The following is a 53,621-nucleotide window of genomic DNA, read 5'->3' as shown; positions in this document are numbered from 1 at the left end:
TGGGCGCCGCCAAGAGCCAGCGGTGAGGCCGGACGGGGTGGGAACCAGCCACCCCGCCGCAGCCGGCTCAGTACCCGTACGGCACGTAGTAGCCGTGGTGATGATGGTGATGATGGTGATGGTGGTGGTACCGCCGGTAGTACCGGTGGTGATGATGGTGATGGTGATAGAACGGCGGGTAGAAGCCGTGATGATGGTGATGATGATGATAGTAGTATTGCGCCTGCTGGACCGTGGCCTCGCCCTCGGAGGCTGCCGGTAGCAGTTCGGCTTTCGCCGCGGCCTCGTCCGCCTCCTTGAGGAGCGCAACCGCGTTGGGGATGGGCTTGAGCAGGTCGGCGTAGCTCTCGGCCTGCATGGCCGCAGTCAGCCTGGTCTCGGCGGGCATCGCGGCCTGCGCCGGGTCGGCGGCCGCGAGCAGGGTGACGGCCCCGATCAAGCCAGCGACTGTCTTGTCCATCGACGGAATCCTTCCTTGCACGGCGCGGCCCGCCCCCGAAGAAGCGCGGACGGAAGCGCCGCCGGAAACACCACCCGCCATAAAGCCGTTCCGGCTTGCCCAGCGCTCGGCAATCACTTCTCCGGCATGAGCATCCAAGTGTATGCTGCCACTCGCTATTGCCGACGTAGATCTTTGGTGAAATGAAATTTAGTGGATTTTCTTCGCGTCCTCAGTTGCTGCATCTGGCGCGACTACGGCATTGAGTCGTTGGCGTAACCCAGCGGCGCGTGCATGCCGCTTTTCGAGAAGACGGCGATGACGGGACGCTGGCCGTGGGCCTAGCTCGGTCGTGGACTCATAAAGTCCGCAGCCAGACCCGCAGGGCTGCGAGCTTGACGCTGGCGAGGAAGTTGTCGGGGTCGTTGTCGTAGCGGGTGGCGACGGCGCGGAAGTGCTTGATCTTGCTGAAGAAGCGCTCGACTGAGTGGCGGTACTCGTACGGGAACGGGCTGAACGCCAGGACCTGCTGACGGTTGGGCATCGGCTTCACGTTTGCCCACGCGCCCTGCTCCGCCATCCGGGTGCGTAGCGCGTCCCTGTCGTAGGCCCGGTCACCCAACAGGATCTGAGCTGCACCCAACCCGCCCAGCATGTCGGCCGCCGCGCGTCCGTCATGCACTTGGCCTTCCGTGCTCTTGAGCACCACCGGACGGCCCTCGGCATCCACCAGCGCGTGGATCTTGCTCGTCAGGCCGCCGCGCGAGCGACCCATGCCACCGGATCGGCCGTCTTTTTTGGGGCGCAGGCAGCGTGCTGGTGCACCCGCACGCTGGTGGCGTCGATCATCTGCAGGTCGCCCTCGTAAGCCTCTGACACGGAATCCAGAAGCGGACCCCAGATGCCGCGCTTGCGCCAGCGCCGGAAGCGGTTGCCGCAGGTCGTATGCGGGCCGTAGCGCGCCGGAATGTCGGCCCAGGGCGCGCCCGTGCGCAGCCGCCAGACGATCCCGTCCAGCACCCGCCGGTCATCCACGCGCTCCTTGCCGCGCACGTCCGTCGGCAACAGCGGCTCGATCACCGCCCACTCCGCATCCGTCAGATCAAACCGCGCCATCCACGCCTCTCCTGCTCAGAGGGCTAACGATGGCGCGGCTCAACCGTGCCAGCCATTATGGGTTCGCGACCTAACGCTTCTTGCCCAGCTCGGCCGCGATGTCCTTGGTCATTCGCCCGACTTTGCGATGCGCGGCCGTAAGCTGGTCCTGCGTGACACCCCAGCGCTTCATCCAGAACTCGACAGCCTTGCGTTCCGACAGATCGAGGCGGTCCTTGTCGATGAAGCCACGCTTGTCCTTGAGGCCGGCCATGGGGATCCTGTTGGGTTGAAGACCTGCGGTCTGTGAAGAATCTCACGACGGACTGGCGAAGCATGAGCGCGAGGCGTCGCAAGCTAAGCTCTTCGCATTCGTGAAATCAGAAATAGTAAAAATTTATACGATAACTGCTTGTCAGGCGAACAGAGCGGCTAATCTCCGGGCACTTTCTGCTCGGCTTGATATTTGAGCCACATCGCACGATCAACTTCGGCGCGCTTGATACGGTCGGACTCTTTCTCATGCGTCAGCCACAGGACAACGCCGACCATCGTCGCTAGGACGAGCGGGCCGAGGAAAAGAACAACCATCTGTGCGAGCGTCAGGCTCACGCGCGCAGGGCTCCGAGCAGGCGTCTGGCCACCAGATGTAGTATGCCTGCCAGGAGACTCCAACCAACCAGGAGAGCGCTAGCTGTCAGCGCGCTGGCGGTGCCCGAGAAAATCGCCACTGACGGAGAGATACCGCCGACAGCCACGGAAGCGACTGCGACGCCGTTGACCCACATCGCTGTCAGCTTCGCCCGCTCATTGCGGATCAGCTTGGCGTCGTCGGGGCTCAGTGGCGGGATTTCGGTATCGGCCATGACACGGGGCAGCTCGGAGCAACCGAGGGGTTGAATAGAGGCTCGATCCGTGAGGTTATTTAGAACAAATCAGGAACAAAATCCAGGGTCGATCTCGCCTTATCGCGCGCTTTGGCGCCACCATCCCCAATATACGAGAGCCCGGATTTCGGCGGTCATCGGCAGCGGAGGCGGCCCCGATGATGAGCGTGCCCGCTTCTCGGATGGGGTCGGCAGCGGCTTCTAAGCGCGCAATTTGCGCTCAGATGCCGGTAGCTAGGCCAAGCCCAGCTTCACGTGCGCCTCGGCGGGCGTCATCTGCCGAATGGCTTCCTCGGAAAAGCCAAGCTCACGAAGCGCCGCCCGCTGCCGGTTCGTGATCATCAGCGACAAGGCAGGAGACGTTTCAGGCGCGGTGCCCGTAGTGTTCAGCTCGGTGTCCTCGGCGCGGCCGACACGGTCGAGGAACGTTTCCTTTGCCGCAGCCTGATCCAGGCTCAGCCGAAGGTCGTCATCAGTTCCCGCCATTCCCGGCCCTCATTGCTGCTCTGCCGGCCTAAGGTGTGCGTCGGATCAGCAAGGGGACGACGGTACAGCCCGCTCTGACGAAGCAGCAGGCTGTGGCCGTCAGGGCTGTTCCGTGAGGGCGGATCTCGCCTACCGTCGCCCCGAGTGGAAGCGGTGACGCCAGCCCTCATTGAGCCTGCGCTCCTCAGCGCTCTCCTCCGGGACAGCGTCCAGACGCAGCAGGATCATCGCAAAGCCGTTCTTCTGAAGGTAAACCTGCTCATAGAGGTCCGGAGCGTGGAGGTCGCGCTTCACATCGATCCAAAGATCGGCACTGCACGCGACGGTGTCGCTCGCGATATTCGGCTGGTTCGGACTGCTGTGATAGAGCGAGCCTGTCGGAACCGGATTGCCGGCCGCGTGGATGATGGTCGGAAAGGAGAGGCTACGGTAGCATCGCTGCACCCGGCCTTTGCCCGCCACGACGATGGCAATCCGCTCAGGATGGTACTGCACGTAGGCCCGAGCCGCCGCCTCCTTTCTGACCGCGAAGTCGCGCGCGAGCACAAGAACGTGTTGCAGATCGGGCTCGCGAAAGGCCGCCATGGCTCCCCGCAGGAGGTGCGGAGGCATCAGTATGAGAGTGGCGAAGCGGTTGGCCTCCACCTCCCTGCGCTGCCGCTGATCGCCCTCCTTCGCTGTGACGCAGAGCAGGTCAGAATTCTTGCACAGGAACCGGCCGGGCTGATCCGGGACGTGGTGCGCCATGAGGAAGTGGCCGAGTTCGTGCGCGATGGTGAAGCGGCGACGCGGTTCGCCCACGCGCTTGGCGAGGATGGTGCCATCAGACCGCTTCGCGTCGGTAACGAGGCCGCCCTCGAACTCGTCGATGTCGATGTCTTCGATCCGGCGGATGCCGAGTCGCGCGCAGAGCTCTTGGATCGGCACCGGCACCGGAAGGTTCGGCTCGGCCTGTAGGATGCGTTTGACGAGCGCCTCCGGCGAGCCCGCGTCCACGAGATCCATCCTGCTGACCGACATCCGCGCAGCCCCTTTCCGCCCCTGAGCCGATCCATCGGGCCGCCCCGCGCCCGCGATCCAAAGATCGGACTGTGGAGAGTTTGTGCGGGCGGTAACTCAACTGCGCCATCGCGAGCGAGGGCCATACTGACGCGGCTCGGCGGCCCCGAGATCCCAACGGCATCAGTGAGGCTGAGATTGATCCTCGGCACCGATGTGCGCGACCGCCAACTCAATCAACGCCACCTCCTGGGTCGGTTCATCACCGGTCATAGAATGCTTGCTCGCTAAGGCTGAATGCGAGCGCGTGCCCTATCTGAGGGATGCGTCCCCACGCTCGTTATGGTCAAGCTTGCGACAAACGGGGGATGAGCAGTGACCGAAGGGCCAAGTACCAGAGCCCCCGAGCGGGCTCGCCAATCCGATCTCGCGCGCTTCCTTCTCCGCAGCGTGGCAGTCAGCTTGAGCGCGGCTGTGCTGGCGGCCTGCGCGACTCTTGCCCAACCGGGGCCGGGCGGACGGCTGAAGGGTAAGCTCATCGTGGAATGGAAGGGTGAGAACCGGTTCGCCTACCTCCCGGACCCGAAGGACCCGCTCACCTTCGTGACGACCGACAACCGAGCCATCATCCCGCAGCCAATGTACACCGATGGCGGCTCGATCCCGCCTATCCTCCAACCCATCCCTGGCTTCTCACCCTGGGGGTATGGGCCGGCCTACATCGTTCACGACTGGCTGTTCGAGCAGCACCGCTGCGGCTATCCCGGCGCGGACCAGATCAGCTTCGACGACTCTGCGCGCATTCTGGGCGAGGTCATCGACACGCTGATGCGCGAGGGCATGGTTCCGCAGAATCCGGAGGCTCGCGGGCTGATCGAGGCAGGGGTGCGGACACCCTTCGCGCGCCGGTTGTGGGACGCACCTCCAAGCGGGACAAACTGTCAGACGCCGGCCGTGGCGAGCCTGCGCCGGGCCACTCCCGAGGGGCCGACCGTTGTCCAGATCGACTTCTCACGCCCGCGACGGTTCCGCTAGGCTCTGAACCGGATCAGCGTGGCCGCCACGTGCCGGCTCTCGAACCTCCTGCACGCCACATCCCCCTACCGAGGTGGGGCATCAGCCCTGCCGCGCGCGCGGCCACGGTCCTTCAACATCCGAAATAGGCCGGTACAAGCCGATGCGAAATATGGGGCGCAACGTGGGCCGACAACTTCAGCCCTTCCGATTTCGAAAATTAAAACAGCAACTTAAGCCACATAAGTGGCGGAGACGGAGGGATTCGAACCCTCGATACCCATTTCTGGGTATGCTCATTTAGCAAACGAGTGCCTTCAGCCGCTCGGCCACGTCTCCGGCGCTCTGGCTCTAGAAGGTCGGATCCGGCGGGTCAACCCGATCCTGGCGGGCGGCGGCCACGCGGCGGCGCTCGACATGCTTCGCGACGCGCAGATGCCGCGAGATCGCGTAGTTCATCGCCGTCAGGAAGCCGTAGGTGCCGCGCACGAAGTGGCGGCGCCCGAGATAGGCCTTCAGGAAGTTGCCCGGCAGTTCCACGAACACCCGCCAGGTCGGGATCACCACGCCCCGCGTCTCCAAGTCCTCCGCCTGCTGGTCGGAGTAGCGATTCAGCTTGTCGAGCTGGTCGCCGAGCGAGCGCACCGAGAAATGATGGATCACGCCCCTGAGCCGCCCCGGCATGACGCCGGGTTCCAGCGCCACCCGGTCGTGCACCGGCGAGGCAGCGTAACGGCCCCGGTCCTTCCTGTAGAGCCGGACCGGCGTCAGGGTATAGGCGAGCGGGTGCGGGCGGCCCTCGCCGGGAAAGATCTCCGCGATGCCGATCCGCCACGCCGGCCGGCGCGGCTCGCCCGCGGCCCAGAGGGCCCGGATCTCCCGGCCGAGATCCTCCGGCACCACCTCGTCGGCGTCGAGGTTCAGGAGCCAGACATGCCGGCACTGCTCCTCGGCGAACCGCTTCTGCGGGCCGTAGCCCGGCCAGGGATTGTGAATCACCCGCGCGCCGAGCGCGGCCGCCAGCGCCTGCGTGCCGTCGGTGGAGCCCGAATCGACCACCACGAGATCGTCGGTCAGGCCCCGCACCGCCCGGATCGTCGCGCCGATCCGGTCCACCTCGTTGTGGGCGATGATGAAGACCGACAGCGGCAGCCGCCGGTCGGCCGCGGCGGCCGACGGGGACGCGGGCGCGCCGCTCACGCCAGCCAGTCCGGCACCCGGTCGAGGGCGATCAGCGCGTCGACGTCGAGGCGCGGTCGCACCACGGCCGCCCGGTCCCCCCGCACCAGAACCTCCGGCACCAGGGGCCGCGTGTTGTAGGTGCAGGACTGCACCGCCCCGTAGGCGCCGGCGCTCATCACGGCGATCAGGTCGCCCGCCGCCACCGCCGGCATGTCACGGTTGAGAGCGAGATAGTCGCCGCTCTCGCAGACCGGACCCACCACGTCGGCGACGAGGCGCGGCGTCCCGGAACTTGGCTCGAGGACCGGCCGCAGGGCGTGATAGGCCTCGTACAGGGTCGGGCGGATCAGGTCGTTCATCGCCGCGTCGACGATCACGAAGGTGCGCCCCTCGCTGTGCTTCACGTAGAGCACCCGCGTCACCAGGATCCCGGCATTGCCGACGATCATCCGGCCGATCTCGAAGACCGGCCGCAGGCCGAGCGGGGCGAAATGCGGCCGCAGGGTCGCCGCCAGGGCGGCCGGATCCGGCGGCGGCGCGTTGTCGTCGCGATAGGGGATCCCGAGACCGCCGCCGAAATCGATGTGGCGCAGGGGATGGCCGGCCGCCATGAGCGTCCGGGCGAGGTCCGCCAGCAGCCGGGCCGCGTCGGCGAAGGGCGCCAGATCGGTGATCTGGCTGCCGATATGCATGTCGACGCCGTGCACCGCGATCCCCGGCAGGGCGGCGGCAGTGGCGTAGACCGCCGGCGCCCGGGTGATCGGGATGCCGAACTTGTTCTCGTACTTGCCGGTGGAGATCTTGGCGTGCGTGCCGGCATCCACGTCGGGGTTCACCCGGATCGAGACCGGGGCCTTGAGGCCGAGGCCCACGGCCACGTCGGACAGGACCGCGAGTTCCGGCTCGCTCTCGACATTGAAGCAGAAGATGCCGGCCTTGAGCGCGGCCTCCATCTCGGCGCGGGTCTTGCCGACGCCGGAGAACACGATCTTGCCGGGATCCACCCCGGCCGCCAGCGCCCGCTGCAGCTCGCCCCCCGAGACGATGTCCATCCCGGCGCCCTGGGAAGCGAGGGTGCGCAGGACGGCCTGGTTCGAATTCGCCTTCATGGCGAAGCAGACCAGCGCGTCGTCGGCCGCGAAGGCCTCCGCGAAGACGCGGTAATGCCGCTCGAGGGTGGCGGTGCTGTAGCAGTAGAACGGCGTCCCGACCTCCGCGGCGAGGCCGGTCAGGTCGACCGCCTCGGCGTGCAGGCGGCCGTCGCGATAGTGGAAATGGTGCATCTCGGCCGTGTCTCGTCTGCGCGCCGGAGCGCGGCCTGTTTCCCGTGAAACACCCCGCCGCAGGCCGACGCGGGCGCACGCCGACGACCGGATCCGACCGGGTCACCGGGCGCGGAGCACCACGACGGCCTGCCGGCGGCGTGGCGCCGTGCCGGCCTCAGCCCTCTACAGCAGCGGATCCAGAATGAAAGGCTCCTTCGGCACGCGGTAGCCCCGCCGCGCGCCGCGGCTGGTCTCCACCGGCGCATCGGTGCCGCCCGGCGGCACTGCCGCCACGGAGAGTTCGTCGCCGGCGCGCACCGAGGCCGCATCCGGCTCCGGGGCGCCCCCGCCGAGGCCGACGGAGACCGGCAGCGTCCGCCGCCCGGTCGCCGCGCCCCCGCTCGCCGGCGCGGCGGCCGGGGCCGCCGTCTGCGGCGGTTCCAGGGCACCACGCCGCCCGCAGGCGGAGACCGCCAGGGCCACGAGGCCGGACACGGCGAGGAGTTTCAGGGCGGGTTTCGACAACATCGCGCGAGGGTCCGGCGGGCTCGGCACCGGCACGCGATGGCCGGCGGGAGCGCTACCTTAGCCGTTGCCGAGCCCCGGCGCGAGCGCGCCCCCGCCACAGGCCGGGCTCGGTCCTCGGCCGATGGCCCGCTCGGGGGACTTTCGGCCGAGGATTGTCAGCGGAGAGGCGTCAGCCCCGCCGCTCCTTGCCGCCCTGCGAGCCCTGCCGGTTCTTGGCGGGGGCGTTCTGCTGCTGCTCGGCCTCGTAGGCGTCGATCGCCCGGCGGCAGTTCTCGCTCAGCTTCTTCCAGTTCTTCTGAAAGCAGGCGTCGGTGGCCGGATCGTCGGGGGCCAGATTGCCGCAGTAGGTCAGGTAATCGCCGGTGCAGTACTTCTTCAGGGTCTCGTTGCCGCGCTTCGTCTGCTGCGCCGCCGCCGGCAGCGTCAGGACAACGGACGCCGCGACGGCGAGGGCGATCGGCTTCAGGCGCATGGGTATCCGTACCATCTGTCGAAGTTGTGAATGCGTGACGCGTCGACGTTGCGATGATGCCTTTGCGTGGTCGAAACAAGGCAGTCGTCGCAGGTTTTCGGTCCGGTTCTGGTGGTAGAGGCCCCGTTTCGGAGGCGGATCCGCTCAAACCCGTTCGTGCTGCGGCATCGGCGCGGCGGCGCGGGGCATCCGGCCCGGGCCCGTGAGGGCGTCGGCGACCTCGACGATTCGCCGGCGCAGATCGGCGTTCTCCCGCTCGATCCCGGCTTGCCGATCCGGTTGCCGGTCCGGCTGCCGGTCGCCGGAGCGGTCGTTCTGCCGGTCGGCCAGGGTCAGGGCCAGAGCCTCCTCGGCCGCCTTCAGGCTGGCGCGCAGATCGTCGCGCTCGGCCACCAGCGCGGCGGCGTCCGGTGCCGGGGCCGTGCCCTGCCGGAGCGTCAGGAGGCTGTCGAGCAGGTCGGCATGGGCGTCCTCGAGGGCCTGGAGCGTCGCGAGGCTCGCGGTGCCGTCCTCGCGGGCGATCGCCAGTTCGGCCTCGAGCTCCCGGGTCTTGGCCTGGACCTGGGCGATTTCGGCATCGCGGGCCGCGACATCGCGCGCCAGGGCGGCGACCCGCATCGTCCCGGCTCCGATCGCCGCCATGTCGGCCTGCCGCCGCGCCTCGACCGTCTCGACCCGGCGCTCCAGGCGGCGCTGCTGGACGGCGAACTGCGCGCGCAGGAAGTCGCGCTCCGCCGCGATCTCGGCCGGCGAGAGGGGCAGGCGCGCCTCGGCCCGGCGTCGCTCCAGGCGCGCGGCACGCGCATTGAGGGCCGGCAGCAGCAGCAGGCCGCACAGGCTCGCCGCCAGGAAGCCCAGCGCGAAGATCATCACCGTTTCGATCACGAGGGTGCAGTCCGCGCATCCGGCCGGAAGACCCGACCCAAGTCCACTCTAGCCCAGGTTGGCCGCGGGGGTGAAATCCTGCGGCACCGGTCAATCAGAACGGATTCCTGATCAGAACGGGTTCCAGGTCGGCTCACGGGTGAACTTCAAATAACCGACATTGATCCCGAGGCGCGCGCCCACGCCGCTGCGGATCGGCACGACGATGGTCCGGTCGTTGACCACCGCGGTCATCCCGAAGCCGCCCACGAGGTAGGCTGAGCCGTCGACGCCGGCGAAGCGGCGATACAGGTTGCGCACGTTCGGCAGGTTGTAGACCAGCATCATGGTGCGCGCGCCGTCGCCGCCGACGTCGAAGCCGAGGGACGGGCCCTGCCAGTAGATGCGCCGCTGCCCGGCATTGCGGGTGTAGAGGGTGCCCTCGCCGTAGCGGACGCCCGCCACCAGGGCGCCGCCGCCCTCCTGTCCGAGGATATAGCCGTTGGGCTCGCCCCAGCGCCGGCCCGCCTCCTCGACGGTGAGCGCGAGGCCGCGCGACACGGTGCCGAAGAACCGGTGGCCGGATTCCACGATCTCGCCGGGGCGGAAGGTCTCGGGCGTGTCGAGGTCCTCGCCGGCAGCCCGGGCCGGCTCCGCGGCGGCGAGGCCGGCGAGAGAGGCGCCGAAGGGCGCGCCGAGAGCCAGGCCGAGGCCCGCCCGCAGCAGGGTGCGGCGGTCGGTGCCGCGATCGTCTCGTGCCATCATCGTTGTCTCCTCGCCCGGTTCGATTAACGGTTCGTGCGATGGACCTGGGCCGCTCTCGTCCCGCCGGGCCGGCAGCGGCCGCGCCTGCGCCCCGGATCGGCCGGGGCGCCGCCATCCATCCGGGCCGTGCGTCCCGCGAACCCGGGCGGATGAGTCGGACCAGCTTCTGAGGGAATTCGCAAGATGTGGTTAACGCGTCCTGACCCCGCGGCCGCGGCGATCATCCCGGGGGCGGCGCTGACGATCACGCTGGCCCTCGCGCTGACGGCCACGCTGGACCCTCTGCCGGGGGGCGGCCCCCGCCGCGCCGCGGCCGAAGAGGGCCTGCCGTCCCAGACGCGGATCGCGCTGCTGACGCTCAACGGCTTCGACCCCGTCAGCTACTTCCTGGAGGGCGGGCCGCAGGCCGGGGCGGCCCGGTTCGAACTGTCCTGGGACGGCCGGGTCTGGCGCTTCGCCAGCGGCGCCAACCGCGAGGCCTTCCGGGACGATCCGCCGGTCTACGCCCCGCGCCTCGGGGGCTACGACGCTGCCGGAATCCTCGAGGGCCGGCTGGTGGATGCCGATCCCCTGGTCTTCGCGGTGATCGGCGAGCGCCTCTACCTGTTCCGGAATGCCGAGCGCCGCGCCCGGTTCCTGGCCGAGCCCGACCTGGTCCGGCAGGCGGAGGCGGCGTGGCCGGCCCTGCGTGCCCTGCAGGACGTCCCGCCTATGGATGCGCCGCGCTGAGCGGCCCCGTCGGCCTGCTGGTCGGCAGGGCGAGGCGCGGGGCCAGGGCGGGATCGCCCAGGGCCGCGAAGGGCCCGTTGCGATGATCGGGCCCGTGCTGCCCGTAGCGGATCGGGCCACCGCCGGGCACCACCACGCAGCCCCCCGCCGCCGCGACGATGTGATCGCCCGCGGCCGTATCCCATTCCATGGTCGGGCCGCAGCGCACGTAGATGTCCGCCTCGCCGGCGGCGATCAGCCCGAACTTGAGGGCGGATCCGACCTGGCGCGTCTCCAGGACGGGCAGCGCCGCGAGGCAGGCGGCGGTTTCGGGATCGCCGTGCCGCCGGCTGCCCAGGGCGACGAGGCCGGCCTCCGGCGCCGGTCGCGTGTGGACCGGCCGCCCGGCCCCTGGCCGGCCGGCGACCACCGCGCCCTCGACGGTCGCTGCGCCCGCCCACCAGACCCGGCCGAGCCCCGGGGCCGCCAGGGCGGCGGCCACCGGGCGGGCGCCGGACACCAGCGCGATGTTGACCGAGTAGTCCGGCGTCCCGGCGAGGAAGTCGCGGGTGCCGTCCAGGGGATCGACGAGGAAGAAGAGGTCGGCCGGCCGTGTCGCGTCGGTCTGGGCACGCTCCTCGGCCACGACCGCGATCCCCGGGAAGCGTCCGGCGAGGGCCTCGACGATCAGGTCCTCGGCCTCGGTGTCGGCGGCGCTCGACGGTGAGCCGTCCGGCTTCAGGGCGTGGGGGCAGGGGGCCCGATGGTAGCGGCGCAGGATCTCGCCCGCCGCGCAGGCGATCTCGGCGAGCGCCGCGGCGATCCGCTCACGCTCCGGTTCCGAGATCGTCGTCGCGCTCGTCATGGTCCCTCCGGAGGCGACCCTGAATGCCCGAGCCCGCCGGCAATGTCGACCGTGTCTCCCGGGTGTGCGGCCGGCCTGTCGGGCCGGGACGGCCCCGTCAGCCGTGCTCCGGCGGGACATCCGCGGCGCCCGGCATCCGCAAAGTCCGCCGGATCCGCGCCAGCAGGGCCTGGCTCCGGCGCCGGTGGCGGCGCAGCTCCGCCGCGAGGCTGCGGGCGTCCGGAAGGCCCACGGCCTTGGCGATCTGCCGGGCCGCGGTCTCGGAGGGCTCCGCGGCGGGATCGGTCATCACGAGCCGCTGCCACTGATAGACGGCGTCGAGGAACCCGTAGGTCTCGGCGAGGGCCTCGCCCGTTGCCGCGGGCAGGAGGCCGCGCGCCGCCGCCTCCCGGAACAGCGCCTCCGCGCCGAGGCCGATGCAGCCGGGCCAGTCGCGGGCCCGGCTCAGCACGAGGGCCTGGGCCAGGAAGTCGAGGTCGAACAGCGCGCCCGGTGCGAGCTTCAGGTCGAAGGGGCCGGCATGGCCCCGCTCCCGGGCGACCAGGGCCCGCATCGCGCCCGCCTCGGCGCAGACGGCGGCGGTTTCGCGCGGTTGCCGGAGCACCCGGGCGATCGCGGCCGTGACGTCGGCCGCCAGGGTGGCGTCGCCGGCCACGACCCGGGCGCGGGCGAGCGCCATGTGCTCCCAGAGTTCCGCCTCGCCGCCGTGATAGGCCGCGAAGCCGCTGAGCTGCACGGCGGGCGGGCTGTGGCTGCCGTAGGGCCGCAGCCGCAGGTCGACCGCGTAGAGCCGCCCCCGCCGCGTGGCCGTGGTGAGCGCCGCGAACACGCGTTGCGCCAGCCGGTTGTAGGCCACCACGGCATCGAGGGGGCGCCGGCCGTCGCTGGTGCGATTCTCCGGGTCGAAATCGTAGAGGAAGACGAGGTCGAGGTCGGATTCCGCGCTGAGCTGCCGGGATCCGAGGCGGCCCAGCGCCAGGATGCAGCAGCGTCCCTTGGGCAGCGTGCCGTGGTCCAGGGCGAACCGGCGCTCCTCCGCCTCCAGGCTCAGCGCCACCGTCGCGTCGGCGATCGCCGCGTAGGCCTCCCCGGCCTGGCGCGGCGTGAGGATGCCCGACAGGAGGCGGGCGCCGGTGACGAAGGTCATCTGCCGCGTGGCGTCCCGGCAGCGGTCGAGGCTCTCCTCGTGGCTCGCCGGCTGTCCCAGGAGCGCCCGGTACTGCGCGCGGACCTGATCGGGATCGGTGGTCGGCGTCACGAAATCCGCGTCGAGCACGGTGTCGAGGACGTGCGGGCTCAGGCCCACCGTGTCGGCGAGGCGGGGTGCCGTCCCCAGGATGTCGGCGAACAGGAGGCGCAGGCGCTCGTGCGAGCGCAGGATGGCGAGGAGTTCCGCCACCGCGGGCATCCGCGCGAAGGCCCGGTCGAGGGCGAGGAGCGCCGCGTCCGGATCGGCGGTTCCGCCGAGCGCCCGCAGCAGCGCCGGGAGCACCTCGGCGAGGATCTCCCGGGCCCGGCCGGTCCGCAGGGCCGGGCGGCGCCCGAGATGCCAGCCCTGCACGGTCTCCCAGGCCAGGGGCGGATCCCGGAACCCGAAGGCGCCGAGCCGCGCCAGGGTCGCGGGCTCCGGCTCGCTCGCGCCGAAGACCAGGGGGGGCCCGTCCCCGCCCGCCTCCGGCCCGGCCTCGAACAGCAGGGCGTAATGCGCCTGGACCCGGCCGGCGTGGTGGAGCAGCGCCGCCTCGAAGGCCGCCAGGTCGGAAAAGCCCGCGAACAGCGCCAGCGCGGTCAGCGCCTCGGTCCCGGTGGGCAGGCGCTGGGTCTGCTCGTCCCGGATCATCTGGATCCGGTGCTCCAGGGTGCGCAGGAACGTGTAGGCCGCACGCAGCTCGTCCCGGGCCTGCCCGTCGATCCAGCCCTGCGCGACGAGTTCGGCCAGCATCGCGACCGTACGACGCCCCCGCAGGGCGGGCTTGCGGCCGCCGAAGACGAGCTGCTGGGTCTGAACGAAGAACTCGATCTCCCGGATGCCGCCGCGGCCGATCTTGATGTCGTGGCCGCCGACCGCGATGGTCTCGTGTCCGCGGACCATGTGGATCTGCCGCTTCAGCGCGTGGATCTCGGCGATGGCCGGGAAGTCGAAGTGCCGGCGCCAGATGAACGGCGCCAGTTCCGCGAGGAACGCTTCGCCGGCCGGGATGTCGCCGGCGATCGGTCGGGCCTTGATGAAGGCCGCGCGCTCCCAGTTCTGGCCGAGCGTCTGGTAGTAGTCGAAGGCGAAGCCGGTGGAGAGCGCCACCGCGGTGGAGCCCGGGTCCGGCCGCAGCCGGTAGTCGATGCGGTGGACGTAGCCGTCCGCGGTCCGGTCGGCCAGGAGCTTCACCAGCCCCTGCGCCAGCTTGACGAAGAAGGGCTTCGGATCGCCGCCGGTGGCCGCGGCGGCGGAGCCGGCCTCGTAGAAGACGACGAGGTCGATGTCGCTCGAATAGTTCAGCTCGCAGCCGCCGAGCTTGCCCAGGCCGAGGACGATCAGGCCCGACCCGTCCTGCGGCGCCTCCGGATCCGCGGGCCGGAACCGCCCGGCCGCCATCCCCTGCCGGAGCAGCGCCTCGACCGCCCCGCTCACCGAGGCGTCCGCGAAGGCCGACAGGGCCTGGGTCACCGCGTCGAGATCCCAGCAACCGCCGAGATCGGCCAGCGCGACCAGGAGGGCATGTTCCTCCCGGTTGGCGCGCAGCCGCCGGCCGACCTCGGCGAGGTCGGGGTTCGCCCCGCAGGACGCGCCGACCGCGCGCTGCCGGGCGATGATGTCCCGGCTGGCCGCGTCCGGCGCCTGTTCCAGCAGGGCGACGAGCCGGTCCGGCGACCGGGTGGCCGCCCGCCAGAGGAAGGGCGAATGGTCCGCGAGGCCGAGGAGCAGGTCCCGGCACGGCGGCGTCAGGAAACCGGCCGGAAGGGCCGGCGCGATCTCGGCGAGCCGGGCCTGCGCGGCGTCCGGATCGGCGAGGCCGAGCCGGGGGCTCAGGCTCGCGCGCAGCGTCGTGGCCGATCCGTTCCGGAGACCGGTCTCGTCTCTCATGCCGCATCCTCCCTGGCGCGACGGGGCGGGCATCGTAACCGACCGGGCCGCCCGTGTCCGGCCCCGCGCGCGCAGGGACGCGCGGATCCTGGGCTGGGCGGGTCCTGGGCTGGGCGGATCCTGGGCTATGCGGATCCGGAATCGGGGGCCGCCCCGCCCTCCGTCCGATCCGGTAACGCTTTTCAAAGCTGACCGTGGCGTCTATCCGTGCGGACCGGTCGTCGCCCCCGGTCCGACCTGCAGGCCGTGCGGGACCCCCTCGGGCGACTCGATCGCCCCAGGGGCGGCCGAGGACTGGGCGCCCGGGAGCCGGGCGGCCGGAACCCGGCAGCCTCGATCGGGGCCCCGACCCGCAGACGTCCGCACCTCAGATCCGCCCGCCCGGAGCGCACCATGTCCTCCCCGACCTCGCCCACCCTGCATCTCGACGGCCTCGACCTCGCCGCCCTGCTCTGCTCCCGCGTCTGCCACGACGTGATCAGCCCCGTCGGCGCGATCGTGAACGGGCTCGAGGTCCTGGAGGACGACCAGGACGAATCGATGCGGACCTTCGCCCTGGAGCTGATCGGCAAGAGCGCCCGGCAGGCCTCGGCGCGGCTGAAATTCGCCCGCATCGCCTTCGGGGCCGCGGGCTCGGCCGGCGCCTCGATCGACCTCGCCGACGCCGAGGGCGTGGCCAAGGGCATGTTCTCCGACGAGAAGACCAAGCTGACCTGGAGCGCCCCCCAGGCCCTCTTCCCGAAGAACAAGGTCAAGCTCCTCCTCAACCTAGTGATGGTCGCCACCTCGGCGATTCCCCGGGGCGGCGTGATCGACGTCGTCGTCTCCGGCGATGCCGAGGCGCCCACGCTGGTGCTCAAGGCCAAGGGCTCGCATGCCCGCATCCCACCCCACGTGGAGGAGCTGATGGCCGGCCGCCCCGAGAGCGGCACCGTCGACGCGCACGGCATCCTGCCGTTCTACGCGGGCCTCGTGGCGCGGGCCGCCGCCATGGATGTGCGATTCGCCATCGAGGGTGATGAAGTGACTATCACCGCCACGCCCGCCGCGAGCCCCGCAGTGATCGGAGCGCCCGAAGACCCCGACGGCGAGGCTTCGGACACGGCCCTGGCGTGAAATTCTGAAAAACCGAGACGCGGGGCCGGGATGGAAACGCTTCCCTAACCCCGCGCGAGTAAGTAGGTTGCGCGAGACCTTCTCCGCGTAACGAGTAGCGCCTATGGACGACCTGCTTCGCGAGTTTTTGACCGAGAGCGGGGAGCATCTCGACACGGTTGATGCAGAACTTGTTCGATTCGAGCAGGATCCGAACAACGAGACTATTCTGCGAAACATCTTCCGTCTCGTGCACACGATTAAGGGAACCTGCGGATTCCTCGGCCTTCCGCGGCTCGAAGCCCTGGCGCATGCTGCGGAAACCCTGATGGGCCGCTTCCGCGACGGGCTGCCCGCCACGTCGGATTCCGTCACCCTGATCCTGCTGACGCTGGACCGGCTCAAGGCGATCCTGGCCGATCTGGAAGCCACCGGCACCGAGCCCTCGGGCTCGGATGACGACCTCATCTCCGCCCTGGAGCGCATGGCCGAGGGCGCGCCCGAGCCGCAGGCCGTCGCCCCGCCGCCGCCCGAGCCGGTGCTGCCCGATCCGGTGGTCCGCGAGCTGAAGCCCGGCGAGGTCACCCTTGACGAGCTGGAAGCCGCCTTCCTGTCGGCCCCGGGTCCCGACGAATCGGATTTCCTCCCGCCGCCGGCCCCCCTTGCCGCCGCGCCGGCCCCGACGCCCGCGGCCCCCGCGGCGAGCGCGCCGCCGAAGGCCGAGGCCAGGGTCGAGCCGGTCGAGGCCGAGAAGCCCGAGCCGGCCCGCGCCGAGAAGGCCGAGGGCGCCGAGGGTGAGACGACCGCCGCCGCCAAGAATCAGACGATCCGGGTGAACGTCGACACGCTCGAGCACCTGATGACCATGGTCTCGGAGCTGGTGCTGACCCGCAACCAGCTCCTGGAGATCGCCCGCCGCCACGAGGATTCGAGCTACAAGGTCCCGCTGCAGCGCCTGTCGCACGTCACCGCCGAGCTGCAGGAAGGCGTCATGAAGACGCGCATGCAGCCGATCGGCAACGCGTGGCAGAAGCTGCCGCGCGTGGTGCGCGACCTCTCGGCGGAACTCGGCAAGCAGATCGACCTCGTGATGGTCGGCAACGAGACCGAGCTCGACCGGCAGGTCCTTGAGGTCATCAAGGACCCGCTGACCCACATGGTCCGCAACTCGGCCGATCACGGCCTCGAATCGACCGCCGAGCGCGTGGCGGCGGGCAAGCCCGCCCGCGGCACGATCCGGCTCGCCGCCTACCACGAGGGCGGCACGATCACGATCGAGATCGCCGACGACGGCAAGGGCCTGAACCTCGCGGCGATCCGGCAGAAGGCGGTGCAGCGCGGCCTCGCCTCCCAGGCCGATGTCGAGCGGATGACCGACGCCCAGGTCGCCAAGTTCATCTTCCACGCCGGCTTCTCGACGGCGGCGGCGGTGACCTCGGTCTCGGGCCGCGGCGTCGGCATGGACGTGGTCAAGACCAACATCGAGACCATCGGCGGCCTGATCGACATCGCCACGACGGCGGGGCGCGGCACGACCTTCACCATCAAGATCCCGCTGACGCTGGCCATCGTCGCCGCGCTGATCGTGCGGGCCGGCGAGCACCGCTTCGCCCTGCCGCAGGTGGCGGTGCTGGAGCTGGTGCGGGTCGATGCCGGGGCGCAGCGGGTCGAGCACATCAACGGCGCGCCGGTGCTGCGCCTGCGCGAGCGGCTCCTGCCGATCGTCTCGCTCACCGGCCTGCTCGGCCAGTCGAGCCCGGGCGGGGAGGCGGAGCAGGCCGGCTTCGTGGTGGTCGCCCAGGTCGGGCGCGAGCGCTTCGGCATCCTCGTCGACGAGGTCTTCCACACGGAGGAGATCGTCGTGAAGCCGATGTCGGTGAAGCTGCGGCACATCCCGATGTTTGCCGGTAACACGATCCTCGGCGACGGCGCCGTGGTGCTGATCGTCGATCCCAACGGCGTGGCCCGCCAGGTGGCGCAGGGCGTCCAGGGCAGCGGCGGCCACATCGACGCCGACGCCGACGAGGCGGTGGAGATGGCCGACACCAAGACCACGCTCTTGGTGTTCAAGGGCGGCCAGGGCAGCTTCAAGGCGGTGCCGCTGTCGCTGGTCACCCGCCTCGAGGAGATCGAGTGCGCCAAGGTCGAGTGGCTCGGCGGCCGCGCGCTGATCCAGTATCGCGGGCGCCTGATGCCCCTGGTCCCGGCCGACGCGGCGATCACCATCAAGTCGGAGGGGACGCAGGCCCTGGTGGTGTTCTCCGACGGCGAGCGCGCCATGGGCCTCGTGGTCGACGAGATCGTCGACATCGTCGAGGAGCGCCTCGACATCGAGATCGCGGCCGACCGGTCGGACCTGATCGGCTCGGCGGTGCTGCGGGGCCGGGCGACCGACATCATCAACATCGCCCACTTCCTGCCGCTGGCCTACGACGACTGGGCGCGCGGCCTGAAGCGGCCCGAGCAGATCTCCACGATCCTGTTGGTCGACGACTCGGCCTTCTTCCGCGACATGCTGAGCCCGGTGCTGAAGGCGGCGGGCTACCAGGTGGTCACCGCGGCGAGCGCGGACGCGGCGCTGGCGGCCCTCCAGGCCGATCCGCAGATCGAGGTCGTGGTCACCGATCTGGAGATGCCGGGCCGCAGCGGCTTCGACCTCGTCGCCGCCATGCGCCGGGCTGAGCCGCGCCTCGCCGGGCTCCCGGTGATCGGCCTCAGCGGCGCGATCGGCGCCGATGCGGTTGAGCGCGCCCGGGCCCTGGCGATCAGCGACCTCGTGGCGAAGTTCGACCGCAGCGGCCTGATCTCGGCGCTGGCCGAGATCGGCGCCGCCACGGTGTCGAAAGCCGCCTGAGCCTGCACGCCGCCCGCCCCAAAACGATCGAGACGATCGAGACGATCGAATCCGGAGAGTTCCGATGCAGGCTGCCAACGCCAACACCAGCGGCGCCACCACCAACGGCGTCGAGACCGGCGCCACCGACGACTTCGTCACGGTCTATGTCGGCGAGACGCTGTTCGGTCTGGCGATCGAGCGGGTGCACGACGTCTTCGTCCCCTCGGGCGTGACGCCGGTTCCCCTGGCGCCGGCCGAGATCGTCGGCCTCCTGAACCTGCGCGGCCGCGTGGTGACGGCCATGAGCCTGCGCCGGCGGCTGGGCCTGCCCGACGCGGAGGCCCAGGCGGACGGCACCAAGGCCAGCCCGAAGATGGCGATCGGCCTGGAGCAGGCCGGCGAGACCTTCGCGCTGGTGGTCGACGGCGTCGGCGAGGTGCTGAAGCTCGGGGCCGACAGCCGCGAGGCGGTGCCGATCAACCTGGATCCGCGCTTCCGCGATCTCGCCACCTGCGTCCATCGCCTCGACGGGCGGCTCCTGGTGATCCTCGACGTGGACGCGCTCCTCGGCTTCACGCCCGCCGGCGCCAAGGCGGCTTGAGGGAGAGGTCGATGAAGGCGCCCCACGAGACCACCTGCCTGGTGGTGGACGATTCCGCGGTGATCCGGAAGGTCGCCCGGCGGATCATCGAGGATCTCGGCATGAACGTGAGCGAGGCCGAGGATGGCAGCGCCGCCCTCGAAGCCTGTGCCGCCAGCATGCCGGACGCGATCCTGCTCGACTGGAACATGCCGAACATGGACGGCTACGCCTTCCTCCAGGCCCTGCGCCAGAGCGAGGGCGGGGGCGTGCCGAAGGTCCTGTTCTGCACCACCGAGAACGATGTCGGGGCGATCGCCCGCGCCCTCCGGGCGGGGGCCGACGAATACATCATGAAGCCCTTCGACCGCGACATCCTGACGGCCAAGCTCGAACAGGTCGGTCTCGTCGCCGACGCGGCCTGACCGCACGATTCGGCTCCGACGCCCCTGCACCCGCGACCTGTACCCGAGGCAAGCATCATGGCCCTGAGTCCCGCGGTTGCTCCGCTCCGTACACCCACCACCCCGAGCACGACCGCATCCGCCACCACGATCCGGGTTCTGGTGGCCGATGATTCCGCCGTGGTGCGCGGCCTCGTGGCCCGCTGGATCGGCGAGGCCGGATTCGAGCTCGTCGGCACGGCCTCGAACGGCCGGATCGCCCTCGAGCTGATGGCCAAGCACGACCCGGACGTGGTCCTGCTCGACATCGAGATGCCGGAACTCGACGGCACGACCGCGCTGCCGCGCATGCTGGCCATGAGCCCGAGCGTGCAGGTCGTGATGATGTCGACGCTGACCACGCGCAACGCCGACATCTCGTTGAAATGCCTCGCCCTCGGGGCGGTAGACTACATCGCCAAGCCCGAGAGCAGCCGTGGCGTCACCACCTCGGACACGTTCCGGGTCGAGCTGATCGAGCGCGTCCGCGTGTTCGGCTCCGCCCGCGCGCGGAGCCGGCGCCCCGCCTTCGGCCATGTGCCGGCCACCCCGCACGCCCCCGCCGGGCCTGCGGTCGGGCACCACGCACCCGCGGTCGTGGCGCATCCGGCGCCGGCCGCCGCGCGCCCCGCGACCCCCTTCACGCTGCGGCCCAAAGTCCGCAACCGGACCCAGCCCCGGGCCCTGCTGATCGGCTCCTCCACGGGCGGCCCGCGGGCGGTGGGCGAGATGCTGGAGGGAATCGGCTCGGCCGCCCTGCGCCGTCTGCCGGTCCTGATCGTCCAGCACATGCCGCCGATCTTCACCGCGGTCTTCGCCGAACACCTCGCCACCCGTACCGGGCTCCCCGCAGCCGAGGGCAAGGCCGACGAGCGGGTCGAACCGGGCCGCATCTACGTGGCCCCGGGCGGCCGCCACATGGGACTGGCCGCGGCCGCCGGCGGCCCGATCATCAAGCTCACCGACGGCCCGCCGGTGAACTTCTGCCGCCCCGCGGTCGACGTCCTGTTCAAGGACGCGGCGGTCGTGTTCGGCGCCGCCACCGCGACCGTGATCCTCACCGGCATGGGCTCGGACGGCACCAACGGCGCCCGGGCCCTCACCGAGGCCGGCGGCCCGGTTCTGGCCCAGGACGAGGCCACCAGCACGGTCTGGGGCATGCCGGGCAGCGTCGCGCGGGCCGGGCTCGCCGAGGCCGTGCTGCCCTTGCCCGAACTCGCGACGGCGCTCCGCGCCATGATCACGGGGCAGCCGGCATGACCGAACTCGAGTTCGAATTCCTGCGCAGCTTCCTGAAGCAGCGCTCCGGCCTCGCGCTGACGCCGGAGAAGCGTTACCTCGTGGAGAGTCGGCTGACCCCGGTCTGCCGCCGCTTCGGGCTTGCGAGCCTGGGCGACCTGATCGGCGCCCTCAAGCTCGCCCAGAACGGAACGATCGAGCGGGCCGTGGTCGAGGCCATGACCACGAACGAGACCTTCTTCTTCCGCGACCGGATCCCCTTCGACCTGTTCCGCGACACGCTCCTGCCGGACGTGCTGGCGCGCAATGCCAGCCGCCGCCGGCTGCGGATCTGGTGCGCGGCGGCCTCCACCGGGCAGGAGCCCTACTCGCTGGCCATGCTGCTCCAGGAGGCGGCGCCGCGGCTCGCCGGCTGGCAGGTCGAGATCGTCGCCACCGACCTGTCCACCGAGGTGATCGAGAAGGCCAAGCTCGGGCTCTACAGCCATTTCGAGGTTCAGCGCGGCCTGCCGGTGCAGTGGCTGATCAAGTACTTCACCCAGGTCGGCGAGCAGTGGCAGATCGCCCAGAGCCTGCGCAGCATGGTGGATTACCGCCAGCTCAACCTGCTGCACAGCTTCGCCTCGCTGGGCCAGTTCGACGTGATCTACTGCCGCAACGTGCTGATCTACTTCGATGCGCCGACGAAGTCGGACGTGCTGGCGCGGCTCGCCGCGCAGCTCGCACCGGAGGGCGCGCTCCTGCTGGGGGCCGCCGAGACGGTGATCGGCCTCACCGACCGGCTGTCGCCCAACCCGAAGCACCGCGGCCTCTACGGCCATTCCGAGGCCGCGGCGCGCCCGGCCGAGGCGCCGCCGCTGCGCATGGCCGCGAGCCTCTGAATTCAGCGATCGGGGTTCCCGGTCGCGCCCCGGCTCCGGGCCGTCCCTGCACCCGGCACCGCGACGGGGATCCGGGCGGTTCCGGAAACGCGGCCTTAAGACTCGCGTGGGTAATTTGCACACGGACCCGCCGCCGGGCGAATCCGGCTCATCCGTGACCCGAGCCCCCTCATGAGTACCGTCTCATCCACCGCGACATCGCAGCTCTCCGCGCAGCGATGGTCGCCGCCTCCGTCGCCCAAGACCCAGATGTCCGACACGATCAGCAGCGCGCTGTCGGCCGGCACGATCAGCAGCACCGACGCGACGGCGCTCACCAGCGCCCTGAGCAGCATCGATTCGAGTCTGTCGTCGGACAGCTCCGCCTCGGGCAGCACCACGACCCGGTCCAAGCTCGACCCGTCCTCCATGAAGGATCGGATCGACGGCCTGATCGCCGATCAGGTCAGCAGCGGCAGCCTCACCACCGACCAGGCCACGGAGCTGAAGAACCTGTTTTCCAGCCACGGCCAGAGCATTCAGAGCGCGGACGCCACCGGCGACGTGTCCGGGCCGGACGGTCCGCCGCCCGGCCCCCCGCCCGGTCCGCCGCCGGGGAGCGCCGCCTCCGGCAGCACCGGCAGCGGGACCTCGTCCTCCACGTCGGTGACGCAGTCGACGAACGACCTCCTCTCGACCTTCATGCAGCAGCTCCAGAGCAGCCAGTCGGTCGGCGCCGGCTATGGCGCCAACGGCACCACCAACAGCAGCAGCAGCCTCTCGGCCCTTCTGGTCGACTTCCAGAGCTGAGCCGGCGGTGCGGGCGTGGCCGGCCGAGGGGGCCGCCCGCCCGACGCATCGCCCGCCTGCGCGCGGCCGGGGTCGACCTCGGCCGCGCGACGCGGCATCACTCCGCCATCGCATTCGCGCGACCGGACAGGGTCGGGAGGCACGGCATGGCGGCAGGATCGGGGACCGGATTGCCCAAGGTCGCGTTCATCGGCACGGGCGGGACGATCTCGTCCCTCGGGCGCGACACCCTCGACATCCTCGACTACACCGCCACCGACCGGCGCCTCGAAGCCGGCGGCATCCTGGAGGCGGTCCCGGAACTCGCCACCGTCGCCACGGTGGTGCCGGTCCCGTTCCAGGCGGTCCCGAGCCCGGCGATCGGATTTGCCGAGTGGCGCGACCTCGTGCGCCTGTGCGAGCGCCTCGCGGCCGAGCATGCGGATCTCGCGGGAATCGTCATCGGGCACGGCACCGCCACCCTGGAGGAGACCGCCTACGCCCTGAGCCTGACCCTGACGATCGATCTGCCGGTGGTGCTGGTCGGCTCGCAGCGGCCGATGAGCGCCCTCTCCACCGACGCCAAGCTCAATCTCGTGGCCGCGATCCGCACCGCCGCGGCGCCGGCCTCCCGCGGGCGCGGCGTGCTGGTGGTGCTCAACGACGAGATCCAGGCGGCGCGCGAGGTGACCAAGACCTCGGTGGCCCGGCTTCAGACGTTCCGGACGCCGGATTTCGGCGTGCTCGGCCATGTCGACGGCGACAGCGTCCGCTACTATCGCCGCTCCGAGCGGGCGCACGCACCGGGCACGCCCTTCGACATCCGCAGCCTGCCCGCGCTGCCGCGGGTCGATATCGTCTATGGCTACGCCGACGCGGACGGCACCGCGGTCCGGGCCTTCCTGTCGGCGGGCGCGCGCGGCCTCGTCGCGGCCGGTCTTGCCCCGGGCATGACCCCGCCGGCCGAGGCCGAGGCCCTGGAGGCGGCGGCTGCCGCCGGGATCGTGGTGGTGATGTCGACCCGGGCCGGCAGCGGCGTCGTCCCGCTCACCACCCGGCTGCGCACCCGCGGCATCCTCAGCGCCGACAACCTCACCCCGCAGAAGGCCAGAATCCTGCTGGCCCTGGCGCTGACCGTCACGACGGAGCCGGAGGCGGTGGCGCGGCTGTTCGCGACGTATTAGGGCACCGGCCGCCCGAAGGGGGACCGGCTCGGCGCGAGAGGGGGGCGGGGCCGCGGTTCGGCCCGATCCGCGCCGGGGTCGTCCGCGCCCGGCCGGAGGATCACCGGGTGCAGCCGACGCAGATGCCGCGGGTGATGGCGTCGTCGCGGATCTGCTCCGGCGTGCGCCGCTGGATCTGGCTGCTCTCGTCGACGTCGATCTTGTCCGGTTTCGGCACGGTCGCACCGCTCTTGGCGATGTAGTCGCTTCGGTTGGCCGCAACATCCATCGAATCCGGCCTGTCGCCGGCCCGGACCAGAGCCGACGAGACCACCGCAAGAGCGATCGAACATCCGAGAACGAGAGGATACCGCATGGCCGCCTCCGCCGTAGAGGTAGAGCGTGTGACGGCATCACAGACCGATCCGGGTTCCCCGCATTGACCTATCGCAAGGCTCGGCCCGCGTGCGGCGCCGGGCTCGTCGTCATCGGCCCGGTCGCCGTTGCGCTAGATCAAGGCTCGCCGGCCGGGGGCGAGCAGAGTTTGCCGCGGGTCCGCGCCCCGCATCCGGGCCGTCGAGGACCGCATCGTCGCTCTCGTCTGGACGGAACGGCCGGGCAGCGGCAGACCGGATCGCCCGTGAACCCGCAGCCAGCCATGGAGACGCGCTATGACGGACAGCCACGCACACGAGGTCGTCGAGCATGAGGGCCGGGGCGGGGAGGGCGCCCATCCGGATGAGCGCTTTGCCGGCCGCATCGGCGAACACGTGAGACGGGCCCTGCAGGACATCCTGAAGAGCCCCGAAGCGCTGCGGCAGGCGATCCATCTGGGACCGCACGAACACGCGCTGAGCCGCCGGGTGGCCAACGGCCACGATCCGGCCGCAGTGGCGGCGCTGCTCGCCGCCGGCGGCGTCGGCTTCGGGGTGGCATGGCTGATCTTCGGCCAGCATTGGCACCGCACGGATTACGTCGCGCGCCGGATGAGCCACAGCAGCGAACGGATGGCCTGACGCCGTTTCACGGCCCGCCGGGCCGAAGCCTGCGGCACCGGCCTGCGCGCGGGACCCCGGTCCCGCACGGGGGAGGGCGCCGCCTGTCGCCTTACCCCGGCGGTTGCGCCGTCCCGTCGGCCCGCACGTTGCGCTGGATCAACGCCCAGGCTGCGCCGGCAGCGATGAATGGCAGACCTGCGAAGAGGTGAAGCCATGAAACGCGATCTCGCTACGAACCTGAGCGAAGAGACCGAACGGGTCGGCGCCCGCATCGACAAATCCTACGAGAAACTGGCGCTCAAGCTGCGGCGGCGGGCCGACAAGGCGCGCGCGGCCATGGTCAAGTGCAAGAACCGCATCAAGCGGGCCGTCCTCCAGCGGCGGTTCGAGATCTACGCGAATGCCGCGCGCGATATCGACCAGTCCGTGATGGACCGGCAGGCCTCGCCGGGACCGGTGCTGCGGCTGAAACCGGACGAGCGGGGCACGCCCGCTCAGACGTGATTCCGGGCCGCGGCGGGCCCTCCGTCCGTCCGGGCTTGATCCAGCGCAAGGCGGGCCGAAGGTTGGGCTGCGCACCCTGCTCCGTGGCCGGCCGCCCTGCCGATGCCGGTTGATCGATGCCCCGATCCCAAGCCGGGGAGGTTGTGAATGCCAGCGCTCACCCCCGTTCCGGATCAGGCCCCAGGGCCCGATGCCCCGTCGCCGTCCGCGGGCGACCGGTCGCACCTGAGGCTGCATCCCCTGTGCGCCCGGCAGATCATGTCGGCGCCCGTCGTCAGCGTCTGCCCCGACACGGCCCTGCGGCGCGCGATCGATCTCATGCTCGACGCCGAGATCAGCGGCCTGCCGGTCATCGATGCGCAGGGCGCGCTCGTCGGCATGGTGACGGAGGGCGATCTGCTCCGCCGGGTCGAACTCGGCACCGAACACCGCATGTCGCGCTGGATCGCGTATCTGCGCAGCCCCGGCCGGCTCGCCGAGGATTATGTCCACGCGCACGGCCGGCGGGTCGAGGCGGTGATGTCCAGCCCCGTGACCACCGTGACGGAGGACACGCCCCTGAAGGCGATCGTCGAGACCCTGATACGGGCTCGGATCAAGCGGGTGCCGGTCCTGCGCGGGCACGCCGTCGTCGGGATCGTGAGCCGGGCGGATGTCGTCCGGGCTCTCGGCACCGCCTTGGACGCGGACGGGACTGCGGGCCACCGCAGTGATGTCGAGATCCGTCAGGACATCCTCGCGGCCTTCGACCAAGCCGTCTGCATCCCGAAGGCCACCATCGCGGTCGCCGTCCGGCACGGAACGGTCGAGCTCCACGGCTGGATCGCCGACGAGCGGGAGAGGGGCGCGGTGCGCGCCGCCGTCGACGGCGTTCCGGGCGTCGTCGCCCTGCGCGACCATCTGACGTGGGTCGAGCCGATCACCGGCACGGTCCTGCCGGGCCCAGACGACGCCCGGGCGGAGGATTCCGCCGCCACGCATCCCGCCACGCATCCCGCCACGCATCCCGCCACGCCTGCCGACAGCGCCGTACGGATCGAGGGCGCGTCCCCATGAGCGTGGACACCGTCCTGCCCTCCGTCAGCGCCCGCAACCGGACGGCGGAGGTGCTTCGTGACAAGGTCGTCCCCGCGCCCGGGGCCAGCGTCCCGTCTCCCGCGCCATGCCCCCCCGCCGGGCCGGATCGGCGATCACGCGGCCTGTGGCTCACGGCCGCCATCGTGCTGCTGATTCTCGCCGGGGGCGGCTACGGGTGGTGGAAGGCCCACCGCCCGTTGCTGCCGCCGGGCTTCGCCTCCGGGAATGGCCGGCTCGAAGCGAACGTGATCGACATCGAGACCAAGTTCGCCGGCCGTATCGCGCGTCTTCTCGTCGAAGAGGGCGACCTGGTGCGGGCCGGGCAGGTCGTCGCCGTGATGGATACGCGGGATCTGGAGGCGCAGCTGAGCCAGGCGGAGGCGCAGATCCGCCAGGCCCAGAAGGGCGTGGAGGAGGCGGAGCGGACCCTCGTCCAGCAGCAGGCCCAGGTTCTCGCCACCCAGGCCGCGGTCAGCCAGGCCGAGCGCGCCGTCGCGGAGGCCCGCGCCAACATCCAGGAGCGGCAGAGCCACGTGAAGCTCACCCAGCAGGAGCTGAGCCGCTCGACCTATCTCACGGCGCGGGGCTACGCGTCCGCCGAGCAGCTCGACACGCGCCGGCAGGCGGCGGACGAGGCGGCCGCGGCGCTGAGCGCGGCCGAGGCGCGGTTCGGCGGCGGCGAACATGCGCTGGAGGTCGCGCGGAAGAACGCCGACGCGGCGCAGGCCGCCCGGGAGGCGGCGGCCGCGCGGGTCGGCGCGGCCCGGCACGCCCTCGAAGCCCAGACGCAGAGCGCCGCCTTTATCCGGGTCAACATCGCCGACAATTCCCTCGTCGCGCCGCGCGACGGGCCCATCGAGTATCGCGTCGCCAATGTCGGCGAGGTCCTGGGCGCCGGCGGCAAGGTCTTCACGATGCTCGACGCCGCTGACGTCCGCATGGATGTCTACCTGCCGACGCCGGAGGCGGGCCGTGTCCGGATCGGCGCGGAGGCGCGCATCGTGCTCGACGCCTATCCTCGGCACGTCATCCCGGCGCGGGTGGTCTTCGTCTCGAGCCAGGCGCAGTTCACGCCGAAGACCGTGGAGACCCGTGACGAGCGCGACAAGCTGATGTTCCGGATCCGGGTGCGGATCGACCCGGAGCGCCTCCGTGGACGCGAGCGCCTCATCCGCAGCGGGTTGCCCGGGATCGCCTATGTGCGGACCGACGAGACGGCCGCTTGGCCGGCCTCGCTCCTCCCGAGCCCGCCGCCGGCTGCACCGGCTCCCGCGCCGATCCCCACGGCGCCCTGAGACGCGTGATGGGGCCGCCGGATCTCACCGTCGCCCGGGTCGAGCATCTCACCCACCGCTACGGCCGGACCGTCGCACTCGACGACGTGACGCTGGCGATCCCCGGCGGCCGGCTCGTGGGCCTGATCGGGCCGGACGGCGTCGGGAAGTCGTCGCTGCTCGCGATTCTCGCGGGGGCCCGGCGGCTTCAGGCGGGCCGCGCCACGGTCCTCGACGGCGACATCGCGCAGGCTCGGCACCGGGCGGCCGCGTGTCCGCGGATCGCCTACATGCCGCAGGGACTCGGGCGCAATCTCTACGCCAGCCTCAGCGTGCGCGAGAACGTCGACGTCTTCGGCCGGCTGTTCGGGCAGGAGCCGGCGGAGCGGGACGCGCGGATCGCCGAACTCCTGGCCGCCACGGGGCTCGCGCCCTTCGCGGACCGCCCGGCCGGGAAGCTGTCCGGCGGCATGCGCCAGAAGCTCGGCCTCTGCTGCGCCCTGATCCACGATCCCGACCTGCTGATCCTCGACGAGCCGACCACCGGGGTCGATCCGCTTTCGCGCCGGCAGTTCTGGGAGCTGATCGGGCGCATCCGGGCGCGGCGCCCGGCCATGTCGGTGCTGGTCGCCACGGCCTACATGCAGGAGGCGGAGGCCTTCGACTGGCTCGTCGCCATGAACGACGGCCGGGTGGTCGCCACGGGCTCCCCGGAGGGGCTTCGGCGGCGGACCGGCGCGGCCGGCGTCGAGGCCGCCTTCACGGCCCTGCTGCCGCAGGCGGACGCGCCCCCGTCCCGGGCGCCGGTGCCGCCCAGGGCCGCCCCCGGGCGCGACCGGCCGATCATCACCGCCCGCGACCTGACACGGCGGTTCGGCGCCTTCACGGCGGTGGACCGCGTCAGCTTCGACATCCTGCCCGGGGAGATCTTCGGGTTCGTCGGCTCGAACGGCTGCGGCAAGACCACGACCATGAAGGTCCTGACCGGCCTCCTGCCGCCGAGCGAGGGCGAGGCGCTCCTGTTCGGGGAGCCGGTCGCCGCGGGCGGCATCGCGGCGCGCCGACGGGTCGGCTACATGTCGCAGGCCTTCTCGCTCTATGCCGAGCTGACCGTCCGGCAGAACCTCGCCCTGCATGCCCGCCTGTTCCGGCTCAGCCCCGAGGCCAGGCGCGCCCGGGTGGCCGAACTCGTCGCGCAGTTCGACCTCGCCCGCCACGTCGATCAGCGTGCCGAGGACCTGCCGCTCGGCATCCGGCAGCGCCTGTCCCTGGCGGTGGCCGTCGTCCACGGGCCCGAACTCCTCATTCTCGACGAGCCGACCTCCGGGGTGGATCCGCCGGCACGCGACCGCTTCTGGGCTCTCCTGCTCGATCTCGCGCGCCGCCAGGGCGTGACGATCTTCGTGTCGACCCACTTCATGGCCGAGGCCGAACGCTGCGACCGCCTCGCGCTGATGGATTCGGGGCGGGTCCTGGCCATCGACACCCCCGCGGGACTGGTGGCGCGCTGCGGGGCCGCCACCCTGGAGGACGCCTTCGTGGCCCTCCTCGAACGGGCCGGAGCCGGCGGCACCGGAGCGCCCCCGCAGACGCCCGCGATCACGGAGGCGCGGCTTCCCCCGTCCGGCCCCCGGACGGACGGCATCATCCCGTTCAGCCCGCACCGGCTCCTCGCCTGCGCGCGTCGCGAGGCGCTGGAACTGGCGCGCGACCGGATCCGCCTCGCCTTCGCGGTCCTGGGCACGACCTTCCTGATGCTGGTCTTCGGCTTCGGCATTTCCACCGACGTGAACAGCGTCGCCTTCGCGGTGCTCGATCACGACCGGAGCCACGCGAGCCGCGCCTATCTCGAGGACCTGCGCGGCTCGCGCTATTTCGTGGAGACCCCGCCCCTGTCGGGGTTCGGCGATCTCGAGCGGCGGCTCGCCCGGGGGGACATCGCGGCCGCGATCGAGATCCCGCCGGGCTTCGGCCGGGACGTGGCCCGCGGGCGGCCGACGCAGGTGGCGGCCTGGATCGACGGAGCCCGGCCGTTCTTCGCGCAGACCATCCGGGGCTACCTGTCGGGGGTGCACCAGCGCTATCTGTCCGATCCGCGGCGATTTCCTGCCAAGGCCGATCCGGCTCCCCAGGCCGAGATCGCGGTCCGCTTCAAGTACAACCAGGATTTCGACAGCATCTTCGCGATGGTGCCGGCGCAGATCGCCCTCCAGCTCGCCCTGATCCCGGCGATCATGATGGCGCTGGCGGTGGTGCGCGAGAAGGAGCTCGGCTCGATCACCAATCTCTATGTGACGCCCCTGACGCGCCTGGAATTCCTGCTGGGCAAGCAGCTCCCCTATATCGGCTTGGCGCTCGTCAATTTCGCGCTGATGGTCCTGCTGGCCCAGTTCGTCTTCGGGGTCCCGCTGAAGGGGAGCGCCTCGGTCCTGGTCGTCGGCACGCTGATCTACGTGACGGCGACGACGGCCTACGGGATGCTGGTCTCGACCTTCGCGCGGACCCAGATCGCGGCCCTGTTCGGCACCGCCATCATGACCGTACTGCCCGCCACCATGTTCGCCGGGATGCTCGTCCCCGTGGCCTCCCTGTCGGGCCTGGGGCGCATCCTGGGGCGGCTCTTCCCCATGACCTATTACCTGCCGGTGAGCCTCGGGGCCTTCACCAAGGGCCTCGGCTGGGCCGACCTCGCCGGCAGCCTCGCCATCCTGGCTGTATTCGTCCCCGTCCTGACCGCGGCGGCCTGCCTGGCGATGCCCCGGCAGGAATCCTGATCGCGGACGGGACTGCGCCGTGGCCACCCTCGCGAACATCGTCTGGCTCGGGACCAAGGAGCTGCGCAGCTTCGGGCGCGACTACGTCCTGCTGGGCCTCGTCGTCTACAGCTTCTCCCTCGCCATCCTGGCGCAGGCGCAGAGCAGCTCGCAGGAACTGCACAACGCCGCGATCGCCATCGTCGACGAGGACCGCTCGACGCTGTCCCGGCAGATCACGCAGGCCTTCCTGCCCCCCCATTTCAAGCCGCCCGTCGCCATCGCCGAACGGGACATCGTCCCGGCGCTGAACGCGGGCACCTACACGTTCGTGCTCGACATCCCGCCGCGCTTCCAAGCCGACCTGCTCGGTCTGAAGCCGGCCCGGCTCCAGCTCGACATCGACGCCACCGCGATGGTGCAGGCCGGCCTCGGCGCAGCCTACGCGCAGCAGATCGTGGCCGACGAGGTCGCCCGCTTCGTCAGCCGCGCAGGGGGGCCGGCGCCGGCGCCGGTCGCACTCGTCGCGCGCATCGCCTTCAACCCCAATGCCGAGACGGCGTGGTTCACGAGCGTGATGGGGATCCTCAACAGCGTGACGATGCTGGCCATCATCCTGGCCGGTGCGGCGGTGGTGCGGGAGCGCGAGCGGGGGACGTTGGAGCACCTGCTGGTGATGCCGGTCACGCCCTTCGAGATCGCCATGGCGAAGGTCTGGTCCAACGGCCTCGTCATCCTGGTGGCCGTGGGCCTGTCCCTCGTCCTCGTCGTGCGGGGCCTGCTGCACGTGCCGATCATCGGCTCCATCCCGCTGTTTCTGGTCGGGACGGCGGCGTACCTGTTCTTCGCGACGGCGATCGGCCTGTTCCTGGGCACCCTCGCGCGCTCGATGCCGCAGCTCGGCCTGATCTACCTCCTGGTCTACCTGCCGCTCGCCATGCTGTCCGGGAGCAACACGCCGCTGGAGAGCATGCCGCCCTGGCTCGCCACGCTCCTCCAGGCTTCCCCCACGGTCCATTTCGTGGCCTTCGCGCAGGCGATCCTCTACCGGGGCGCCGGTCTCGACGCGGTCTGGCCCCGCATCGTGGTGGTGAGCGTGATCGGCGCCGTGTTCGTCGTCGCGGCGATCCTGCGGTTCCGCAAGACGGTCGCCCTCTCGTGACGTCGGGGGACCGCGGCCGGGGGCCGTCCGCCGCACCTTGATCTGAATCACGGGACGGCGGCTGCGCCTGCCGTACCCTGCGCGGCGTCGCAGGAGACCGTGCATGCTCGACGCTGAGGTGAGAGACCGGGCCGAGACGGCCGCTGAGCCGCCGCGGCCCGGGTTGCGTCTGCGCCCGATCCCGGAGGTCCCCAGCCCGGCATCCCGGCCCGATCCCCCCGAGGACGAGGACGATCTGGCGCCGGTCCGGCGCGCGATCGATCAGAGCGTGCACGCGTCCGTCGCCCGGATGACGGCCGGTCTCTCCCCCGCGGCCCTCGCCGAGGCGTGGTTCGACTGGGCCATCCACGCGGCCTTCTCGCCGGGCAAGCAGGCCACATTGGTGATGAAGCTCCTGCGGAAGCAGGTGCGCCTCGCGCAGTTCGCCGCCCGCAGCGCCGTCCTGCAGGGTCACGCTGCGCCGTGCATCGATCCGCTGCCCCAGGACCACCGCTTCGACGATCCGGCCTGGCAGGTCTGGCCCTTCAGCCTCGCCTGCCAGTCGTTCCTGCTGACCCAGCAATGGTGGCACAACGCCACGACCGGCGTGCCCGGCGTGTGCCGCGCCCACGAGACCATGGTCGCCTTCGCGGCGCGCCAAGTCCTCGATGCCGCCGCGCCCTCGAACCTGCCCTGGACCAATCCGGTCGTGCTGGGCGAGACTGTGCGGACCGGCGGTGCGAACCTCGTCACGGGCCTGCTCAATGCCGCCGAGGACGCCCAGCGCGCGGCCGACGGTCTGAAGCCGGTCGGCGCCGACGCCTTCCCGGTCGGCGTCGCGGTGGCGGTCTCGCCCGGCAAGGTCGTGTTCCGCAACCGGCTGATCGAGCTGATCCAGTACGCCCCCAACGTGCCCGCGGTCCGGCCGGAGCCGGTGCTGATCGTCCCGGCCTGGATCATGAAGTTCTACATCCTCGATCTGTCGCCCGAAAACTCTCTGGTCCGGTACCTCACGGGCCAGGGCCACACCGTCTTCATGATCTCCTGGCGCAATCCCGGTCCGGAGGACCGGGACGTGTCCTTCGACGATTATCGCCGGCTCGGCGTGATGGCGGCCCTCGAGGCCGTCGCGGCCATCGTTCCCGGCCATCCGATCCACGCGGCCGGGTATTGCCTGGGCGGCACGTTGCTCGCCATCGCGGCCGCCGCGATGAGCCGGGACGGCGACGCGCGCCTCGCCTCACTCAGCCTGTTCGCCGCGCAGCTCGACTTCACCGAGGCCGGAGAGCTGACGCTGTTCATCGGCGAGAGCCAGATCAGCTTCCTGGAGAGCCTGATGCGCAGCCAGGGCACCCTCGATGCCCGGCAGATGGCCGGCGCCTTCCAGCTCCTGCGTTCGAACGACCTGATCTGGTCCCGGATCGTCCGCGACTATCTCCTGGGGCGGCGACAGCCGATGACAGACCTGACGGCCTGGAACGCGGACGCGACGCGCCTGCCGGCGCGGATGCACGCCGAATATCTGCGTGGCCTGTTCCTCGACAACGATCTCGCGGAGGGGCGTTTCCTGGCCGGAGACCGGCCGGTCTCCATCAGCGACATCCGCGTCCCGGTCTTCGCGGCGGCCACGGAACGCGATCACGTCGCGCCCTGGCGTTCGGTGTTCAAGATCCACCCCCTCGCCGATACCGACGTCACCTTCGTCCTCGCCAGCGGCGGCCACAATGCCGGGATCGTCGCGCCGCCGGGGCGGAAGCAGGCCCATCATCGGATCCGCACCACGCGGGCGACCGACCGTTACCGCGATCCCGACACCTGGATCGGGCAGACGCCCCAGTGCGAAGGGTCCTGGTGGCCCGCCTGGGCCGCCTGGCTCGCCGAGCGGTCGGGGCCGCCCGCCCCGCCGCCCGCGATGGGCGCGCCGGCCTCGGGCTACGCGGTGCTCGGGGACGCGCCCGGCGCCTACGTGCTGGAAGCCTGAGCGGGTGGCCCGATGGAACCGCCCCGCTTCATCGAGAACCGCACCTTCGACGAGATCGCGGTGGGCGACACCGCCAGCCTGACCCGCACCCTGCAGGCGCAGGACATCAGCCTGTTCGCCCTGGCCTCCGGCGACGTGAACCCGGCCCATCTCGATCGGGATTATGCCGCCGAGGACCGGTTCCACGGGGTGATCGCGCACGGGCTCTGGGGCGGGTCGCTGATCTCGGCGGTGCTCGGCACCGAGCTGCCCGGGCCCGGCACGGTCTATCTCAGCCAGTCCCTGCGGTTCCTGCACCCGGTCCGGATCGGCGACACCGTGACGGCGCGCGTCACCGTGCGCGCCAAGGAGGCCGCCGATCAGCGGGTCCGCCTCGACTGCGTCTGCCTGAATGCGCAGGGCGAGACGGTCATCACCGGCGAGGCCGAGGTGCTGGCCCCCGCCGACAAGGTGCGCCGGCCGCGCGTCCTGCTGCCGGAGGTCCACCTGCACGAGCGGGGCGTGCATTGGAAACCCATGCTTGCGGCGGCGCGCCGCTTCGCCCCGGCGCTGACGGCCGTCGTCCATCCCTGCGATGCGGTCTCGCTTGAGGGCGCGCGCGCCGCGCGCGAGGCCGGGCTGATCGTGCCGATTCTGGTGGGGCCGCGGTCGAAGATCGAGGCCGCGGCGCGCGCGGCCGGCCTCGTCCTCGACGGCATCGAGATCGTCGACGCGCCCCACAGCCACGCCGCGGCGGAGAAGGCGGTCTCCCTCGCCCGCGCCGGCCGGGTAACGGCGCTGATGAAGGGCGCGCTCCACACCGACGAAATCCTGGCGGCCGCCATCGCCCGGGCGACGGGCCTGCGGACCGAGCGGCGCATGAGCCACGTCTACGCCCTCGACGTGCCGAGCTACCCCAAGCCCCTGTTCCTGACCGATGCCGCCGTCAACATCGCGCCGAGCCTGGAGGAGAAGCGCGACATCGTGCAGAACGCCATCGACCTCGCCCGCGCGCTCGGCATCGCGCAGCCCAAGGTGGCGATCCTCTCGGCCGTCGAGACGGTCTCCACGAAGCTCGGCTCGACCCTCGACGCGGCGGCCCTGTGCAAGATGGCCGGGCGCGGGCAGATCATGGACGGCCTCGTCGACGGGCCGCTGGCCTTCGACACCGCCATCTCCTGCGCCGCCGCCGCCGCGAAGGCCCTCGTGTCGCCGGTCGCGGGCGAGGCCGACATCCTCGTGGTGCCGGACCTCGTGTCGGGCAACATGCTCGCCAAGCAGCTGATCCATCTCGCGGGCGCCGACGCTGCCGGTCTGCTGCTCGGCGCCCGTGTCCCGATCATCCTGACGAGCCGCTCCGACAGCCCGGAGGTGCGGCTGGCCTCCTGCGCCCTGGCGCAGCTCTTCGCCCACCGCTCCGGGACGCCCTGATGGATCCGATGCTCAGCGGGGGGAACGCCGGCGCGCCGCGCCTCGAATGCGCCCCGAGGGGCCACGGCAGCGTTACGAGCGTCACGACCACGATGGCTTCACGGCCCTCGACGGACCGAGGGCGGACCCGCGCTCCCGAGCGGTCGATCCCCGACGGGGGCTCCAGCGCATCGGCGCGGGCGCCACGCCTCCAGGGCCGGATCCGGCGAGGGCCGGAACGGCGGCCCCCCGGAGGACGAGGCAGGCCGCGGCACGGCGAGGGTTGCGGGCCAGGGGGGCGGCGCCGGCTCAGACCTCGTAGGCCGACGGGGATTCGCGCAGACGCCAGACTTCGGAACTCGCCGAGATGACCAGCGCGATGCCGAAGCTCACATGCGCCCACGTCGCCACCGTGGCCTCCTGGAAGCCGAGCGCCCAAGGGGCCAGGCAGACCCAGAGTCCCGCTGCCGCGATGGCGTAGACCTCCCAGTCGTAGGTCTGCATCAGCGCCAGCACGGCGAGGATCGCGACCGTGGTGCCGAAGATCCAGGCGTTCCAAGCCGCGGCGGTCTCGGACGCGAATCCGAAATACCAGGGCGCCGCGATCAGGCCGATGCCCAGCAGGAGACTCAATCCGTTCAGGAAGATGTCCTGCGATTGATTGTCGATGGTGCGCATCCTCCGCTCCCTCAACGGGTCCGGCGCGCGTGTCGCCGCCGTGCCCGGGACCGTATTGCGCGGGGCGACGGGACACCTTGCGTTGGATCAAACCGGGCGCCGGGTCCCTCTCGCGGCCGGGCATCGGATCGACGCGGTCGGGGGTTCCGCTGAGCCAGGACACGCTGCCGGTCGAACCGCAATGCCTGATCGCCCGCGCCCGGATCCTCGGCGACCGCATCGATACGGCGGGTCTCGAACGCAACGACACGCTCGCGATCAACCCGCTCGCCTTGCGGGTCGGGTGCGGTTTCGCGGTGGTCTTCCGCTACGGGGTCGTGGTGACGGTCGGGCTGTCTCCGAGCGAGGTGGAGGCGATGGCGGTAGGCCTGCTGTCGCGCGTCCGCGGTCCCGTGACGCGGCCGGAAGAGGAGACCGCCACGATCGAGATCGGGCCGGATCACGACGATCAGGTCGTGCCCGGCGGCCGGATCGCCATCCGCCAGCTGACGCCCGGGCGCCTGATCGTCATCGCCGACATCCTCGCCAAGAGCACGGCGCTGGCGCAGAACGAGATCGAGGTCGCGGCTGTCTTCGACGTGATCGAGCCCTTGGCGCGGCGCCTGGCCGAGACGGGGCGCGCATCGGGCGGCCGTCGGGCCGTCCTGAAGCATGTCGGCAGCACGCTGCTCGTCCAGCACAGGGTGTCGGGGCGCGTGGCGGTCGAGGAGAAGCCCGAGGTGCTGTGGGATCAGCCGGGCCTGGAACGCCTCTACGCGCGCCTCGAGGACGAGTACGAGCTGCGGGAGCGGACGGCCACACTGAATCGCAAGCTCACCGTGATCGGCGCGACGGCGACCGCGCTCACCGACCTGATGCACACGAACCGCTCGTTGCGCCTGGAGATCGTGGTCGTCCTGCTGATCGCCCTCGAGATCGCGATCACGTTCCTTCCCCTGCTGCCCGCCTTCAGGCGATGAGGCCGCCGCCCGGAAGGCCGTCCGGACCGGACCGATCCGGCGCGTTGCCGTCCGCGCGGGGCCGGGCCGGGGCCGCGTCGCTCAAGCCGCGACGCGCCGTCTGGGCAAACGCGTCCAGGGACGGGCGATACGCGCCGGTCAGGACCTGGCGTTGTGTCAACGAGAGGGTGGGCATGCCGGCGCAGCCGCTGATCTGCTCCAGATCCCGGAAGAAGGCGGCCTGCGCGCCCCCCGAGCCCGAGACGGCGACGCCGAGCAGGTGCGGCGGCGCCCCGGCCTCCTGGAGGTAGGTCCGCACCGGCCCGGGAAGCCGGCCGGCCCAGACGGGTGAGCACAGGACGACCGTCTTGAACGGCGCCGGATCGAAGCGCTTCCGGATCGGCGGCCCGATCCGACGGAGCGCATGCCACAGGCCTCTCACGAATCCCGCCGCCCCCGCATAGGAGACCGCAGGCGTGATCCGATCGAGGTCGGCGCCGAGCGCGGTCGCGAGCGCCCGGGCCACCACGTCGGTCGTGCCCGAGCGCGAATAATAGACGACCAGGACGTCACGCATCGCCCGCCTCCGCGTGCCCGAGTGAGCCGCCAGGATCCGCCTCTGTCCCGGGCGCGGCATTGAGGGACATCAAAGGCCGGTCGTCCGGCCTCTTTGCGATGAATCAAGGCTCGCCGTGCCCATCGGCGCACCCTGGCGGCCTGGACCGGAACGCGGATCGTCCTCCGGTTCGCCCTCACAGGATGCGCGCCATGATCAAGGATCTGCTCATCGTCGCGGACGCGGTCGGAGAGGCCGCCGGGCCCTACGCGCTGTCCCTGGCCCGGGAGGTCGGGGCCGCGGCCGGATGCCTGTACCTCCAGCCGGAGGGCGGCGATGAGGCCCCCCTGGCGGAGCTGCCCTATGGCTTCGCCCTCTCGGCCCGTGAGGCCGCCCTCGCGGTGGTGCGCGATGCCGCCGACGACCTGTCCTACGCCGCCAGAACCGCCGACGTGCCGATGGAGATGGAAACCCTGAGCGGGAGCGCGGGCGACATCCGGAGCCGCCTGCTGGATCGGGCCCGCCTCGCCGATCTCATCGTGGTCGAGCGGGCCGATCCGGGCCGCGACAAGCCGGCGGATGCCTATATCGAAGACCTTCTCCTCGGAGCGGGCCGGCCGATCCTCGTGGTGCCGGCGCGGTGGGGCCGGCCGGCGCGGTTCGGCGCCGTCACGGTGGCCTGGGACGGCAGCGCCGCGGCTGCACGGGCGCTGGCCGATGCGCTGCCGCTCCTGAGCCGCGCCGAGCGCGTGCGCGTCCTCACGGTGCAGACGGAGGCGGTGGCCGGCGTCAGCGAGGGCGGCGCCCGCGTGGTGAAGCATCTGGGTCGCCACGGCATCGCCGCCGATTACCGCGCGATCATCAGCGGCACCACCGTCGGCGAAACCCTGCTGGCGGAGGTCGCCCAGGCCGGCGTCGACCTTCTCGTGATGGGGGCCTACGGCCATTCCCGCCTGCGCGAGGTCTTCCTCGGCGGGGCGAGCCGCGACCTCCTCCGCAGGATAACGGTGCCGACCCTGATGGCGCACTGAGCCGCGGAAGGTTTCGCGCACCGGTCGCCGGGGCCCGCGGAACGCCTGTGCTTCGGGCGCGAGCTTCGGACGAAGTCTTGAGCTGAACGAAACTTCCGTTGACCTGCATCAATGCCGGTCATTCCAGCCGGAAGAGGGTTTCAGACAGAATCCGCGCGGAGGCGATTCCGGGGCGGATCCGAAACCATCAGCACGAGGCCAAGCTCATGAAAGTCCGTGACGTCATGCACAAAGGTGCGACTTTCGTCTCGGCCGAGACGCGCGTCGACGTGATTGCGCGGCAGATGCGGGATGCCGATGTGGGCGCGCTGCCCGTCAAGTCGGACGGCCACTTGGTCGGCATCGTCACCGACCGGGACATCGCGTGCCGCGCCCTGGCGGACGGCAAGGACCCGCAGACGATGACCGCGACCGACGTGATGACCACCCGGGTCGCCTGCTGCGCTCCGGATGACGATCTCGCTCTGGCGATCAAGATCATGGAGAACAAGCGGGTCCGCCGCCTTCCGGTCATCGATGCCGACCAGAAGCTCGTCGGCATGGTGAGCCTCGGGGACATCTCCCATAAGGTCGGCGCCGGGCTGTCGGGCGAGGTTCTGCGCGCCGTCTCCGCGCATCATCGCTGACGAAGGCGCGCGGGCAGGCCGCCCTGGGACCGACGGCTGGATCCCGGCCCCCCCGCGCACGCCTGCGGTGCGGATGGAGATCCTGTGTGGACAGCCTGAGGCTGTCTCGATGTCTTGTTGATGTCGTCGTTTTTCCAAATATTCGTATTCTGATTATCGTTTATTTTCGTGTCTTCTGGCGCGGTTGATCTTGAGGTGAATCAATGCCGCATCGGGGTGCGGGCCCTACCGATGCGGACCACTTCTTGAGAGGAGGCATTCCCCATGGCCGAGTCCGGTACAAAAGTGTCGGTCAGCAGCGACGGGTCGGAGCGCGCGTCCGCAACGGCCGAATGGCGTCCGTTCGAGAATGTGCGCCGGGACATCGATCATCTCATCGACGACCTGGCGCGCAGCCTGAAGCGCGTGCCCTTCGATTTCCTCGGGGCGGCCACCACGCCGTTCACCGGCGGCGCGCTGTGGCAACTGTCTCCCGTGGCCGACATACAGAACAAGCCGACCTGCTACGAAGTCACGGCCGAGCTTCCCGGGATCGATGAGAAGCATGTCGAGGTCAAAGTCACCGACGGCATGCTGATGATCAAGGGGGAGAAGCGGCAAGACCAGGAACGCAAGGGCGAGGGCTTCTACCTGTCCGAGCGCCGGTTCGGCGCCATCGAGCGGGCCTTCCGCATGCCGCCGGGCGTCGACGCGAGCAAGATCGAGGCGGTCCTCAAGAACGGCGTGCTGACGGTGACGCTGCCGAAGACCGCGGAGGCGAAGGCCGAGAAGACGATCGCCGTTCAGGCCGCGTAGCCGGCTTTCGAACACGAGCCCGGGGCGGGCCCGACGCGTCGGGTCGCCCGCCCCGGAGAACGACGATCCTGTTCCGGGATCCGCGCAGCGGGAGGGTGGCGATGGCCGAGCGCATCTTTCGCGACCGCGCCGAAGCGGGCCGGGAACTCGTCAAGGGACTCGCCGCCTTCGCCGGGCGCTCCGACGTCGTGATCCTGGCGCTGCCGCGCGGCGGCGTTCCGGTGGCGGCCGCGGTGGCCGACGCGCTGCATGCGCCCCTCGACGTGTTCATCGTGCGCAAGCTCGGCGTGCCGGGCTACGAGGAACTCGCCATGGGCGCCATCGCCAGCGGCGGTGTGCGGGTTCTCAACCAGGACATCGTCGCGTCCCTGAAGGTCCCCCCCTACCTGATCGACGCGGTCACCGCGCAGGAGCAAGAGGAGCTCCTGCGGCGCGAGCGCGTCTATCGCGGCGGGCGTGCGCCCGCCGATGTCCGCGGGCGCACCGTCATCCTGGTGGACGATGGCCTGGCCACCGGCGCCTCGATGCAGGCCGCCATCCGGGCGATCCGGCAGCGCCAGCCGAAGGAGGTGGTCGTGGCCGTGCCCACCGCCTCCCGCGAGACGGTCGAGCGGCTGAAACACGAGGCGGATGCGGTCGTCTGCGCCGACCTGCCCGAACCGTTCTGGGCGGTGGGCGCCGCGTACCGGGATTTCACGCAGACGAGCGACGACGAGGTGCGCCGGCTGCTCGGGCGCGCGCAGGCCGCGGGCGCGGCCGATCCCGCCGCGGCGCACGCCGACGACGCGCCGGACCCCACGGTCCTCCGCCGCCTGCGCGCGGCGGCGATCCCCCTGGAAGGCGGCCCCGACGACTACGATCCGCTGCTGGCGCTGATCGGCGAGGCGCGCTTCGCGCTCCTCGGCGAGGCCTCCCACGGGACGCACGAGTTCTACCGGGAACGGGCGGAGATCACCCGGCGGCTGATCACCGACAAGGGCTTCGGGGCCGTGGCCATCGAGGCCGACTGGCCGGATGCCCGGCGGGTGAACCGCTACGTTCGCGGCGACAGCGACGACCTCGACGCCGTCGAGGCGCTCGCCGGCTTCCGCCGCTTCCCCACCTGGATGTGGCGCAACACCGAGATGGTCGAGTTCGTCGAGTGGCTGCGCATCCACAACCAGGGCCTGCCGGCGCAGGCGCGGGTGGGCGTGTACGGCATCGATCTCTACAGCCTGCGCGCCTCGATGAAGGCGGTGCTCCGCTGCCTGGAAGCCGTCGACCCGGCCGCCGCCGCGGTGGCGCGTACGCGCTACGCCTGCTTCGACCGGTTCGGCGACAGCGGCCAGGCCTACGGCTTCATGACCGGGCTGAAGGGCATCGGATCCTGCCAGGAGCAGGCCGTCGCCCAGCTCCTGGCGCTGCAGCGGCGCACGGCCGATACCCTGTCCTGGAGCGGCAGCGCCGATGGCGAGGAACTCTTCAACGCCGAGCAGAACGCACGCGTCGTCAAGAGCGCCGAAGCCTATTACCGCACGATGTTCCTGGCGGAGGTCTCCTCCTGGAACCTGCGGGACCGCCACATGGCCGACAGCCTGGAGCGGCTGGTGGCGCATCTGGAGCGCCGGCCCGGCCCGGTGAAGATCGCCGTCTGGGCGCACAACTCCCATCTCGGCGACGCCCGCGCCACTGCGATGGGCGAGCGGGGCGAACTGAACCTGGGGCAGCTGCTGCGGGAACGCCACGGCCGCGCCGTCGTGAGCGTCGGCTTCACCACCTACGCGGGGACCGTGACGGCCGCCTCCGACTGGGATCAGCCGGCCGAACGCAAGCGCGTGCGTCCCGCGCGACCCGACAGCTACGAGGCCTTGTTCCACGCCCTCGGCATAGGCCGCTTCCTGCTGCCCCTCACCCTCGGCGGGGAGGCGGAGCAAATCCTCCGGACCGACCGGATCGAGCGGGCGATCGGCGTCATCTACCGGCCCGATACGGAGCTGCAGAGCCATTATGCCCGAGCCTGCCTTCCGGAGCAGTTCGACGCGATCCTCCACTTCGACGAGACACGCGCGGTGACGCCCCTGGAGCGGACGGCCGAGTGGGATGCGGGCGAGGTGCCGGAAACCTTCCCGGTCGGCCTCTGAGCCGCCGGCGCGATCCTCTCCCCAGCGGAGGAGCTGGCCATGGACGAAATCCTCGCCCCGCGCGAGCAGCAGATCCGGATTCCGGCCGCCGCGGCGTTCCTGGCGGCCGACCTGCACGTTCCACGCACGCCCCGCGGCGTCATCCTGTTCGCGCACGGTTCCGGAAGCGGCCGCTTCAGCCCGCGCAACCGCAGCGTCGCGCAGGCGCTCAATGCGGTGGGCTTCGCGACGGTGCTGGCGGACCTTCTGACCCCGAGCGAAGAGACGGCCGACCGCCGGACCGGCCAGCTGCGTTTCGACATCCCGTTCCTGGCCGGGCGGCTGCGCTCCGTGGCCGCGTGGCTCTCCGGCCAGCGGGATCTGCGGCGGCTCCCGCGGGGCTATTTCGGCGCGAGCACCGGGGCGGCGGCCGCGCTGATTGCGGCCGCCGCCGAGCCGGATCAGGTCGGGGCGATCGTGTCGCGCGGCGGCCGCCCCGACCTGGCGGGCGCGACCCTGGCCCGCGTGCGGGCTCCGACGCTGCTGCTCGTGGGGAGCCGCGACCCCGAGGTTCTCGCCCTGAACGAGGCGGCCCTGGCCCGTCTGACCTGCGTCAAGCGCCTGGTCGTCGTGCCCGGTGCGTCGCACCTTTTCGAGGAGCCGGGGACGCTCGAGACGGTGGCACAGCACGCGGCGCGGTGGTTCCGGGAGCACCTGAAGGCCGATACCTCCGGCGCCTCGGTTCCGGTATCCTGACGGCGCGGAGACGCGACGGCCGCCCCGAAGGCCGCGACCCGCGCGACCGGTGCATCGCCGACGCCCAGCCCATCACTGACGCCGGAGAGCAACGGCCGTCCGGCGCGGGGCCTGCCCGGCTCCGAGGCCGTCGCGTGCGGCCTGACGGGCGGCAGGCATGTCTGCAGGCGTATCTGCGTCTCGTCCCTGACGGGCTCCGAAAGCGTGCCGCGCCTCATGGCCGGATGGCCTCGGCCTCCTTGAGGCTGAGGATGTAGTCGATGACCGCATCCATCTCGTCGCGGTCGAGCCGCAGGCTCGGCATGCGCTGGTGGTGGCTCTGCAGGAAGACGTTGAGCGCCAGTCCGGTCGTCGAGGGCATGTTGGCGATCCGGACGAAGGACGGTCCCATGGCGTCGCCGGCCTGCGGGACGCGACCGATGACGTGACACGGGCTGCAGAGCTGCGTGGCGATGGTCCATCCCCGGAGGCGGTGACCCTCGTCGGGATCGGCCGCCGCGGCGCCGGTTCCGACCGCCAGAAGGCCGGCGAGGAGCGCCGCGCAGGCGGCGGGCCGCGAGACCGTCATGGCCGCCTCGCGATCCGCAGCAGGGCCGTGGCGGAGGCGACGGCCAGGCTCCCGAGAACGACATGCGCCCAGGTCGCGCCGTCATTCGCCGCGAAGCCGAGGGCCCAGGGTGCGACCAGCGTCCAAACCCCGACGAGCAGGACCGTCCGTTCCAGCACGGCCCGGAAGCGGATCTGGTTGGCGCCGTAGAGCATGATGATGAGCAAGCCCGGCAGCAGCGCGGACCCCGCCGCACGGGCATGGTCGGTGAAGGCCAGCACCCACGCCGTCAGCACCAGCGCGATGCCGGCCGTGTACTGCAGGATGCTGACCAGAATCTCGTCCGTCCGCCACGTCGGCGATTGTGTTGGGGCCGGGTCCGCGCGGGACATGATCTGCCTCCGATAGGACCGGCCGGGCGCCGCGCCACGGCCGGTGTTGAAACCATCGCCGCGGCGCGGCGTCAGGCGTGGACCTCGGCGATGACGCAGCCGGGGTCGACCACTTGGTTCACGGGGGCGAGGACCGTCAGGCAGCCCTCGGCCGGCGAGGCGATGTCGTGCAGGGCATCGCCGATGCGGACGGCGGCCACGGCCTCGCCGGCGCGCACGCGCGCTCCGTCCGCCACGAACCACCGCTCCAGAATGCCCTCAGGCAGCATGCTGGTGGACCAGAGTTCCTCGGCCACATGCACGTCGGCCATGGTCGTCTCCCCTGTCGGGGCGCCCGTCGCGGGGCGCCGCTTGTAGAGGAGGCCATCCGGGAAGGACGCGCTTTGATCTGGATCACCGCGCGGCTGCGGGGCCGCTTGAGCCAGGTCAATGAGGTCCGCGGTGTCTCAGGCAGGGTCGAGGGAACAGTCGTCCGGTCCAGCGCCATGCTCCTCGCCATGACGGCCAGCGTCGCCCTCGTCGTGTCCACGATCCTGGTCCTCTACGAGACGCTGCGGCTGACCTCGGAGCACCTGTCCGAGCTGCCGGTCCCGCCGCGGGTCCGCATCCTGGCCGTGGTGCTGATGACCTTCGTCGGACACACCGTCGCCGTCTGGATCTACGCCGGCGCCTACTGGCTGCTCGTGCTCCGGCTCGGCATCGGCACCTTCGCGGGCGCGCCGGTCGAGACCTTCGAGGACTGCCTGTACTTCTCCGTGGTGGCCTACACGTCCCTCGGGTTCGGCGACCATTTCCCGACCTCGCACACGCGGCTGCTCGCCGGGGTCGAGGCCCTCAACGGCCTGCTCCTGATCGGGTGGTCGGCCTCGTTCACCTACCTGGCGATGGAGCGGTACTGGCCGCTGCACGGGAAGACGCAGGCGCACCGGGCCGCCCGGGCGGCGGCCGGCATCGGGACCGAGCCCAGCCGAGACCGTCTCTTCCCGCCGGCCCCGGAAACCTGACCGGGCGCCCATCCTTGCGCTGGATCAAGGCCGCCGGTCCCCGTGGGCCCCAGGCTGAAGGGATTCTCGGACAGGAGGCGCACCATGCGCCAATACCTCGTGACCTTCCACAAGGTCGTGCCGGACGATAGCGGCCACGACCACCGTATCCTGCAGCATCAGGTCATCGTCCCCGCCCGGTCGGAGGTCACCGCGGCCTGCGCGGCCCAGGCGCTGTTCTGCGAAGCGGCCGGCATCGTCGACTGGCGTCTGCGGGCCGACACCTGCCTGGTCGCCCAACTGTCCGAGGCCACGGTATAAGGAGGCATCCCCATGAGCCACGATCTCACCGCCCCCGTGCATTGGCAGGGCCGGCAATGGGCCGTCACCGGCTACGGCATCGAGGCGCTCGACGGCATGTACCATGTGCCGTTTTCCGAGATCCCGGAGGCCGAGGCCGGGCCTCCGGACTGGCTGGAGAATCTCTGGCACCGCTACGGCACCGACCGGGACGACCTCGCGGCGGCCCTCAGGGTGGCCCGCTCGATCCGGTTCGCGGCGAAGCCGGCCGCGTCGCGTTCCGCGGCATGAGCCCGGCATGAGTCCGGCAGGAGCCCGGCACGGCCCTGTGCGGTACGGTCACGCCGCCCTTGACCTGGCGCAACGCGGACCGGACCGACCGGTCCATCCTGGTCGCACCGCAACGGCACCGGGAGACGGGCGATGAGGAGCGGACCAGGGGACAGGCCGGTCGTGCTGGTGGCGGAGCCGCAGGCCCTGCCGGGCATGTGGCTGGAGGACGTCCTCGTTGAGGCCGGCTGCGCGGTGCGCGGACCCTACGGAACCAGCGCGGAGGCGGCCCGCTGCCTGGACGAGACGCCTCCGGACTTCGCGGTGGTCAGCATCGACCTGAATCACGGCTCCGGCTTCCCGCTGGCCTGCGCCCTGCGCCGGAAGGGTATCCCCTTCGCCCTGATCTCGGGCAACGCACGCGTTCCGCGCGCCTTCTCGGACGTGCCGCAGTTCGACCGGTTGTTCGAGGCCCGGGCGATGGTCTCCACCGTGACCGCCGGCTGCGCCGTTGCCGGCGGCACCCGGGCCTGCCCGATGCCGGATCGGAGGCCGGCGGGCGCCCCCTTTGCGCTGGATCAATGCCCGACCGCCTGCCGGGCCTAGCGTCGGCGTGGACCGGGCACGGCCTGGACGTCATCGGAGGAGACCGACATGGGCGACAAGCTGATCCGCCAGAACGTCATCGACGAGTTGGACTTCGACCCGAGCATCGACGCCGCACATATCGGCGTCGCCGTCGAGAACGGCATCGTCACGCTCACGGGCCACGTCGCCAGCTACACGGAGCGCGTCGCCGCCGAGAAGGCGGCCCAGAAGGTGCGCGGGGTGCGCGGCGTCGTCGAGGAGATCAAGGTCCGCTTCGGCGGCGAGACGCCGCCGCGCGACGAGGACCTCGCCCAGCGCGCCGTGCAGATGCTCGACTGGTCCGCGACCGTGCCGAAGGGTGCGGTGCAGGTGAAAGTTCAGAACGGCTGGGTGACGCTGACCGGCCGGGTCGACTGGCAGTATCAGAAGGAAGAAGCCTACCGGTCGATCAAGCGCCTCGCGGGCGTGGCCGGCATCCTCAACACCATCGAGGTGGCGCCGAAGGCGAGCGTGCCCGATGTGCGTGCGAAGATCCTGGCGGCGCTGAAGCGCAACGCCGAACTCGAGGCGGACGCCATCAAGGTCACCGTCAAGGACGCGAAGGTCGTCCTGGAGGGCAAGGTGAACGCGTGGCACGAGCGCCGGCTCGCCGAGAACGCGGCGTGGTCGGCGCCGGGCGTGCGCGCCGTCGAGGACCACCTGACGCTGGGCTGACCGACGCGGGGCTGAGGCCCGAACCGACGGGAGGCGCCGGCCGGGCCCGCCGCCATCCCGCCGCCATCCCGCCGCCGTCCTTCGAGCCGGAGACGTTCCATGACCTATGCGAGCATCATGGTCGCCATGGACCTGACGGATGGCGCGCGAAACCGCGTGCGCCTGGCAGGCCGCCTCGCCGACGACTTCAACGCCCGCCTGATCGGCGTCGCCGCGGAGCAGCCGGCCTATGTCGTCCCGCCGGTGGGCCCGACGCCGGCGAGCGCCTACGCGCTGGCCGATTCCGGCGAGACCGTCCTGAACGACCTCCGGGTCGCCCACGAGGCCTTCGCGGCGGCGGCCGGCGGCCGCAACCGCCTCGAGTGGCGCTCCAACCTCGATGTCCCGGTGGCGTTCCTGGCGGCACAGTCCGCGGCCGCCGACCTCGTGGTGGTCGGCCGCGGAGTCCCCGGGCCCCCCCTGTTCGCGGTGGATCCGGCCGATGCGGTCATGCAGCTCGGCCGTCCGGTGCTGGTGGTGCCGCCGGATCTGGACCATCTCGACGCGAAGCGCGTGGTGGTCGGATGGAAGAACACGCGCGAGGCGCGCCGGGCGGTCTGGGACGCGCTGCCCTTCCTGAAGCGCGCGTCGGAGGTGCTCGTCGTCTCCGTCGACGACGGAGCCAGCTCCGAAGGGCAGGATACCCTCCGCCTCCTTCAGGCCCATGACGTCTCCGCCATCCGCGTCCGACGCGATGCCCAGGGCGAGTTGGTGTCCCTGGCGCTCGTCGAGGCGGCGGCAGAGCATGGGGCTGACCTGATCGTCACGGGCGCCTACGGGCACGGGCGTCTGCGCGAGTGGGTCGTCGGCGGCGTCACCCGCGAACTGCTGGCCGGCGCCCCGGTCTGCTGCCTGATGAGCCACTGAGAGCAGGGATGGGCGGCATGTCCGATACACGCACCCGCATGATCCCGCACGGCGGCTACGTCGTCGTCTGCGACGGCCGCAAGGCCCTGGTGCTCCGCAACGTGAGCGTCCACCCGAAGCCGGACCTCCAGGTCCAGCTCGCGTTCGAGGCGCCCCCGAACCCGCCGACCCACGCGCAGGGCACCGACAGGCCGCCGCGGGTCAGGCTCGGAGACCAGCGCAGCGCCATCGCGCAGACGGACTGGCATGATCTCGCCGAGCGACGCTTCGCGAAAGCGGTCGCCCACGCGCTGGACGCCTTCGATCCGGTCACGGCCCTGATCGTCGTCGCCCCGCCGAAGACCCTCGCCGAGATGCGGCGCGCGTTGCCCGAGCGCCTGCGGCGGGTCGTCGTGGCGGAGGTCGACAAGGATCTGACCAAGCATCCGGTCGAGGAGATCGAGCGCTGCCTCGCCAATGCCTGACCCCGCGCCAGAAGCCGACGCGCCAGAAGTCGACGCGGCAGGGGCCGACGAGGCCGGGACGCCGCCGGCCCCATGCCCGGGGGACTGGAGCGCGGCGGACGCCGCCGCGGCCCGGGTCCTGATCGACGCCATCCTCTCGCGCCACGGGGCGGCGTTCCGGGACTTGTTCTGGCGCGCCGTCGATACCGGCTACAATTGCGCTCTCCGGCCGGATCCGGACGCAGAGGCGCAACCGGCGCCCCCCGGACCCGGCTGCGGCGGTGGAACCGCATCGCGACCGGGCGCCCGGCCGAAACCGAGCCCTCTGCCCAGGCCCGCACTCAGTGGGCCATGAGAACCGGAATGCCGGCGTGTTCGATGACATGGCGGGTGACGCCGCCGAGCAGGAACTCGCGCACGCGGCTGTGCGTGTAGGCGCCCATGGCCAGCAGGGAGGCGTTGCGCCGTCCCGCCTCCGCCAGGATCGCCGCGCCGACCGGGGTCCCGTCCTCGACCGGCAGACTGACGGCCTCCGCCACGATGCCGTGCCAGCGCAGATAGGCGCACAGATCCGCTGCCCGCACCTCCGCGAAGCGCTCGGTCTGCGCGTGGACGACCGTGACGCGCGCGGCCTCGTGCAGCAGCGTGATGGACTGGCCGATCAGGCGCGTCGCCTCCAGGCTGCCGTTCCAGGCGATCACGACGTGGTCCAGCAGGTCGTGGGGGATGTGTTCGCCGACGACCAGGGTCGGCCGGCCGACGGCGAACAGGGCGGTGTCGAGGGCGCGGCCCGTGAACGGCTCGTCCGGATCCGGGCGGTCGACGATGACGAGGTCGTTGACCCGCCCGGTCAGCGTCAGGAGCGGCTCGACCTCTCCGGAGAGTTCGGTCCACGTCGCGAAGGTGGCGTCCAGGCGCTCGGCCTTCGCGATCACCGGCACGCCCGCGCGTCCGCACCACGCCTCGAAGGCCGCCTTGCTCTCGGCCGCCGATTCCCGGACGCTCTGCTGGATGGCCTCGATGGTCGTGCCGTCCATCGGCACGAGGCTCGCCATGGCGGCCAGCACGTGCTCCGGGCCGGGCGCCATGAAGGCGACGCCGATATGCGCGTGCAGGCGCCGCCCGAGGCGCAGGGCCGCGTCCAGCCGACGCGTCGCGTCGATCCCCGGGCCGGTCGGGACGAGGAGGCAGCGGAGGTACATCGAGGCTCTCCCTCAGCGTTCCAGCGATTTCAGGTAGGCGATCAGGTCTTGCGCCTGGTCCGGATCGAACCGGAACTCGGGCATGGTCGGGTGGCCCGTGCGGATCCCCTCGGTGAGCGCCTCGCCGAGATCCTCGACGGGGTAGCGCGTGTGGAGATCGCGGAAGGGGGGCGCGGCCCGCAGCGGGCTTTCCCCGGCCCGCCCGATGGCGTGGCACCGGGCGCAGTTGGTCCGCGCGAGGGTCTCGCCTTGCCGGATCTGCAGGTTCCAGGCCGGCGCCGGCACGGCGGGCAGAGGGGGGAGGGCAGCCAGGACGCCGGCGAGAAGGAGGCGGGTCGTGCGCATCAGTGGCTCATCAGGCAGCAAACGGTGGTGGTCTCCAGCATCTCGCGGGTCGCGCCTCCGAAGACCCACTCGCGCAGCCGGGAATGGCCGTAGGCGCCCATGACGATCAGATCCGCCTCCTCCCGCCGGGCGAAGCGGAGGATCTCGTCCGCGACGCTGATCTCGGGCTTGTGCAGCAGGTGCGTGGCGACGCGGATGCCGTGCCCCGACAGGTACGCGGCGACGTCCGTGGCGCCTTCGCGGCGCGCCTCCGGACCCGCGACCGCGACATGGACTTGGTCGGCCCGCACCAGGAACGGCAGGGCGTCGTGGACGGCCCTGCGCGCCTCGCGGGTGTCCTTCCAGGCCACGACGATCCGCTTGGCCGAGAGCCGATGGAGGCCGGGCGGCACGATGAGGACGGGACGCCCCGCCTCCATCAGCAGGCCGCCCGCGGCGACACCCATCGGCCCGGGATCGCCGTCGGCCGGCCCCTGACGGCTCACCACCACGAGGCCGGCGGCGCGGGCCTGTTCCACCAGGAAGGCCAGGGGCTCGGCCAGCGCCTCCCGCCACGCGGTCCTGACCCGCTCGCCGGCCTCGCGCTCGAACAGCGCCCGCCCTTCGGCCAGCTCCTCCTTCGCCCGCGTCTCCTCGATCTCGAAGATGCGCTGCGACGCGTCGGCGCTCTCGACCGGGATCATGGTGACGAGCTGCCGCGCGGCGACGCCGATCAGGGTGGTGTCGAAGCGCCAGGCGATGTCGGCGGCGAGCCGGACGCGGTCGACGGCCGTGGCCCCGCGGTCGACCGAGACCAAGATGTTGGAGATCCGCATGATCACCTCCCGGCGCGGGCCCGTCCGCCCGGCCCGGCGACTGTTGCCCGTGCGGGTGGCCGGGGCCTTGATCCAGCTCAACCGCACCGGGGCCGCCGCAAGCCGCGAGGGCGCGTGTCCCGCCGCGCGGTGGGCGCGATGTCCGGGACGATTGACCGATCGCAATGCCCGGTCCCGCCGGATGGGGACATGAGGTTGCGGATGGAGGTCTCATGCCGTCCGCTTCCGCGATCCTGGCTTCAGGCCTGCCCGGTTTCGGGCCCTCCCGCGACGGGCTGGCGACGCCGCGGACCCTCCCGGCCTTCATCGCGAGCGCGAGCGGCGCCCATCAGCTGGCCCTGGTGGCGATGGCGACGGCCCTCTTCGTGGCGGATCTGGCGCCCCTCGAGCTGCAGCGGCGGGTCGTCAACGCGGCCCTTCCCGGCGGGAGCGCCCGAACCATCCTCCTGCTCGCGGCCCTGTACATCGCGGCTGCCACGGCGATGGGGGCCCTCAAGCTCGCGCTCAACATATACCGCAGCTACGTCAGCGAGAGCGCGGTCCGCCGGCTCCGCAGGACGCTGCTGCAGGACCTCGGCACCCTCGCCCCGGGCGACCGTGCGGCGGTCGAGGGCGTGGAGGTCTCCCTCGTCCTGGCGGAGGCGGAGCCGGTCGGCGCCTTCGTCGGCGTGAGCGTCTCGGAACCGGTCCTGGAGGGCGGCATCGTGCTGGGGACGTTCGGGTACATGCTGTACCTCAACCCGCTGATGGCGGCCCTGGCACTGGCGGTGTTCGTACCGCAGATGGTCTTCGTGCCGCTGATGCAGCAGGCGATCAACCGCCGCGTGGTCGCGCGGACGGGCGCCTTGCGCCGCATCAGCGGCGGCATCATCGGCCGGCACCGACACGAGGCCACGGGACTTCAGGACGCGCGCATCGAGCGGGTGTTCCGGCTCAACATGGGCATCTTCAAGCTGAAGTTCTCGATGAACTTCCTCATGAACCTGATGCACCATGCCGGGGTGGCGCTGACCCTGGGGCTGGGCGGCTACCTCGTGGTGAACGGCGAGACGGATCTCGGGACCGTCGTGGCCTTCGTCGCGGGCCTGAGGCAGCTCAACGATCCGTGGGGCGGCCTGATCGACTGGTTCCGGGAGTGGCGCGTCACGCTGGCAAAGTACGCCCTGCTCCGGCAGGCCCTCGACACGCTCCCGCGGCAGGGCGCCTGAGGCGGCGCTCCGGCCGGGGGCCCCGACGCCCGGCCGGGCCAGATCGCGCCCGCCGATCGCCCGAAACCGCCTCGACCCGGTGCCCCACCCGGACGGCCTCGCGCCCGGGACGTGGGATCAGGGCACGAGGACCGCCGCGCCCCGGAGGGCGCCGGACCGGTGATCCGCCACGGCCTCGTTGGCGCGGGTCAGCGCGTAGGTGCGGGTGTGCGTGACGAGGCCGGCTTGCGGCACGACGGCGAAGAAGGTGCGGGCGTCCTCGCGCGTGAGGTTCGCCACCGAATGCACGGAGCGCTCGCCCCAGAGCCGGTCGTAGGGGAAGGCCGGGATGTCGCTCATGTGGATGCCGCCGCAGACCACGCGGCCCCCCTTGCGCAGGGCGCCGAGGGCCCGCGGGACGAGGTTCCCGTCCGGGGCGAAGATCAGGGCCGCGTCCATCGGCTCGGGCGGCGCCTCGTCCGACCCGCCGGCCCACGCGGCCCCCAGCGTGCGCGCGAAGTCCTGGGCGTCCCGGTCGCCCGGCCGGGTCAGCGCGAACACGCGCCGCCCCTGCCAGCGGCAGATCTGGGCGACGATGTGGGCGGCCGCCCCGAACCCGTAGAGACCGACCGTTCCGGCATCGCCGGCCATCCGCAGCGTGCGCCAGCCGATCAGCCCGGCGCACAGAAGGGGCGCCGTCGCGACCGGGTCCAGGCGCGCGTCGAGCGGGATGGTGAAGGCGGCCTCGGCCAGGAGATGGCTCGCGAAGCCGCCGTCGCGGGTGCAGCCGGTGAAGCCGGGGGCGTCGCAGAGGTTCTCGCGCCCCGTCTCGCAGTAGGCGCAGTGCCCGCAGGCATGCCCGAGCCAAGGTACGCCGACCCGCATGCCCGGTCGCGGCGCCGTCACGCCCGCGCCGACCGCCTCGACGCGCCCGACGACCTCGTGTCCCGGCACGATGGGGTAGACGGCCTGGGGCAGGTCGCCGTCGATGACGTGGATGTCGGTTCGGCAGACCGCGCAGGCCTCGACCCGGATGCGCACCTCGCCCGGCCCGGGGTCCGGGTCCGGACGCTCCTCCGGTACGAGGGCCGCGCCGATCTCCCGCAGGACCATGGCCAGCATCGGACCGGCCTCACGCGAGGGTCAGGCGATCCTCGACGGCGCGGACGCCGGGCGCCGACCACGCGGCCCGCTCGGCGATCTCGCGCTCGCTCCAGACATCGACGCACCCGTCGAGGGTGACCTTGTCGCCGTCCACGTGCACGCGGATCGTATCCGGATCCCGCGCGCTCCGTCTCAGGGCCGCGAGGATGCGGGACTTCACCTCGGTGGCCTGCGCCAGCGGCTTCACCGCGATGAGATTGACGATGTCGGTGACGCCGGCCAGGCGCCGCAGCGCCTGATCGACGGCTGCCTTCTGGTGATAGAACGGGACACAGCCGTCGAGCGTGACGCAGCCCTTCTCGACCTTGAGCGTGACCGCGTTCTCGGGGATCTGCACGTCCCATGCGAGCACCCGGGCGCAGCGCTCGGCCAGGGCCTCGTCGCCGACGATGGGGCAGTTCGGATAACGGACCTCGATCCGCTCCACCACGCCCCGCACGCCGCGGACCCGCAGCACGACGCGCTCGGCGATGCCCTTCTCGGCGTAGTTGCGGACATGCCCCGTCAGGGTCACGATGCCGTTCTCGACGGTGACGCCGATCTGCGCCGCGTCGATCATCGGAGCGTATTCCAGCTCGTCGAGCACATGCTGGTGCACGGTCTTGTCGTCCATCACCCGTCTCCCCGCGTCGCTCGGTTCAGAGGACCAGCCAGAGCAGCACAGTCGTCACCGCCGAGGCCGCGATGGCCAGGGCCAGGGCCTGCAGACTGCCGATGCGCCCGTAGTGGTAGCCATCCGTCACGACGCGCCGGCCCGCGTCGTTCCGCGGCTCGAGCCTGAGCGGCATCCATACGCGGCGCACCGTCCGGATGTGGGTGGATCGAAGCACCAGGGTCATCGTTCGCTCCCGTCTTGGCTGACGGGGCCATCTTGCCGTCCTGCCCGGGGAGGGCCTTGATCCACCTCAACGCCGCCGGGCCCGGCCCCCGGCAGGGTCCGCCCCGGGTTACGGATCCGCCGGGAGGCCGACATGGACGCGAGGCACGGCTCGAAGGAGCGCCGCGACGGCGAAGGCCGGGACGACGGACACGGCCTGGCCTTCGTGCCCGGGCCGCTCGGACCCGATGGCCTCGGGACGATCGACGCCTACTGGCGCGCCGCCAACTACCTGTCGGTCGGGCAGATCTACCTCATGGCCAACCCGCTCCTGCGCGAGCCGCTCAAGGCGGAGCACGTCAAGCCGCGGCTCCTCGGCCACTGGGGGACGACGCCCGGCCTCAACTTCATCTACGCGCATCTGAACCGGATCATCCGGCAGCGCGACCTCGACATGATCGCCGTTTGGGGACCGGGCCACGGTGCGCCGGGTCTCGTGGCCAACGCCTACCTGGAGGGCACCTACAGCGAAATCTACCCGGACGTGGCCCGGGACGCGGTCGGGATGGGCCGCCTGTTCCGGCAGTTCTCGTTCCCCGGCGGCATCCCGAGCCACGCCTCGCCCGAGCTGCCGGGCTCGATCCACGAGGGCGGCGAACTCGGCTACTCTCTGGCGCATGCGTTCGGGGCAGCCCTCGA

Annotated in this window: 60 protein-coding genes, 1 tRNA gene and 1 pseudogene (2 of these 62 cut by a window edge); 34 read left to right on the top strand and 28 right to left on the bottom strand. The window is 71.4% G+C overall.

From position 1 onward, the window contains the following. Window positions 1-26 carry the final stretch of a DUF6065 family protein gene (locus P9K36_RS23545; RefSeq protein ID WP_043352361.1) on the top strand. 688 nt of this gene lie to the left of the window's left edge, so 26 of the gene's 714 nt are visible here — the last part of the coding sequence; its start codon lies off the left edge, out of view; it ends in the stop codon at window positions 24-26. 41 nt (window positions 27-67) lie between these two features. On the opposite strand, the gene P9K36_RS23540 is transcribed toward P9K36_RS23545, so the two are convergent. The 7 genes and pseudogenes from P9K36_RS23540 to P9K36_RS23510 form a co-directional block, all read right to left on the bottom strand. Further along, a complete protein-coding gene (locus tag P9K36_RS23540) occupies window positions 68-460 on the bottom strand; it encodes a hypothetical protein (RefSeq protein ID WP_043386944.1) in 393 nt (130 codons plus the stop codon). Between the two features lie 337 nt (window positions 461-797). Further along, window positions 798-1,555 (bottom strand): annotated as a pseudogene (locus tag P9K36_RS23535) (IS5 family transposase). A 70-nt stretch (window positions 1,556-1,625) separates the two neighbouring features. After that, window positions 1,626-1,808, bottom strand: a complete 183-nt coding sequence (locus P9K36_RS23530) for a DUF3606 domain-containing protein (protein WP_003600567.1) — start codon at window positions 1,806-1,808, stop codon at window positions 1,626-1,628. Between the two features lie 158 nt (window positions 1,809-1,966). Next, window positions 1,967-2,146, bottom strand: a complete 180-nt coding sequence (locus tag P9K36_RS23525) for a hypothetical protein (RefSeq protein ID WP_043352371.1) — start codon at window positions 2,144-2,146, stop codon at window positions 1,967-1,969. Beyond that, window positions 2,143-2,400 (bottom strand): hypothetical protein, encoded by a 258-nt coding sequence (locus tag P9K36_RS23520; protein WP_053622063.1) that lies wholly within the window; start codon window positions 2,398-2,400, stop codon window positions 2,143-2,145. Before P9K36_RS23520 ends, P9K36_RS23525 begins: the two co-directional genes overlap by 4 nt. 255 nt (window positions 2,401-2,655) lie before the next feature. After that, window positions 2,656-2,907 carry a hypothetical protein gene (locus P9K36_RS23515; protein ID WP_043352373.1) on the bottom strand — a complete coding sequence of 84 codons (252 nt, stop codon included), beginning with the start codon at window positions 2,905-2,907 and terminating at the stop codon, window positions 2,656-2,658. A 129-nt stretch (window positions 2,908-3,036) separates the two neighbouring features. Then, entirely contained in the window at window positions 3,037-3,912 is an 876-nt protein-coding gene (locus tag P9K36_RS23510; RefSeq protein WP_244538990.1) for an ImmA/IrrE family metallo-endopeptidase, read from the bottom strand. Between the two features lie 369 nt (window positions 3,913-4,281). Here P9K36_RS23510 and P9K36_RS23505 point away from each other — a divergent pair, with 369 nt between their 5' ends. Next, window positions 4,282-4,941: a DUF1353 domain-containing protein gene (locus P9K36_RS23505; protein WP_107059927.1), complete on the top strand. Its 660-nt coding sequence runs from the start codon at window positions 4,282-4,284 to the stop codon at window positions 4,939-4,941. Between the two features lie 226 nt (window positions 4,942-5,167). On the opposite strand, the gene P9K36_RS23500 is transcribed toward P9K36_RS23505, so the two are convergent. The 7 genes from P9K36_RS23500 to P9K36_RS23470 form a co-directional block, all read right to left on the bottom strand. Beyond that, window positions 5,168-5,259, bottom strand: a tRNA-Ser gene (locus P9K36_RS23500). A gap of 12 nt (window positions 5,260-5,271) precedes the next feature. Beyond that, window positions 5,272-6,120 carry a glycosyltransferase family 2 protein gene (locus P9K36_RS23495; RefSeq protein ID WP_170867523.1) on the bottom strand — a complete coding sequence of 283 codons (849 nt, stop codon included), beginning with the start codon at window positions 6,118-6,120 and terminating at the stop codon, window positions 5,272-5,274. Continuing rightward, on the bottom strand, window positions 6,117-7,385 hold the full coding sequence (gene lysA / locus P9K36_RS23490) for a diaminopimelate decarboxylase (RefSeq protein WP_043386933.1): 1,269 nt from the start codon (window positions 7,383-7,385) through the stop codon (window positions 6,117-6,119). Before lysA ends, P9K36_RS23495 begins: the two co-directional genes overlap by 4 nt. 165 nt (window positions 7,386-7,550) lie before the next feature. Then, entirely contained in the window at window positions 7,551-7,895 is a 345-nt protein-coding gene (locus P9K36_RS23485; protein ID WP_043352391.1) for a lipoprotein, read from the bottom strand. Between the two features lie 169 nt (window positions 7,896-8,064). Beyond that, on the bottom strand, window positions 8,065-8,367 hold the full coding sequence (locus P9K36_RS23480; protein ID WP_043352393.1) for a hypothetical protein: 303 nt from the start codon (window positions 8,365-8,367) through the stop codon (window positions 8,065-8,067). A gap of 144 nt (window positions 8,368-8,511) precedes the next feature. Beyond that, window positions 8,512-9,252, bottom strand: coding sequence for a hypothetical protein (locus P9K36_RS23475; protein ID WP_043386930.1), 741 nt, complete (start codon window positions 9,250-9,252; stop codon window positions 8,512-8,514). Window positions 9,253-9,363: 111 nt separating this feature from the next. Further along, complete coding sequence (locus tag P9K36_RS23470) at window positions 9,364-9,996, bottom strand: DUF1134 domain-containing protein (RefSeq protein ID WP_043386928.1); 633 nt, start codon at window positions 9,994-9,996, stop codon at window positions 9,364-9,366. Between the two features lie 183 nt (window positions 9,997-10,179). Here P9K36_RS23470 and P9K36_RS23465 point away from each other — a divergent pair, with 183 nt between their 5' ends. Next, entirely contained in the window at window positions 10,180-10,725 is a 546-nt protein-coding gene (locus P9K36_RS23465) for a YHS domain-containing (seleno)protein (RefSeq protein ID WP_043386924.1), read from the top strand. Here the strand turns inward: P9K36_RS23465 and P9K36_RS23460 are convergent. Together P9K36_RS23460 and P9K36_RS23455 are read right to left on the bottom strand one after the other, a co-directional pair. Beyond that, a complete protein-coding gene (locus P9K36_RS23460) occupies window positions 10,706-11,569 on the bottom strand; it encodes a 3'(2'),5'-bisphosphate nucleotidase CysQ (RefSeq protein ID WP_043386923.1) in 864 nt (287 codons plus the stop codon). The genes P9K36_RS23465 and P9K36_RS23460 overlap by 20 nt on opposite strands. Window positions 11,570-11,666: 97 nt before the next feature. Further along, complete coding sequence (locus tag P9K36_RS23455) at window positions 11,667-14,648, bottom strand: bifunctional [glutamine synthetase] adenylyltransferase/[glutamine synthetase]-adenylyl-L-tyrosine phosphorylase (protein ID WP_043386920.1); 2,982 nt, start codon at window positions 14,646-14,648, stop codon at window positions 11,667-11,669. A 393-nt stretch (window positions 14,649-15,041) separates the two neighbouring features. Between P9K36_RS23455 and P9K36_RS23450 the strand changes: the two genes are divergently transcribed. The 8 genes from P9K36_RS23450 (at window position 15,042) to P9K36_RS23415 (ending at window position 23,674) form a co-directional block, all read left to right on the top strand. Then, window positions 15,042-15,764 (top strand): histidine phosphotransferase family protein, encoded by a 723-nt coding sequence (locus tag P9K36_RS23450; protein WP_043352403.1) that lies wholly within the window; start codon window positions 15,042-15,044, stop codon window positions 15,762-15,764. Between the two features lie 103 nt (window positions 15,765-15,867). After that, window positions 15,868-18,597: a chemotaxis protein CheW gene (locus P9K36_RS23445; protein WP_043352405.1), complete on the top strand. Its 2,730-nt coding sequence runs from the start codon at window positions 15,868-15,870 to the stop codon at window positions 18,595-18,597. 64 nt (window positions 18,598-18,661) lie between these two features. Next, a complete protein-coding gene (locus P9K36_RS23440) occupies window positions 18,662-19,180 on the top strand; it encodes a chemotaxis protein CheW (RefSeq protein WP_043386919.1) in 519 nt (172 codons plus the stop codon). 11 nt (window positions 19,181-19,191) lie between these two features. Then, on the top strand, window positions 19,192-19,584 hold the full coding sequence (locus P9K36_RS23435) for a response regulator (protein WP_043352407.1): 393 nt from the start codon (window positions 19,192-19,194) through the stop codon (window positions 19,582-19,584). Between the two features lie 57 nt (window positions 19,585-19,641). Then, window positions 19,642-20,862 carry a chemotaxis-specific protein-glutamate methyltransferase CheB gene (cheB, locus tag P9K36_RS23430; protein WP_043386917.1) on the top strand — a complete coding sequence of 407 codons (1,221 nt, stop codon included), beginning with the start codon at window positions 19,642-19,644 and terminating at the stop codon, window positions 20,860-20,862. Continuing rightward, window positions 20,859-21,722 carry a protein-glutamate O-methyltransferase CheR gene (locus tag P9K36_RS23425; RefSeq protein ID WP_043386914.1) on the top strand — a complete coding sequence of 288 codons (864 nt, stop codon included), beginning with the start codon at window positions 20,859-20,861 and terminating at the stop codon, window positions 21,720-21,722. The genes cheB and P9K36_RS23425 overlap by 4 nt, the downstream gene beginning before the upstream one ends. A 171-nt stretch (window positions 21,723-21,893) precedes the next feature. Then, window positions 21,894-22,511 carry a hypothetical protein gene (locus tag P9K36_RS23420; protein ID WP_043386912.1) on the top strand — a complete coding sequence of 206 codons (618 nt, stop codon included), beginning with the start codon at window positions 21,894-21,896 and terminating at the stop codon, window positions 22,509-22,511. Window positions 22,512-22,657: 146 nt separating this feature from the next. Further along, a complete protein-coding gene (locus P9K36_RS23415) occupies window positions 22,658-23,674 on the top strand; it encodes an asparaginase (protein ID WP_043386909.1) in 1,017 nt (338 codons plus the stop codon). A gap of 100 nt (window positions 23,675-23,774) precedes the next feature. Here P9K36_RS23415 and P9K36_RS23410 read toward each other — a convergent pair whose 3' ends face one another. Next, on the bottom strand, window positions 23,775-24,029 hold the full coding sequence (locus tag P9K36_RS23410; RefSeq protein WP_043386906.1) for a hypothetical protein: 255 nt from the start codon (window positions 24,027-24,029) through the stop codon (window positions 23,775-23,777). 295 nt (window positions 24,030-24,324) lie between these two features. On the opposite strand from P9K36_RS23410, the gene P9K36_RS23405 reads away from it, so the two are divergent. From P9K36_RS23405 to P9K36_RS23370, 8 genes are all read left to right on the top strand, one after another. Continuing rightward, window positions 24,325-24,669: a hypothetical protein gene (locus P9K36_RS23405; RefSeq protein WP_043386904.1), complete on the top strand. Its 345-nt coding sequence runs from the start codon at window positions 24,325-24,327 to the stop codon at window positions 24,667-24,669. Window positions 24,670-24,864: 195 nt separating this feature from the next. Continuing rightward, on the top strand, window positions 24,865-25,155 hold the full coding sequence (locus P9K36_RS23400; protein WP_051044756.1) for a hypothetical protein: 291 nt from the start codon (window positions 24,865-24,867) through the stop codon (window positions 25,153-25,155). 147 nt (window positions 25,156-25,302) lie between these two features. Beyond that, window positions 25,303-26,211, top strand: coding sequence for a CBS domain-containing protein (locus P9K36_RS23395; protein WP_091995250.1), 909 nt, complete (start codon window positions 25,303-25,305; stop codon window positions 26,209-26,211). Further along, window positions 26,208-27,527 carry an HlyD family efflux transporter periplasmic adaptor subunit gene (locus P9K36_RS23390; protein WP_043386900.1) on the top strand — a complete coding sequence of 440 codons (1,320 nt, stop codon included), beginning with the start codon at window positions 26,208-26,210 and terminating at the stop codon, window positions 27,525-27,527. Before P9K36_RS23395 ends, P9K36_RS23390 begins: the two co-directional genes overlap by 4 nt. Before the next feature lie 8 nt (window positions 27,528-27,535). Then, window positions 27,536-30,280: a ribosome-associated ATPase/putative transporter RbbA gene (gene rbbA, locus P9K36_RS23385; protein WP_043386950.1), complete on the top strand. Its 2,745-nt coding sequence runs from the start codon at window positions 27,536-27,538 to the stop codon at window positions 30,278-30,280. Between the two features lie 19 nt (window positions 30,281-30,299). Continuing rightward, window positions 30,300-31,421 carry an ABC transporter permease gene (locus P9K36_RS23380; protein ID WP_043386898.1) on the top strand — a complete coding sequence of 374 codons (1,122 nt, stop codon included), beginning with the start codon at window positions 30,300-30,302 and terminating at the stop codon, window positions 31,419-31,421. Between the two features lie 289 nt (window positions 31,422-31,710). Beyond that, window positions 31,711-33,381: an alpha/beta fold hydrolase gene (locus P9K36_RS23375; protein ID WP_244538991.1), complete on the top strand. Its 1,671-nt coding sequence runs from the start codon at window positions 31,711-31,713 to the stop codon at window positions 33,379-33,381. 12 nt (window positions 33,382-33,393) lie between these two features. Next, a complete protein-coding gene (locus P9K36_RS23370) occupies window positions 33,394-34,791 on the top strand; it encodes a bifunctional enoyl-CoA hydratase/phosphate acetyltransferase (protein ID WP_278306088.1) in 1,398 nt (465 codons plus the stop codon). Window positions 34,792-35,079: 288 nt separating this feature from the next. Here the strand turns inward: P9K36_RS23370 and P9K36_RS23365 are convergent, their stop codons facing one another. After that, window positions 35,080-35,448: an SPW repeat protein gene (locus P9K36_RS23365; RefSeq protein WP_043386891.1), complete on the bottom strand. Its 369-nt coding sequence runs from the start codon at window positions 35,446-35,448 to the stop codon at window positions 35,080-35,082. A gap of 77 nt (window positions 35,449-35,525) precedes the next feature. On the opposite strand from P9K36_RS23365, the gene P9K36_RS23360 reads away from it, so the two are divergent. Further along, window positions 35,526-36,407: an RMD1 family protein gene (locus P9K36_RS23360; protein WP_347568044.1), complete on the top strand. Its 882-nt coding sequence runs from the start codon at window positions 35,526-35,528 to the stop codon at window positions 36,405-36,407. Here the strand turns inward: P9K36_RS23360 and P9K36_RS23355 are convergent. After that, window positions 36,397-36,963: a flavodoxin gene (locus tag P9K36_RS23355; RefSeq protein WP_075380915.1), complete on the bottom strand. Its 567-nt coding sequence runs from the start codon at window positions 36,961-36,963 to the stop codon at window positions 36,397-36,399. The two genes, P9K36_RS23360 and P9K36_RS23355, sit on opposite strands and share 11 nt — an antisense overlap. Before the next feature lie 191 nt (window positions 36,964-37,154). Here P9K36_RS23355 and P9K36_RS23350 point away from each other — a divergent pair, with 191 nt between their 5' ends. From P9K36_RS23350 to P9K36_RS23330, 5 genes are all read left to right on the top strand, one after another. Further along, a complete protein-coding gene (locus P9K36_RS23350; protein ID WP_043386946.1) occupies window positions 37,155-37,973 on the top strand; it encodes a universal stress protein in 819 nt (272 codons plus the stop codon). 206 nt (window positions 37,974-38,179) lie between these two features. Further along, window positions 38,180-38,599 (top strand): CBS domain-containing protein, encoded by a 420-nt coding sequence (locus P9K36_RS23345; RefSeq protein WP_043352646.1) that lies wholly within the window; start codon window positions 38,180-38,182, stop codon window positions 38,597-38,599. A 264-nt stretch (window positions 38,600-38,863) separates the two neighbouring features. Beyond that, window positions 38,864-39,394, top strand: coding sequence for an Hsp20/alpha crystallin family protein (locus tag P9K36_RS23340; protein WP_278306087.1), 531 nt, complete (start codon window positions 38,864-38,866; stop codon window positions 39,392-39,394). Window positions 39,395-39,495: 101 nt separating this feature from the next. Beyond that, entirely contained in the window at window positions 39,496-41,514 is a 2,019-nt protein-coding gene (locus P9K36_RS23335; protein WP_278306086.1) for an erythromycin esterase family protein, read from the top strand. A gap of 39 nt (window positions 41,515-41,553) precedes the next feature. After that, the gene (locus tag P9K36_RS23330) at window positions 41,554-42,249 is read left to right on the top strand and encodes an alpha/beta fold hydrolase (protein ID WP_043387178.1); all 696 of its coding nucleotides are present in this window, start codon (window positions 41,554-41,556) and stop codon (window positions 42,247-42,249) included. A 214-nt stretch (window positions 42,250-42,463) separates the two neighbouring features. On the opposite strand, the gene P9K36_RS23325 is transcribed toward P9K36_RS23330, so the two are convergent. The 3 genes from P9K36_RS23325 to P9K36_RS23315 all read right to left on the bottom strand — a co-directional run bounded on the left by P9K36_RS23325 (window position 42,464) and on the right by P9K36_RS23315 (window position 43,499). Then, on the bottom strand, window positions 42,464-42,817 hold the full coding sequence (locus P9K36_RS23325; protein WP_043352630.1) for a cytochrome c552: 354 nt from the start codon (window positions 42,815-42,817) through the stop codon (window positions 42,464-42,466). Beyond that, window positions 42,814-43,188: an SPW repeat protein gene (locus tag P9K36_RS23320; protein ID WP_043387180.1), complete on the bottom strand. Its 375-nt coding sequence runs from the start codon at window positions 43,186-43,188 to the stop codon at window positions 42,814-42,816. The genes P9K36_RS23325 and P9K36_RS23320 overlap by 4 nt, the downstream gene beginning before the upstream one ends. Window positions 43,189-43,259: 71 nt before the next feature. Next, on the bottom strand, window positions 43,260-43,499 hold the full coding sequence (locus P9K36_RS23315; RefSeq protein ID WP_043352632.1) for a biotin/lipoyl-containing protein: 240 nt from the start codon (window positions 43,497-43,499) through the stop codon (window positions 43,260-43,262). Window positions 43,500-43,673: 174 nt separating this feature from the next. Between P9K36_RS23315 and P9K36_RS23310 the strand changes: the two genes are divergently transcribed. The 7 genes from P9K36_RS23310 to P9K36_RS23280 all read left to right on the top strand — a co-directional run bounded on the left by P9K36_RS23310 (window position 43,674) and on the right by P9K36_RS23280 (window position 47,413). Continuing rightward, window positions 43,674-44,192: a potassium channel family protein gene (locus tag P9K36_RS23310; protein WP_043387216.1), complete on the top strand. Its 519-nt coding sequence runs from the start codon at window positions 43,674-43,676 to the stop codon at window positions 44,190-44,192. 84 nt (window positions 44,193-44,276) lie between these two features. Then, window positions 44,277-44,492, top strand: a complete 216-nt coding sequence (locus P9K36_RS23305) for a hypothetical protein (RefSeq protein WP_043387181.1) — start codon at window positions 44,277-44,279, stop codon at window positions 44,490-44,492. A 12-nt stretch (window positions 44,493-44,504) separates the two neighbouring features. After that, a complete protein-coding gene (locus P9K36_RS23300; RefSeq protein ID WP_043352639.1) occupies window positions 44,505-44,762 on the top strand; it encodes a hypothetical protein in 258 nt (85 codons plus the stop codon). 132 nt (window positions 44,763-44,894) lie between these two features. Next, the gene (locus P9K36_RS23295; RefSeq protein ID WP_043387183.1) at window positions 44,895-45,347 is read left to right on the top strand and encodes a response regulator; all 453 of its coding nucleotides are present in this window, start codon (window positions 44,895-44,897) and stop codon (window positions 45,345-45,347) included. Window positions 45,348-45,395: 48 nt separating this feature from the next. Continuing rightward, entirely contained in the window at window positions 45,396-46,043 is a 648-nt protein-coding gene (locus P9K36_RS23290; protein ID WP_043387185.1) for a BON domain-containing protein, read from the top strand. A 99-nt stretch (window positions 46,044-46,142) separates the two neighbouring features. Continuing rightward, window positions 46,143-46,949, top strand: a complete 807-nt coding sequence (locus P9K36_RS23285; RefSeq protein WP_043387187.1) for a universal stress protein — start codon at window positions 46,143-46,145, stop codon at window positions 46,947-46,949. Between the two features lie 17 nt (window positions 46,950-46,966). Next, entirely contained in the window at window positions 46,967-47,413 is a 447-nt protein-coding gene (locus P9K36_RS23280) for a host attachment protein (protein WP_043352661.1), read from the top strand. A 320-nt stretch (window positions 47,414-47,733) separates the two neighbouring features. Here P9K36_RS23280 and P9K36_RS23275 read toward each other — a convergent pair whose 3' ends face one another. Genes P9K36_RS23275 through P9K36_RS23265 form a run of 3 tightly spaced genes read right to left on the bottom strand, consistent with a single transcriptional unit; the run spans window position 47,734 to window position 49,754 of the window. Continuing rightward, window positions 47,734-48,594 (bottom strand): universal stress protein, encoded by an 861-nt coding sequence (locus tag P9K36_RS23275; RefSeq protein ID WP_043387189.1) that lies wholly within the window; start codon window positions 48,592-48,594, stop codon window positions 47,734-47,736. A 12-nt stretch (window positions 48,595-48,606) separates the two neighbouring features. Further along, on the bottom strand, window positions 48,607-48,939 hold the full coding sequence (locus tag P9K36_RS23270; protein ID WP_043387191.1) for a cytochrome c: 333 nt from the start codon (window positions 48,937-48,939) through the stop codon (window positions 48,607-48,609). Next, complete coding sequence (locus P9K36_RS23265; protein WP_043387218.1) at window positions 48,939-49,754, bottom strand: universal stress protein; 816 nt, start codon at window positions 49,752-49,754, stop codon at window positions 48,939-48,941. Before P9K36_RS23265 ends, P9K36_RS23270 begins: the two co-directional genes overlap by 1 nt. A 212-nt stretch (window positions 49,755-49,966) precedes the next feature. Between P9K36_RS23265 and P9K36_RS23260 the strand changes: the two genes are divergently transcribed. Then, window positions 49,967-50,962 carry an ABC transporter ATP-binding protein gene (locus tag P9K36_RS23260; RefSeq protein ID WP_043352660.1) on the top strand — a complete coding sequence of 332 codons (996 nt, stop codon included), beginning with the start codon at window positions 49,967-49,969 and terminating at the stop codon, window positions 50,960-50,962. Between the two features lie 117 nt (window positions 50,963-51,079). On the opposite strand, the gene P9K36_RS23255 is transcribed toward P9K36_RS23260, so the two are convergent. From P9K36_RS23255 to P9K36_RS23245, 3 genes are read right to left on the bottom strand one after another with little or no spacing between them, the layout of a single operon-like run. Next, on the bottom strand, window positions 51,080-52,063 hold the full coding sequence (locus P9K36_RS23255) for a zinc-dependent alcohol dehydrogenase family protein (RefSeq protein ID WP_043387193.1): 984 nt from the start codon (window positions 52,061-52,063) through the stop codon (window positions 51,080-51,082). Window positions 52,064-52,073: 10 nt separating this feature from the next. Further along, window positions 52,074-52,718, bottom strand: a complete 645-nt coding sequence (locus tag P9K36_RS23250; RefSeq protein WP_043352669.1) for a BON domain-containing protein — start codon at window positions 52,716-52,718, stop codon at window positions 52,074-52,076. 25 nt (window positions 52,719-52,743) lie between these two features. Then, window positions 52,744-52,944 carry a hypothetical protein gene (locus P9K36_RS23245; protein ID WP_043387194.1) on the bottom strand — a complete coding sequence of 67 codons (201 nt, stop codon included), beginning with the start codon at window positions 52,942-52,944 and terminating at the stop codon, window positions 52,744-52,746. A gap of 132 nt (window positions 52,945-53,076) precedes the next feature. On the opposite strand from P9K36_RS23245, the gene P9K36_RS23240 reads away from it, so the two are divergent. Continuing rightward, window positions 53,077-53,621, top strand: the 5' end (the start) of a protein-coding gene (locus P9K36_RS23240; protein ID WP_043387196.1) for a phosphoketolase family protein. The gene runs 2,002 nt beyond the window's last position; 545 of the gene's 2,547 nt are visible here — the first part of the coding sequence; its start codon is at window positions 53,077-53,079; its stop codon lies off the right edge, out of view.

This window comes from Methylobacterium sp. 391_Methyba4, from assembly GCF_029691625.1.
Classification (GTDB): domain Bacteria; phylum Pseudomonadota; class Alphaproteobacteria; order Rhizobiales; family Beijerinckiaceae; genus Methylobacterium; species Methylobacterium fujisawaense.
This window is presented reverse-complemented; position numbering and strand designations above follow the sequence as displayed.

Excerpts from the sequence above, each read along its gene's own strand:
- P9K36_RS23540 (WP_043386944.1), bottom strand. The coding sequence starts at position 460 with ATGGACAAGACAGTCGCTGGCTTGATCGGGGCCGTCACCCTGCTCGCG.
- P9K36_RS23530 (WP_003600567.1), bottom strand. The coding sequence starts at position 1,808 with ATGGCCGGCCTCAAGGACAAGCGTGGCTTCATCGACAAGGACCGCCTC.
- P9K36_RS23520 (WP_053622063.1), bottom strand. The coding sequence starts at position 2,400 with ATGGCCGATACCGAAATCCCGCCACTGAGCCCCGACGACGCCAAGCTG.
- P9K36_RS23515 (WP_043352373.1), bottom strand. The coding sequence starts at position 2,907 with ATGGCGGGAACTGATGACGACCTTCGGCTGAGCCTGGATCAGGCTGCG.
- P9K36_RS23510 (WP_244538990.1), bottom strand. The coding sequence starts at position 3,912 with ATGGATCTCGTGGACGCGGGCTCGCCGGAGGCGCTCGTCAAACGCATC.
- lysA (WP_043386933.1), bottom strand. The coding sequence starts at position 7,385 with ATGCACCATTTCCACTATCGCGACGGCCGCCTGCACGCCGAGGCGGTC.
- P9K36_RS23485 (WP_043352391.1), bottom strand. The coding sequence starts at position 7,895 with ATGTTGTCGAAACCCGCCCTGAAACTCCTCGCCGTGTCCGGCCTCGTG.
- P9K36_RS23480 (WP_043352393.1), bottom strand. The coding sequence starts at position 8,367 with ATGCGCCTGAAGCCGATCGCCCTCGCCGTCGCGGCGTCCGTTGTCCTG.
- P9K36_RS23470 (WP_043386928.1), bottom strand. The coding sequence starts at position 9,996 with ATGATGGCACGAGACGATCGCGGCACCGACCGCCGCACCCTGCTGCGG.
- P9K36_RS23465 (WP_043386924.1), top strand. The coding sequence starts at position 10,180 with ATGTGGTTAACGCGTCCTGACCCCGCGGCCGCGGCGATCATCCCGGGG.
- P9K36_RS23460 (WP_043386923.1), bottom strand. The coding sequence starts at position 11,569 with ATGACGAGCGCGACGACGATCTCGGAACCGGAGCGTGAGCGGATCGCC.
- P9K36_RS23455 (WP_043386920.1), bottom strand. The coding sequence starts at position 14,648 with ATGAGAGACGAGACCGGTCTCCGGAACGGATCGGCCACGACGCTGCGC.
- P9K36_RS23450 (WP_043352403.1), top strand. The coding sequence starts at position 15,042 with ATGTCCTCCCCGACCTCGCCCACCCTGCATCTCGACGGCCTCGACCTC.
- P9K36_RS23445 (WP_043352405.1), top strand. The coding sequence starts at position 15,868 with ATGGACGACCTGCTTCGCGAGTTTTTGACCGAGAGCGGGGAGCATCTC.
- P9K36_RS23440 (WP_043386919.1), top strand. The coding sequence starts at position 18,662 with ATGCAGGCTGCCAACGCCAACACCAGCGGCGCCACCACCAACGGCGTC.
- P9K36_RS23435 (WP_043352407.1), top strand. The coding sequence starts at position 19,192 with ATGAAGGCGCCCCACGAGACCACCTGCCTGGTGGTGGACGATTCCGCG.
- cheB (WP_043386917.1), top strand. The coding sequence starts at position 19,642 with ATGGCCCTGAGTCCCGCGGTTGCTCCGCTCCGTACACCCACCACCCCG.
- P9K36_RS23425 (WP_043386914.1), top strand. The coding sequence starts at position 20,859 with ATGACCGAACTCGAGTTCGAATTCCTGCGCAGCTTCCTGAAGCAGCGC.
- P9K36_RS23420 (WP_043386912.1), top strand. The coding sequence starts at position 21,894 with ATGAGTACCGTCTCATCCACCGCGACATCGCAGCTCTCCGCGCAGCGA.
- P9K36_RS23415 (WP_043386909.1), top strand. The coding sequence starts at position 22,658 with ATGGCGGCAGGATCGGGGACCGGATTGCCCAAGGTCGCGTTCATCGGC.
- P9K36_RS23410 (WP_043386906.1), bottom strand. The coding sequence starts at position 24,029 with ATGCGGTATCCTCTCGTTCTCGGATGTTCGATCGCTCTTGCGGTGGTC.
- P9K36_RS23405 (WP_043386904.1), top strand. The coding sequence starts at position 24,325 with ATGACGGACAGCCACGCACACGAGGTCGTCGAGCATGAGGGCCGGGGC.
- P9K36_RS23400 (WP_051044756.1), top strand. The coding sequence starts at position 24,865 with ATGAAACGCGATCTCGCTACGAACCTGAGCGAAGAGACCGAACGGGTC.
- P9K36_RS23395 (WP_091995250.1), top strand. The coding sequence starts at position 25,303 with ATGCCAGCGCTCACCCCCGTTCCGGATCAGGCCCCAGGGCCCGATGCC.
- P9K36_RS23390 (WP_043386900.1), top strand. The coding sequence starts at position 26,208 with ATGAGCGTGGACACCGTCCTGCCCTCCGTCAGCGCCCGCAACCGGACG.
- rbbA (WP_043386950.1), top strand. The coding sequence starts at position 27,536 with ATGGGGCCGCCGGATCTCACCGTCGCCCGGGTCGAGCATCTCACCCAC.
- P9K36_RS23375 (WP_244538991.1), top strand. The coding sequence starts at position 31,711 with ATGACGGCCGGTCTCTCCCCCGCGGCCCTCGCCGAGGCGTGGTTCGAC.
- P9K36_RS23370 (WP_278306088.1), top strand. The coding sequence starts at position 33,394 with ATGGAACCGCCCCGCTTCATCGAGAACCGCACCTTCGACGAGATCGCG.
- P9K36_RS23365 (WP_043386891.1), bottom strand. The coding sequence starts at position 35,448 with ATGCGCACCATCGACAATCAATCGCAGGACATCTTCCTGAACGGATTG.
- P9K36_RS23355 (WP_075380915.1), bottom strand. The coding sequence starts at position 36,963 with ATGCGTGACGTCCTGGTCGTCTATTATTCGCGCTCGGGCACGACCGAC.
- P9K36_RS23350 (WP_043386946.1), top strand. The coding sequence starts at position 37,155 with ATGATCAAGGATCTGCTCATCGTCGCGGACGCGGTCGGAGAGGCCGCC.
- P9K36_RS23345 (WP_043352646.1), top strand. The coding sequence starts at position 38,180 with ATGAAAGTCCGTGACGTCATGCACAAAGGTGCGACTTTCGTCTCGGCC.
- P9K36_RS23340 (WP_278306087.1), top strand. The coding sequence starts at position 38,864 with ATGGCCGAGTCCGGTACAAAAGTGTCGGTCAGCAGCGACGGGTCGGAG.
- P9K36_RS23335 (WP_278306086.1), top strand. The coding sequence starts at position 39,496 with ATGGCCGAGCGCATCTTTCGCGACCGCGCCGAAGCGGGCCGGGAACTC.
- P9K36_RS23330 (WP_043387178.1), top strand. The coding sequence starts at position 41,554 with ATGGACGAAATCCTCGCCCCGCGCGAGCAGCAGATCCGGATTCCGGCC.
- P9K36_RS23325 (WP_043352630.1), bottom strand. The coding sequence starts at position 42,817 with ATGACGGTCTCGCGGCCCGCCGCCTGCGCGGCGCTCCTCGCCGGCCTT.
- P9K36_RS23320 (WP_043387180.1), bottom strand. The coding sequence starts at position 43,188 with ATGTCCCGCGCGGACCCGGCCCCAACACAATCGCCGACGTGGCGGACG.
- P9K36_RS23315 (WP_043352632.1), bottom strand. The coding sequence starts at position 43,499 with ATGGCCGACGTGCATGTGGCCGAGGAACTCTGGTCCACCAGCATGCTG.
- P9K36_RS23310 (WP_043387216.1), top strand. The coding sequence starts at position 43,674 with ATGCTCCTCGCCATGACGGCCAGCGTCGCCCTCGTCGTGTCCACGATC.
- P9K36_RS23305 (WP_043387181.1), top strand. The coding sequence starts at position 44,277 with ATGCGCCAATACCTCGTGACCTTCCACAAGGTCGTGCCGGACGATAGC.
- P9K36_RS23300 (WP_043352639.1), top strand. The coding sequence starts at position 44,505 with ATGAGCCACGATCTCACCGCCCCCGTGCATTGGCAGGGCCGGCAATGG.
- P9K36_RS23295 (WP_043387183.1), top strand. The coding sequence starts at position 44,895 with ATGAGGAGCGGACCAGGGGACAGGCCGGTCGTGCTGGTGGCGGAGCCG.
- P9K36_RS23290 (WP_043387185.1), top strand. The coding sequence starts at position 45,396 with ATGGGCGACAAGCTGATCCGCCAGAACGTCATCGACGAGTTGGACTTC.
- P9K36_RS23285 (WP_043387187.1), top strand. The coding sequence starts at position 46,143 with ATGACCTATGCGAGCATCATGGTCGCCATGGACCTGACGGATGGCGCG.
- P9K36_RS23280 (WP_043352661.1), top strand. The coding sequence starts at position 46,967 with ATGTCCGATACACGCACCCGCATGATCCCGCACGGCGGCTACGTCGTC.
- P9K36_RS23275 (WP_043387189.1), bottom strand. The coding sequence starts at position 48,594 with ATGTACCTCCGCTGCCTCCTCGTCCCGACCGGCCCGGGGATCGACGCG.
- P9K36_RS23270 (WP_043387191.1), bottom strand. The coding sequence starts at position 48,939 with ATGCGCACGACCCGCCTCCTTCTCGCCGGCGTCCTGGCTGCCCTCCCC.
- P9K36_RS23265 (WP_043387218.1), bottom strand. The coding sequence starts at position 49,754 with ATGCGGATCTCCAACATCTTGGTCTCGGTCGACCGCGGGGCCACGGCC.
- P9K36_RS23260 (WP_043352660.1), top strand. The coding sequence starts at position 49,967 with ATGCCGTCCGCTTCCGCGATCCTGGCTTCAGGCCTGCCCGGTTTCGGG.
- P9K36_RS23255 (WP_043387193.1), bottom strand. The coding sequence starts at position 52,063 with ATGCTGGCCATGGTCCTGCGGGAGATCGGCGCGGCCCTCGTACCGGAG.
- P9K36_RS23250 (WP_043352669.1), bottom strand. The coding sequence starts at position 52,718 with ATGGACGACAAGACCGTGCACCAGCATGTGCTCGACGAGCTGGAATAC.
- P9K36_RS23245 (WP_043387194.1), bottom strand. The coding sequence starts at position 52,944 with ATGACCCTGGTGCTTCGATCCACCCACATCCGGACGGTGCGCCGCGTA.